Source organism: Pseudomonas sp. GXZC (assembly GCF_026967615.1).
GTDB lineage: Bacteria > Pseudomonadota > Gammaproteobacteria > Pseudomonadales > Pseudomonadaceae > Aquipseudomonas > Aquipseudomonas azotoformans_A.
The window spans coordinates 6,758,570-6,814,615 of the sequence record NZ_CP114115.1 but is presented as its reverse complement, the minus strand read 5'-3'; the positions used below and the strand labels follow the sequence as shown (position 1 = coordinate 6,814,615).

General features: G+C 56.4%; 56 protein-coding genes and 3 pseudogenes (2 of these 59 only partly in view). 27 read left to right on the top strand and 32 right to left on the bottom strand.

Translation table 11 applies throughout. The features are described 5' to 3' along the window. Positions 1–597, top strand: partial view of an AAA family ATPase gene (locus OZ428_RS32305; protein WP_269132307.1) — the 3' portion only. Its footprint begins 1,416 nt before the window's first position; the window shows 597 of its 2,013 coding nt (coding positions 1,417–2,013); its start codon lies off the left edge, out of view; its stop codon occupies positions 595–597. 1 nt (position 598) lies between these two features. Further along, entirely contained in the window at positions 599–1,435 is an 837-nt protein-coding gene (locus tag OZ428_RS32300; protein WP_269132306.1) for a hypothetical protein, read from the top strand. Between the two features lie 1,631 nt (positions 1,436–3,066). Here OZ428_RS32300 and OZ428_RS32295 read toward each other — a convergent pair. The 4 genes from OZ428_RS32295 to iteA all read right to left on the bottom strand — a co-directional run bounded on the left by OZ428_RS32295 (position 3,067) and on the right by iteA (position 9,616). Beyond that, positions 3,067–4,053, bottom strand: a complete 987-nt coding sequence (locus OZ428_RS32295; RefSeq protein ID WP_269132305.1) for a hypothetical protein — start codon at positions 4,051–4,053, stop codon at positions 3,067–3,069. 19 nt (positions 4,054–4,072) lie between these two features. Next, positions 4,073–5,665, bottom strand: coding sequence for an AAA family ATPase (locus OZ428_RS32290; RefSeq protein WP_269132304.1), 1,593 nt, complete (start codon positions 5,663–5,665; stop codon positions 4,073–4,075). A gap of 533 nt (positions 5,666–6,198) precedes the next feature. Then, positions 6,199–8,487: a S8 family anti-phage peptidase IteS gene (iteS, locus tag OZ428_RS32285; protein WP_269132303.1), complete on the bottom strand. Its 2,289-nt coding sequence runs from the start codon at positions 8,485–8,487 to the stop codon at positions 6,199–6,201. Further along, positions 8,438–9,616 (bottom strand): anti-phage ATPase IteA, encoded by a 1,179-nt coding sequence (iteA, locus tag OZ428_RS32280; protein ID WP_269132302.1) that lies wholly within the window; start codon positions 9,614–9,616, stop codon positions 8,438–8,440. Before iteA ends, iteS begins: the two co-directional genes overlap by 50 nt. Positions 9,617–10,001: 385 nt before the next feature. Between iteA and OZ428_RS32275 the strand changes: the two genes are divergently transcribed. The 6 genes and pseudogenes from OZ428_RS32275 (at position 10,002) to OZ428_RS32255 (ending at position 15,987) form a co-directional block, all read left to right on the top strand. Beyond that, positions 10,002–10,694: a TnsA endonuclease N-terminal domain-containing protein gene (locus OZ428_RS32275; protein ID WP_269132301.1), complete on the top strand. Its 693-nt coding sequence runs from the start codon at positions 10,002–10,004 to the stop codon at positions 10,692–10,694. Next, complete coding sequence (locus tag OZ428_RS32270; protein ID WP_269132300.1) at positions 10,691–12,604, top strand: Mu transposase C-terminal domain-containing protein; 1,914 nt, start codon at positions 10,691–10,693, stop codon at positions 12,602–12,604. Before OZ428_RS32275 ends, OZ428_RS32270 begins: the two co-directional genes overlap by 4 nt. Further along, positions 12,601–13,488 carry a TniB family NTP-binding protein gene (locus OZ428_RS32265; RefSeq protein WP_269132299.1) on the top strand — a complete coding sequence of 296 codons (888 nt, stop codon included), beginning with the start codon at positions 12,601–12,603 and terminating at the stop codon, positions 13,486–13,488. The genes OZ428_RS32270 and OZ428_RS32265 overlap by 4 nt, the downstream gene beginning before the upstream one ends. Beyond that, positions 13,485–13,892 (top strand): annotated as a pseudogene (locus OZ428_RS34805) (TniQ family protein); the annotation flags it as partial. The gene OZ428_RS32265 and the pseudogene OZ428_RS34805, both read left to right, overlap by 4 nt. Before the next feature lie 189 nt (positions 13,893–14,081). Then, a complete protein-coding gene (locus OZ428_RS32260) occupies positions 14,082–14,555 on the top strand; it encodes a hypothetical protein (protein ID WP_269132298.1) in 474 nt (157 codons plus the stop codon). Positions 14,556–15,159: 604 nt separating this feature from the next. Then, positions 15,160–15,987 (top strand): hypothetical protein, encoded by an 828-nt coding sequence (locus OZ428_RS32255; protein ID WP_269132297.1) that lies wholly within the window; start codon positions 15,160–15,162, stop codon positions 15,985–15,987. Here the strand turns inward: OZ428_RS32255 and OZ428_RS32250 are convergent. From OZ428_RS32250 to OZ428_RS32195, 12 genes and pseudogenes are all read right to left on the bottom strand, one after another. Further along, positions 15,974–17,845, bottom strand: coding sequence for a hypothetical protein (locus OZ428_RS32250; RefSeq protein ID WP_269132296.1), 1,872 nt, complete (start codon positions 17,843–17,845; stop codon positions 15,974–15,976). The two genes, OZ428_RS32255 and OZ428_RS32250, sit on opposite strands and share 14 nt — an antisense overlap. Positions 17,846–17,925: 80 nt before the next feature. After that, a complete protein-coding gene (locus OZ428_RS32245) occupies positions 17,926–18,474 on the bottom strand; it encodes a hypothetical protein (RefSeq protein ID WP_269132295.1) in 549 nt (182 codons plus the stop codon). A gap of 100 nt (positions 18,475–18,574) precedes the next feature. After that, complete coding sequence (locus tag OZ428_RS32240; RefSeq protein WP_269132294.1) at positions 18,575–19,033, bottom strand: hypothetical protein; 459 nt, start codon at positions 19,031–19,033, stop codon at positions 18,575–18,577. Then, positions 19,023–19,358, bottom strand: a complete 336-nt coding sequence (locus OZ428_RS32235) for a hypothetical protein (protein WP_269132293.1) — start codon at positions 19,356–19,358, stop codon at positions 19,023–19,025. The genes OZ428_RS32240 and OZ428_RS32235 overlap by 11 nt, the downstream gene beginning before the upstream one ends. A gap of 54 nt (positions 19,359–19,412) precedes the next feature. Beyond that, positions 19,413–19,643 (bottom strand): DUF6527 family protein, encoded by a 231-nt coding sequence (locus tag OZ428_RS32230; RefSeq protein ID WP_269134243.1) that lies wholly within the window; start codon positions 19,641–19,643, stop codon positions 19,413–19,415. Positions 19,644–19,741: 98 nt separating this feature from the next. Beyond that, positions 19,742–21,130, bottom strand: coding sequence for a ThiF family adenylyltransferase (locus OZ428_RS32225; RefSeq protein ID WP_269132292.1), 1,389 nt, complete (start codon positions 21,128–21,130; stop codon positions 19,742–19,744). Then, complete coding sequence (locus OZ428_RS32220) at positions 21,127–22,227, bottom strand: multiubiquitin domain-containing protein (RefSeq protein ID WP_269132291.1); 1,101 nt, start codon at positions 22,225–22,227, stop codon at positions 21,127–21,129. The genes OZ428_RS32225 and OZ428_RS32220 overlap by 4 nt, the downstream gene beginning before the upstream one ends. Positions 22,228–22,484: 257 nt before the next feature. Further along, the gene (locus OZ428_RS32215; protein ID WP_269132290.1) at positions 22,485–22,820 is read right to left on the bottom strand and encodes a YegP family protein; all 336 of its coding nucleotides are present in this window, start codon (positions 22,818–22,820) and stop codon (positions 22,485–22,487) included. Between the two features lie 111 nt (positions 22,821–22,931). Continuing rightward, positions 22,932–23,492, bottom strand: a complete 561-nt coding sequence (locus tag OZ428_RS32210; RefSeq protein WP_269132289.1) for a winged helix-turn-helix transcriptional regulator — start codon at positions 23,490–23,492, stop codon at positions 22,932–22,934. Then, the gene (locus OZ428_RS32205) at positions 23,489–24,616 is read right to left on the bottom strand and encodes an ATPase (protein ID WP_269132288.1); all 1,128 of its coding nucleotides are present in this window, start codon (positions 24,614–24,616) and stop codon (positions 23,489–23,491) included. The genes OZ428_RS32210 and OZ428_RS32205 overlap by 4 nt, the downstream gene beginning before the upstream one ends. 414 nt (positions 24,617–25,030) lie before the next feature. Beyond that, positions 25,031–25,876: pseudogene (locus OZ428_RS32200) on the bottom strand (YifB family Mg chelatase-like AAA ATPase); the annotation flags it as partial. Between the two features lie 116 nt (positions 25,877–25,992). After that, entirely contained in the window at positions 25,993–26,253 is a 261-nt protein-coding gene (locus OZ428_RS32195; protein WP_038843546.1) for an accessory factor UbiK family protein, read from the bottom strand. Positions 26,254–26,675: 422 nt separating this feature from the next. Between OZ428_RS32195 and glnK the strand changes: the two genes are divergently transcribed. From glnK to sutA, 4 genes and pseudogenes are all read left to right on the top strand, one after another. Next, a complete protein-coding gene (gene glnK, locus OZ428_RS32190) occupies positions 26,676–27,014 on the top strand; it encodes a P-II family nitrogen regulator (RefSeq protein ID WP_002555808.1) in 339 nt (112 codons plus the stop codon). A gap of 34 nt (positions 27,015–27,048) precedes the next feature. After that, complete coding sequence (locus OZ428_RS32185) at positions 27,049–28,386, top strand: ammonium transporter (protein ID WP_016975881.1); 1,338 nt, start codon at positions 27,049–27,051, stop codon at positions 28,384–28,386. A 211-nt stretch (positions 28,387–28,597) separates the two neighbouring features. Beyond that, positions 28,598–28,672 (top strand): annotated as a pseudogene (locus OZ428_RS32180) (secondary thiamine-phosphate synthase enzyme YjbQ); the annotation flags it as partial. A 103-nt stretch (positions 28,673–28,775) separates the two neighbouring features. Next, complete coding sequence (gene sutA, locus OZ428_RS32175) at positions 28,776–29,102, top strand: transcriptional regulator SutA (protein ID WP_016975879.1); 327 nt, start codon at positions 28,776–28,778, stop codon at positions 29,100–29,102. A 57-nt stretch (positions 29,103–29,159) separates the two neighbouring features. On the opposite strand, the gene OZ428_RS32170 is transcribed toward sutA, so the two are convergent. Genes OZ428_RS32170 through lptM form a run of 6 tightly spaced genes read right to left on the bottom strand, consistent with a single transcriptional unit; the run spans position 29,160 to position 33,745 of the window. Then, positions 29,160–29,855, bottom strand: a complete 696-nt coding sequence (locus OZ428_RS32170; RefSeq protein ID WP_269132287.1) for an HAD family hydrolase — start codon at positions 29,853–29,855, stop codon at positions 29,160–29,162. Continuing rightward, positions 29,852–30,751 (bottom strand): tyrosine recombinase XerC, encoded by a 900-nt coding sequence (gene xerC, locus OZ428_RS32165; RefSeq protein WP_133075546.1) that lies wholly within the window; start codon positions 30,749–30,751, stop codon positions 29,852–29,854. The genes OZ428_RS32170 and xerC overlap by 4 nt, the downstream gene beginning before the upstream one ends. 2 nt (positions 30,752–30,753) lie before the next feature. Further along, positions 30,754–31,470, bottom strand: coding sequence for a DUF484 family protein (locus OZ428_RS32160; protein WP_033897498.1), 717 nt, complete (start codon positions 31,468–31,470; stop codon positions 30,754–30,756). A gap of 13 nt (positions 31,471–31,483) precedes the next feature. Further along, positions 31,484–32,314 carry a diaminopimelate epimerase gene (dapF, locus tag OZ428_RS32155; protein WP_038843551.1) on the bottom strand — a complete coding sequence of 277 codons (831 nt, stop codon included), beginning with the start codon at positions 32,312–32,314 and terminating at the stop codon, positions 31,484–31,486. 3 nt (positions 32,315–32,317) lie between these two features. Next, on the bottom strand, positions 32,318–33,565 hold the full coding sequence (lysA, locus tag OZ428_RS32150; RefSeq protein WP_033897500.1) for a diaminopimelate decarboxylase: 1,248 nt from the start codon (positions 33,563–33,565) through the stop codon (positions 32,318–32,320). A 9-nt stretch (positions 33,566–33,574) separates the two neighbouring features. After that, positions 33,575–33,745 (bottom strand): LPS translocon maturation chaperone LptM, encoded by a 171-nt coding sequence (gene lptM / locus OZ428_RS32145; protein WP_010207449.1) that lies wholly within the window; start codon positions 33,743–33,745, stop codon positions 33,575–33,577. A 238-nt stretch (positions 33,746–33,983) separates the two neighbouring features. On the opposite strand from lptM, the gene cyaY reads away from it, so the two are divergent. The 3 genes from cyaY to rnk all read left to right on the top strand — a co-directional run bounded on the left by cyaY (position 33,984) and on the right by rnk (position 35,082). Beyond that, positions 33,984–34,316, top strand: a complete 333-nt coding sequence (gene cyaY / locus OZ428_RS32140; RefSeq protein WP_033897501.1) for an iron donor protein CyaY — start codon at positions 33,984–33,986, stop codon at positions 34,314–34,316. Between the two features lie 2 nt (positions 34,317–34,318). After that, positions 34,319–34,537: a DUF1289 domain-containing protein gene (locus OZ428_RS32135; RefSeq protein ID WP_016975872.1), complete on the top strand. Its 219-nt coding sequence runs from the start codon at positions 34,319–34,321 to the stop codon at positions 34,535–34,537. A 131-nt stretch (positions 34,538–34,668) separates the two neighbouring features. Beyond that, a complete protein-coding gene (gene rnk / locus OZ428_RS32130; RefSeq protein WP_033897502.1) occupies positions 34,669–35,082 on the top strand; it encodes a nucleoside diphosphate kinase regulator in 414 nt (137 codons plus the stop codon). Here rnk and OZ428_RS32125 read toward each other — a convergent pair. The 3 genes from OZ428_RS32125 to OZ428_RS32115 all read right to left on the bottom strand — a co-directional run bounded on the left by OZ428_RS32125 (position 35,079) and on the right by OZ428_RS32115 (position 38,723). After that, a complete protein-coding gene (locus OZ428_RS32125; RefSeq protein ID WP_269132285.1) occupies positions 35,079–37,919 on the bottom strand; it encodes a class I adenylate cyclase in 2,841 nt (946 codons plus the stop codon). The genes rnk and OZ428_RS32125 overlap by 4 nt on opposite strands. A 168-nt stretch (positions 37,920–38,087) precedes the next feature. Next, positions 38,088–38,342, bottom strand: coding sequence for a TIGR02647 family protein (locus OZ428_RS32120; RefSeq protein ID WP_010207442.1), 255 nt, complete (start codon positions 38,340–38,342; stop codon positions 38,088–38,090). Between the two features lie 96 nt (positions 38,343–38,438). After that, positions 38,439–38,723: a hypothetical protein gene (locus OZ428_RS32115; RefSeq protein WP_010207441.1), complete on the bottom strand. Its 285-nt coding sequence runs from the start codon at positions 38,721–38,723 to the stop codon at positions 38,439–38,441. Positions 38,724–38,849: 126 nt separating this feature from the next. Between OZ428_RS32115 and OZ428_RS32110 the strand changes: the two genes are divergently transcribed. Continuing rightward, on the top strand, positions 38,850–39,509 hold the full coding sequence (locus tag OZ428_RS32110; protein WP_269132284.1) for a glutathione S-transferase family protein: 660 nt from the start codon (positions 38,850–38,852) through the stop codon (positions 39,507–39,509). Between the two features lie 108 nt (positions 39,510–39,617). Here the strand turns inward: OZ428_RS32110 and argH are convergent, their stop codons facing one another. Further along, a complete protein-coding gene (gene argH, locus OZ428_RS32105; protein ID WP_133075542.1) occupies positions 39,618–41,012 on the bottom strand; it encodes an argininosuccinate lyase in 1,395 nt (464 codons plus the stop codon). Between the two features lie 505 nt (positions 41,013–41,517). Here argH and OZ428_RS32100 point away from each other — a divergent pair. The 7 genes from OZ428_RS32100 to OZ428_RS32070 all read left to right on the top strand — a co-directional run bounded on the left by OZ428_RS32100 (position 41,518) and on the right by OZ428_RS32070 (position 47,903). Further along, positions 41,518–42,264 carry a LytR/AlgR family response regulator transcription factor gene (locus tag OZ428_RS32100; protein WP_028618438.1) on the top strand — a complete coding sequence of 249 codons (747 nt, stop codon included), beginning with the start codon at positions 41,518–41,520 and terminating at the stop codon, positions 42,262–42,264. Positions 42,265–42,402: 138 nt separating this feature from the next. Beyond that, positions 42,403–43,344 carry a hydroxymethylbilane synthase gene (hemC, locus tag OZ428_RS32095; protein ID WP_177074892.1) on the top strand — a complete coding sequence of 314 codons (942 nt, stop codon included), beginning with the start codon at positions 42,403–42,405 and terminating at the stop codon, positions 43,342–43,344. Then, positions 43,341–44,099: a uroporphyrinogen-III synthase gene (locus OZ428_RS32090; RefSeq protein WP_269132283.1), complete on the top strand. Its 759-nt coding sequence runs from the start codon at positions 43,341–43,343 to the stop codon at positions 44,097–44,099. Before hemC ends, OZ428_RS32090 begins: the two co-directional genes overlap by 4 nt. A gap of 18 nt (positions 44,100–44,117) precedes the next feature. Next, positions 44,118–45,230 carry a uroporphyrinogen-III C-methyltransferase gene (locus OZ428_RS32085; protein ID WP_269132282.1) on the top strand — a complete coding sequence of 371 codons (1,113 nt, stop codon included), beginning with the start codon at positions 44,118–44,120 and terminating at the stop codon, positions 45,228–45,230. Between the two features lie 5 nt (positions 45,231–45,235). After that, the gene (locus OZ428_RS32080; RefSeq protein WP_269132281.1) at positions 45,236–46,477 is read left to right on the top strand and encodes a heme biosynthesis protein HemY; all 1,242 of its coding nucleotides are present in this window, start codon (positions 45,236–45,238) and stop codon (positions 46,475–46,477) included. Between the two features lie 236 nt (positions 46,478–46,713). After that, positions 46,714–47,235: a disulfide bond formation protein B gene (locus OZ428_RS32075; protein WP_133075538.1), complete on the top strand. Its 522-nt coding sequence runs from the start codon at positions 46,714–46,716 to the stop codon at positions 47,233–47,235. 209 nt (positions 47,236–47,444) lie between these two features. Further along, entirely contained in the window at positions 47,445–47,903 is a 459-nt protein-coding gene (locus OZ428_RS32070) for an Rsd/AlgQ family anti-sigma factor (protein ID WP_016975860.1), read from the top strand. 55 nt (positions 47,904–47,958) lie between these two features. Here the strand turns inward: OZ428_RS32070 and OZ428_RS32065 are convergent, their stop codons facing one another. Continuing rightward, positions 47,959–48,636 (bottom strand): FKBP-type peptidyl-prolyl cis-trans isomerase, encoded by a 678-nt coding sequence (locus tag OZ428_RS32065; RefSeq protein WP_033897512.1) that lies wholly within the window; start codon positions 48,634–48,636, stop codon positions 47,959–47,961. A 192-nt stretch (positions 48,637–48,828) separates the two neighbouring features. On the opposite strand from OZ428_RS32065, the gene OZ428_RS32060 reads away from it, so the two are divergent. Then, positions 48,829–50,028: an AlgP family protein gene (locus tag OZ428_RS32060; RefSeq protein WP_269132280.1), complete on the top strand. Its 1,200-nt coding sequence runs from the start codon at positions 48,829–48,831 to the stop codon at positions 50,026–50,028. On the opposite strand, the gene OZ428_RS32055 is transcribed toward OZ428_RS32060, so the two are convergent. Beyond that, positions 50,025–50,492 (bottom strand): TIGR02444 family protein, encoded by a 468-nt coding sequence (locus tag OZ428_RS32055; RefSeq protein WP_133075536.1) that lies wholly within the window; start codon positions 50,490–50,492, stop codon positions 50,025–50,027. The genes OZ428_RS32060 and OZ428_RS32055 overlap by 4 nt on opposite strands. Positions 50,493–50,542: 50 nt before the next feature. Here OZ428_RS32055 and OZ428_RS32050 point away from each other — a divergent pair, with 50 nt between their 5' ends. The 3 genes from OZ428_RS32050 (at position 50,543) to OZ428_RS32040 (ending at position 53,746) form a co-directional block, all read left to right on the top strand. Continuing rightward, positions 50,543–52,453 carry an ATP-binding cassette domain-containing protein gene (locus OZ428_RS32050; RefSeq protein ID WP_133075535.1) on the top strand — a complete coding sequence of 637 codons (1,911 nt, stop codon included), beginning with the start codon at positions 50,543–50,545 and terminating at the stop codon, positions 52,451–52,453. Beyond that, entirely contained in the window at positions 52,453–53,025 is a 573-nt protein-coding gene (locus tag OZ428_RS32045; RefSeq protein ID WP_269132279.1) for a mechanosensitive ion channel family protein, read from the top strand. Before OZ428_RS32050 ends, OZ428_RS32045 begins: the two co-directional genes overlap by 1 nt. Before the next feature lie 88 nt (positions 53,026–53,113). After that, entirely contained in the window at positions 53,114–53,746 is a 633-nt protein-coding gene (locus OZ428_RS32040; protein WP_028618426.1) for a LysE family transporter, read from the top strand. Positions 53,747–53,782: 36 nt separating this feature from the next. Here the strand turns inward: OZ428_RS32040 and OZ428_RS32035 are convergent, their stop codons facing one another. The 4 genes in view from OZ428_RS32035 to OZ428_RS32020 are tightly spaced (at most 35 nt apart) and all read right to left on the bottom strand, a layout consistent with a single transcriptional unit that may run on beyond the window. Next, positions 53,783–54,523 (bottom strand): hypothetical protein, encoded by a 741-nt coding sequence (locus OZ428_RS32035; RefSeq protein WP_033897515.1) that lies wholly within the window; start codon positions 54,521–54,523, stop codon positions 53,783–53,785. A gap of 3 nt (positions 54,524–54,526) precedes the next feature. Next, positions 54,527–55,114 carry a penicillin-binding protein activator LpoB gene (gene lpoB / locus OZ428_RS32030; protein ID WP_033897516.1) on the bottom strand — a complete coding sequence of 196 codons (588 nt, stop codon included), beginning with the start codon at positions 55,112–55,114 and terminating at the stop codon, positions 54,527–54,529. Between the two features lie 35 nt (positions 55,115–55,149). After that, on the bottom strand, positions 55,150–55,521 hold the full coding sequence (locus tag OZ428_RS32025; protein ID WP_038844227.1) for a YcfL family protein: 372 nt from the start codon (positions 55,519–55,521) through the stop codon (positions 55,150–55,152). A gap of 10 nt (positions 55,522–55,531) precedes the next feature. Continuing rightward, positions 55,532–56,046, bottom strand: the 3' portion of a protein-coding gene (locus tag OZ428_RS32020; protein WP_269132278.1) for a COG3014 family protein. 880 nt of this gene lie beyond the right edge of the window; the window shows 515 of its 1,395 coding nt (coding positions 881–1,395); the start codon falls outside the window, past its right edge; the stop codon is at positions 55,532–55,534.

The following is a 56,046-nucleotide window of genomic DNA, read 5'->3' as shown; positions in this document are numbered from 1 at the left end:
GGTTATAAGTCGGTGCTGGCTCTCGCAATGGACATCATGTTTCACTTATCGAGTAGCTCTTTCGATATGGGATCTGTCCAAGGTTTGGTAATGATTGATGAGCTCGAATTGCATCTTCATCCGCGCTGGAAGATTCAGATAGTAGACCGACTACGCCAGCTGTTTCCCCTTGTCCGTTTTGTTGTTAGTACTCACGATCCATTATGCGTGCACGGATTAAATCAAGGTGAGCTATGGGTGATGGCCAAGCACCCTGAGGATAAAAGCTTCATGATTGAGCAGATCGATGTCCCGCCTGGTACTCGGGCGGATGAAATTTTGACTGGGCCTTGGTTTGGCCTCCAATCTACAATTGATACTGATACCTTAATGCTAATGTCTGAGCACAGTGCTCTTTTGCAGCAGAAGAAGCCAAACAAGCGCCGGCTCGCTTATCTGGAAAATATTCTTAGTGAACGCATGGGGTCGTTCGGAAATACTCGTGTGCAACGTGCAGAGCTAGTAGTTGCGGCGATGCTCGAAATAGCACCGACCGAAGAGCAGGTGGACCAGAAAATCAAGCATCGTTTAAATAAAATTCTTGCCGGAGAATTATAAGGTGCGTGAAATAAAGCCTCCGGAGGAGCCAGTAGATTTTAGTAATGCTACAAGTCATGCAAGAAGGACGGTTGGAGCTTCAATAGTTAGCGGTGTGCCCGCAACTTATCCAGGTTTATGGTCGAAGTACAAAGCTATCTTCAGTAAAGCGCAGCTAGGTAAGTGTGCCTATTGTGAAGGTCAAGTTCTGGGGCTTCAGTATGGTGATGTTGAGCATATTCAACCAAAAGCAGAAGTGCACACCCTCGACGACAACCCAAATTCGTGGGGAAGAGAGATACCTTGGTCCTCTTCAGTGGAGGGGCGTAAAGCTAAAGGCACAGCGATTAAGCCTGGTTATTGGTGGCGAGCTTATTGCTGGGACAATTATTTACTTAGTTGTCAGATTTGCAATCAACAATGGAAGGCAAATTTTTACCCAATAGTAGGGGAACATGTGATAGCTCCTACTACTTGTGCTGGACGAACCTTGCTACTTTCTCCTTTTGATGCAGGCTTCGACCCATCTGCACACTTCGTATTTGGTCGGCTGGGAGAAATCTCTGCCTTGAGCGATGAAGGGCGCGCGACAATAGCAACTTGTGGGCTGGACCGTCCTAGTCTTCGTAGCGCCCGCTTTAAGACTGCTCTTGCAACTCATGAGCATCTCGATGAAATCGCGCAGGACTTAACTGAGCGGGAGGTGTTACGAATTCTGCGCTATATTGCCCGTGATGGTCAGGACTCTCAGCCGTACTGTGGTATGGTGCGGATTATTTTTATCCATCGTACCGGCTTGCCTTGGGATAAGTTGAGGGATTTGATCTCCGCTTTGAGTGCAAGTGGTAAGCCGTTATAAAGAGATGAGCATGACGCGCAAGTCAATTTATCCAGAGTGTTTTTACTCTGCTACCCTGCCTTGGATCTCGGATTAAAATTAGATAGGAATCAGCCGAAGCCAATTACCAACGCTAAAATATTCTAATTAAATTTGGCTTCGAATTTTTTATTTCCAAATGGTGTACGCTTGAACATTTGGTCAATACAAGACGTATACTGGCCCATGCAGGCGGATCTGTAAGTAAAAAATTTAGAAGAGGTGTAGGTTTATTAATTAATGCGACTGGTATGCTCTTAAGGCCCTGTTTTCTAGCGTTGCCTTAAGGGAATAAGTGCGACTGGGTCTAGAAGCGCTGATAATCGGTGCGACTATCCTTAAAGATTAGCTCGCAGAGTTCGGACAAAATTGTACGCTAAGCAAAGGCGGTACTCCTGCGCATCCGGAAACCCCTGCAAAATGCCCACGTCAGCAGGCCATACACTGTGGGCTTACTTACAGCGTAGTGCTGATGATGTGGATTTTCGGAAAAAGCGGCAAGGCGCCGAATAGCAGCGCCGGCTAGGGCTTGCTCTGACGGTCAAAGAGCAGTGCTTGACCTTGTCTGAGGCCAGCTTGTCTGATGAATCGTACGCTTCATGGCAGCTGTGATCGGGGCTGAGGGATGATCGGGAAGGGTGAATATAGCTGAGCCAGGAGGTTAAACATGATTGAAATAGTGGTTATAGATTAACTACTGTTCATTTGCGCCTAAGCATGAAATACAGGGTGGTTACAGGGATCTTCGGATCGCACCCTGTTTCTGATGAAAGCCAGATGGCCCAGTGCCAGGTAACAGCGTCCTGCCCCGTCGAACGCATACAGTCGACGGCTGAGAATCCCGCCTAGAGCGGGATTCGCCTTTTCTGGCAGTTCACTTTTCGGCTTCGGCCGATTGTTCACTCCCTTGAGGCATTGACCCTTGGACTTTCTTTGCGTATCCACACGATTTTGAAGACGCTGCCCCACTTTTTATTGATCGCTGTAGAGTACGATTTCTCCCGAATTCTGCGGGCTCTCTTTTAATGAGGTTTCTGAGCCGATACGGAAGCGAACTGGAAATGCCCCCAACTGCTCAAAAACACGTTTGACATCGAAGGTCTGGCCTTATCTTGGGGCTTAGATATTGTTGATTTGATGCCAGTTGCGGGCTGGAGGACCTACTCTTCCATCTCTAGCGCTTAGTCTTCTTCAATACCGAGCTACCTTAAGGCGCTTGCCAGCTTGGTATGCCGGGTTACACATGGTCGAGGGCGACTGATACTCCTAAAGTTTCACGATACGTGCGCAGAGGCGCGCGGACATCAACAAAAAATGCCTTCATAGAAACGGAAAAAATTTAGAGCCGGTGCTCTAGGCGATGGGCATCCATATATCCCGCATCGCCTGAGAAAATCGCCTTTATTGAGATCTCTCCTGAGAGAATTCGCACATATTTCTGAATGTAATCGCAGTATTTACTTCATTTCGCATGCTCATAGTTAACACTTTAAACGTCGGACGTGTGTATCAATCACAAAAACCTATAGATCTCGTATTCATCGCATTAAATACAAGCTAATAATTCGAGTATTTGATAGTCTTGGCTATATGATTTATTGAACTAAAGTCAATTAGCTCAATAGGCCCCGACCAGAAACTCCCCATGACGCTATAGATCTACTAACTTTTAACCACTCAGAATCAATTGTTTCATCCACATGGGCCTTTGACGACTTCGGCGACAACCTACTCACATACTCGACGCTTTGCTTCAAAAGTCCTTCTCCGAACCCAGGGCAAAGTTCAGTATCAGGAGAGAAATCTTTGAATTTACCCCAGTAGTTGTCATGATGAGCCCTATCGTTGGCTAACGCATCTCCTACAGTTAATCCAGATTTATGGTCCGGATAAGTCCTAAAAGAAATATTTTCTGATTTGTGGACTAGGCTATTTTCAAGTTTTTCTTTGTGTAGCGCGTTCAAGACTTTCCAAGGTATTATGTTTTCAACCTCGTGACAGTCTAAGATTTCCAAATATCTCCTACCGTTATAACCAGGGCTTATATATTTAAAACGAGTAGCAGTGCTTCCTAGTGGCCACCTCGGGTGGCACTTATCACTATCAACATAGCATGCAAAAAAGCGTAGGCCAGAATTTAACCTAGTAAAGCAGTCGTAAGTTGTGCTGCCTCCGCCAGATAATATTTCAATATTAACTTTTAGACTATTTAGACTTCTAATCTGAAGGTAAGTTTTTGCTCCCCAGCAGTAAATTTCCCCATCATGATCGTTTTCTGCTAGCAATATAGGCTGCTGTGTTGATGCACTGTCTAGAAATTTAAGATAACCTGCATTTAAGACTTTATCTGAATAACTTAATGCATGTTTATCCTCAAAGTTTACAGATACGTGAAAATCGAATTGTTTATGGATGTATGCGTACTCAGTGCTTTGACTAATTAACGCATTCAGCGTACGCTTTGTGAAATGCCCAAATTCATCAATATGGCTCAGCTCTTTAATGGTTTCTGCATGCATCCATATCAAATGTTTCCCCTCTCCATGAGACTTAATAATATTCTCCAGGGCAATAATTTTATCTTCGCGATCTACGTGCAAGTCTAGCTTGCTAGGTATATTAATAATCATATTCGGGAGACAAGAATCCAACAGGCCAGTTGACAAGATATCCGTTTTCATCAAAGCCGGAAATTTGAGTTTCAGTTACACCATCGTCCAACTTTTGAAAAAGAGTTATATTGACCGAAGATTCTGAGACTTCTTTTTCTCGAATGGATTCACCAATAGCGTCAATCAGATGCTTACTATGCGTTTCTATTATAAAATATAAATCCGACCTATTGGTTTTACTCATGACTCTTGCTAGCGATCTACCGAACTTATACTGAAGCGCGGGATGAAGATGAAGCTCAGGCTGCTCTAGAACAATTATTCTCGGTACAGATTGTTGCGACACTCTAAATCTCCTAGAGCGTCCTGTGGACACAGACTCCAGCCATATCGAAACTATCACCGGAAGAATTTGAGAGTACCCAAAACCCATATCACTAATATTATGAAACTTTTTATCTTCTTCCTCACGGATAAGAAGCTCATAATGAAGCCCATTTGATAGCAACTTAAGCTCAAAGCCAAAATATTCTAATATCCATCTGCTTAACTGCGCTTGTTCTATTGATTCCAGAGAGTTAATAACCATAGGCAGATTTCCACCTGTATGATCGACTTCGTCCACTCTTAAATCCTGATACCTATAGAAGCGCTCTCCCGCAGCTCTCAAAGGCCCTTGATATCTTACACCAGAGAAAAACTCACTAAACAGCTTATCTGCCGAGGCCAGCAATCTATCAAGGACTTTTGTCATGAGCAAGGTAAAGCTTATTTCAGTAATTCTTTCATGTTCTGTTTCTAGGCTTTTTTGAAAGTGCTTATCTTTAGAAAATGTGTGAGTTATTTTTTTACGTAGCTCATTATATGGTGATATCGAGAGCTCCTGACATTCCGCACGCAACCGAGCTGTTTTCTTCGTGCCGTGATGAAACTCCGCGAGGTACTTTGATAAGTAGTTCAAAGCTTCCGCAGGAATAGGGTTAGTTATCGTATAATGCTTAGCGGTACTCTCAGTCTTTACTTCACGCAAGCCACGAATGGCCAATGGAAACAATGATCCATGTTCAGTAATTAACTTCCCGCTGAATGTAAAGGCTGTGTCATATTTAACATTCGTTGCCGATACAAGTTCTACCGAGTCATTGTTGTAGATCAACTCTATTCTTGTGTTATCTATAACAAATGTGAGCTTTGTTTTTAATTGTTTCTCCGCGACCTTGCTGATAGATATGCTTACGCACACATCATATGCCGAGGTTTTTTTATGAAAACCTGGCGCATTGAGAAGCGTAACTAACGCCCAGCCCTCTTCTTTTTCATCAATTTCGATCCTGGTATTGAAATCAAAAGATATTTCCTTGCCTCCATCGTGAAGTGCAGTATTGAAGTCTCCAAAATCGACTAAATCACCAAACCACAAAATTGGTGATTTTGTATTTGCCTGTATCGACTGTCGCAATAAAGGAAAAGTACGTAAGAAAGTACTTTTTCCGCAACTATTTTTTCCTACAAAAATGTTTATTGGCTTTATTGGGATTGGCGTTTGGTGCTCACCAAAGCTTCTAAGCTGCCGAGTTCCCAGTGAAAAAATTTTTTGCATTCTTAGCTTCCTAGCAAACAATTCCAGATTGTATGTTGATAAAGTTTTATAACATGCCTACTAACTACATTTGGCGTCTAAATTCGTCATTCCCCTGAAGTTTTTTTCGCTTTCTCAAGCGCTGGAACGTCCCATGTTAAATTCAAAGATCTAATCCGACCGCGTCAATGCCTTTTACCACTTTATTTTGTTTTGCTCCGCTCGCATAACAGACTGGTTGAAGCGACGCCGTTAGCCTTACCGATCATTGCGTAGGGGGGGCATGCACGATGCAAACGACTGGTTCGTCAACGAAATACGCTTGCGATACAGAAGCAATCAATGCGGTCACGTATCCCAAGCCATGGACATCCATATGTCCAGTATCGCCTGAGAATGATTGGATTTATTGAGCTCGATCCTGAGCATTACCGCAGATGCTCCCGACTCTAGCCGCAGTAATTTTAGCTTCCGCATGTTCATAATTAAGGCCTCCAATCCCCAAGGTCACATTAATTCTCAAACCTACACACTGAGCGTGAAGCCCCTTAAGCTCAGCGGTTGATAACGTTGATGGGAACACGCAGAGGCAATGGTGTGCTGACCCAGTTGCTTTGCGCTAGGGCGCGCATGCCAGCAGCCCGCACGCGTAGGTCGCCATCGAGCGATCGTATGGTAACGATGATGTGCACAGGCAAAGCTTCAGTAAGCGCGGGCTCATATGCACGCAGAAGCGCAGTAGCCTGAAGCCCCCAGATCTTTCCGGCGACCCCCCGCGGAAAAGCCTTCCGATGAACCTTTACCGGAGACCATTTGTTTCCACTTGAGATCTGTGCGGTTTCGTAGCCGCTCTGGCCTTCCTCGCTTTCCATTGGGACTTTGCCGGTAATGTTGTCACCCTCAATTGTCCCAAAACTCAATTCAACGTTTGCCCGTACGTACTCGCTACCTGCATTAGGGTCCAGTGGCGGAGCGTAAACGGCCGTGATGATGATCTCACCGCAGAACTTCTCGTCCTCGATCAGAACATCAGGCATTGGATAAGGCGACTTCCTCCAGCGCATATTTCCTGGAACCAAATTCGCTTGGAAAACCAAGGTGAAGCAGTCGTCCGAGTCGTAGAGCGCCCTCAGCACATCATCGGGTCGGCCAGCACCAAAGTATCGACGCTGATAGGAGTCATAGTCCGGTGATGCTAGTTGCGCCGAATGGATCATCAGCGCTTTTACCAACGACGGCGAGGGGCCAGGATTGGGATTGTGAAGTCCTGCCAGAGCCTGCCAAGCATGAGCAGCCATGCAGGAGGCCAGCGGTGCGGCATAGCTCGTACCGAATGAGTGGTATAAATGCCCCTGCGGTGCCAACACTTTGAGACTCGACGTGCCAGCAGACCACGGAGCATGGACGCCCCCACCAACATGGGTAAGGTCAGGTTTAGGGGTGAATACAGGACCAGGCCCGCAGCGTGAATAAGGGGCAGGATTTCCAGCAGCGGTGAGGCCGTCGGTAGCGTCAATGTGAGCTACAGAAGCCACTGTCAGCGAGCGCACGGATTCACCAGGCGTGGAAATCCTATCCTTGAGTGCCACAGGGGTAGGCCAATTACGGCGCGGGAGGTCATTGTAGTTCCCTGCTGCCACGACGAAGAGCACCTGGTACTTGTCGCTTAACTCATCGAGCGTCATCGAAAGGTCGCTGAAGTTGCTCTCATCGCAAGGATCCCCACCCACGGACAGGTTCCAGATCTTCACATCAGGTCTTCGACGCACTGCTTCCTGAAGCCGTAGTTCCAGGTCACTCATGTGGGCGCCGGTTGCCTCAAGCGCGCAGACGTCATGAATGAAAGCCGGCGTATTAGGAATCCAAGCGTGTTTGTCGTTGTAGAAAGAGCCTGCAGCGATCAGTGAAGCCACCGCAGTGCCATGCTCATGGTTGGTGTCTGGCGGAAGAACGTATATGTCCTGCGACTTCAAGAAGGCCGCGATGGGCGATCGATCTCTGCTTACCCCAGTATCAAATACCGCCACGGTCGGTAGAGTCACTTCTTGAGCGGAAGCTTTACTAGCACTCGCGCCGCTTTGCGGCACGACTACCGTGTTCTGCGGAAGGTAGAAAGGTTCGGCATAAATGGTACGAATCCCCGGAAAGTCCAGAAGCACGTCGAGTCCGTCGCCCCCAATCCCGTCCAAGTCCTGGATACCAATGATGGGCAGCCCACGGCCTTGGGCGATCTCGATGAAAGGAAGTGAAAGCGACTTGAGCGTTGTTAGAACAGACTCGTAGTTCAGCTCGTTCAGGCTGTCGTGCTGATACTGAAACAGCCTCATAACAGCTCGGCCGTGGTCAAGCAGTTGCTTGCTACCCTGAGGATTGCGACGCTTACGATCCCAAGGTTCAATTGATTCTATCGCGCTGAGGTTGCTGCGAATAGTTCGGGTATCGCGCTTGAGAATGACTCGATTGAACTCGGTAAAGCTGCTGGAAGTAGCACCCACAAGCATCTCATCGATTCTGGCATGACCGGCCGGCTCCAGCTCAGCTTCTCGGGCGAGCTGAACTGGTCGGTGGCTCTTGGCGATACCTGTATCACGGAGTTTGAGGACAAGGTGCGAGAGAGCTTGTGGATAAAGGGTCTGCTCGCGAGAAAGCGCAGTGGAGGCTCTAAACAGAGCCTTCGAAAGAGCAGCGCGGTATGCGTCATCGACGAGTGCGAGCTCTGTGCCCCCACCTCCGCCACCCCGCTCTATAGAGGACAGGTCTTTTGCCTGGAATGGAACGTGGATGAAAGGGTTCTCAACCCTCGCACTCAACGATTCCCGCGCGTGTACATTCTTGCGAGTCACTGCCGATCTCCTCCCTGAGGATCTTTCTTATTTGCCTAGTCGAAAGGTCGTACAGTCTTCCAAGCGTCCTCAGAGAGAAGTACTTGGGCGCCCATCCATTAAGCCACCGAATTTCTGACTCGATACTAGATAGCACTCGGCCAGTACCTAGCGCAAGATTCAAACCCAACCTACGCAGAAGTTCGTCTTCGTCAATGGACGACTGATTTGAAAGAACGACCGCTCTTTTGGTGTCAAGACACACCTGTTCAATATTAGCCCCGGTTATCCCCTTAGAAACTTTGGCTAGGTTGTCCAAGTTTAGGGCCTCCGAGCTGAACGGCTCCAAGTACTGCTTCCAAAGCAATTTGCGCAGTTGCCCATCCGGCTCAGCCATGGGAATTCTGAAGCTAAAGCGCCGCCAGATAGCAGGATCGAGTAACTGGTCATGGTTGGTAGCCGCCACGATGATGGTGCTCTCGGGGACCGCATCGATGTTCTGCAACAACGAAATCACCACCCGCTGCAGCTCTCCTACATCCCGCTCGTTGCCACGAGCACCGGCGAGCGCATCGAACTCGTCCAGGAAGAGGATGCATGGCTGTTGCTGTGAGTAGTCGAAAACGCGGCGCAGATTTCGACTGGTCTGACCAAGAAGGCTGCTGACCAAGGTGTCACAACGCACAGTCAGCAAAGGCAGTTCTAAGTGCGCGGCAACATAACGCGCAAGCCTGGTTTTACCAGTGCCAGGAGGTCCGTAGGTCAGAAGGCGACTAGCCGTAGCAGCCCCGACACGCGCCAGATCATCAAACCGGCGGATGTTGGCCAGAAACTCGTCCACTCGGATCGCAACGGCGCTCGAAAGTAGAAGCGACTCCTTGTCCATCACTGGACGACTCACATCCACCGTATGCAAATGGCTTTCGCCGTCAGTGGGCAAGTTGGTGTGGCTAAAACCATTGGCGGCATCCTGGGCAGTTGCCAGCGCAGTGGGTGCACGTGCCAGTCGCTCTCTAATCATGCGCGCCTGGCGCTTGTCACCATCGCCCTCAAGCTTGTCGGCCAGGAGGCCGGCATAGTTTGAAGCCATGCTGGCATTCGCCTTGAGGGCCCCATCCAGGATCTTCAGAATTTCAGAGAGGTATTCCACGGAATGATTCGCTCACGGGGTAAACTGTTTCAGAATAGCGCGATAGTGTAGCGCAATAGGCGAAATTCGTTACGATTTTATGCACTATTGATTCGCTTCGACTCGCGCGTACTTGAGGTTACGTTTCTCCGTCCATGCCCTGGCGCTAAGGGCATCAGCATTAAGTCGAGTGACATAATTGTCCCTCCTTCAGCGTACATTTTTTGACTTGCCGAAATTATCGGTGTAAAGGGCCTCTTAGATCTTAGGTTTGGAGTAGCTTTCTCCGCCGGCAACTTTTTATCGTTGACGTAACGTTCCACCCCCTAATTGGGGCCGAATTGGCGACATTTTTGGCCTACACTCAAAGCATGATTCCTGGAATTCGGTTGACCAGGTGAACATCATGCAGACCCACCGTATTCCCGTCGTCGCCCACCAGCAGACTCGGCCAATTGCGCCGACGAGACGCAGCCTTTCCGGCACCTATCCGCTGCGTAATGGGGATAGCATTCCCTATGAGTCGTTGCTCGAGCGTGATTTCCTTGCGCGAATGACATTTTCCAGTCAGGTGAGTGACGTTATCGCGCAGCCGGTTCAAATCCCTTTTCACGGCGACGGCGCGCGCACCCATACCTACACGCCTGATTTCCTCATCAACTATCACCTGGGTGACTGTCAGTTTGGTAACTACCCGGTGCCTTTACTGGTCGAGATCAAACCTCGCGACCTCTGGGTTAAAGACTGGCGCAAATGGCTGACGAAATGGAAAGCCGCCTGGCGATATGCACGGGAACAAGGATGGGCGTTCCACATTTACGACGAGTCCCGAATTCATGACACTGGCTTTGCCAACATCCAGTTCCTCGACCGGTACAAAGCGATGGACTTCTCACGTGAGGAGAGTGAATGGGTTGTTCAAACGGTTCGTGAGGCCGGATCAGTGCCGGTGCACTACTTGTTGGCGATTCATTTTGCCGGCATCTACCGCGGGCGCGGCATCAGTCACATCTGGTACCTGATCGCGACGCGTCAGCTCGACTGCGACATCCGTCAGCCGCTGAACGATTTTCTCGATGTCTGGATCCCCTCGCCATGAATAAGACAAATACTCACGAGGAAAAACCTCAGGCTTTTGTGCCTGATCGCGCACGTGTTTCCCTCGAGCGAAATGCGTTTGTTCGTTATGGCGAGGACGTCTACCGAATCAACCAGGTACTGGACTTCAAGACGGTGGTCGGAATTGATGTATACAGCGGTCGCGCCTCGGCCTTGCCGGTCGAAGGCCTCAAACCGGTTGCCCAGGAGCGACTGGACGGCCTCTATGTCAATTACGACACGGAAAGCATCACCGAAGAGCAATGGGCGATTGCGAAGAAGCGATTTGAGGCCATTGAGCCATTGCTTGGAGACGTTGTTCGAACCAAGGCCGAGATCAAGGCTCGCGCGCTGCTGTACCAGGTGGACAGTGCGACGATCTACCGCTGGATGGACCGTTACAAAAGCTGGGGAGAATTGCTGGCCCTAATTCCAAGAAAACGCGGCTGGCAGTCTGGCAGCGTCCGTATTCCAGCCGAGGCCGATGCGCTCATCGATGAGGTGATTCACGATTATTATCTCAGCAAGACACGTCCCACGGTCAGCAAGGCGGTCAGTGAATTTCGCATTCGTGCCGAAGCACGCGGTGTTCCCATGGTGGCCGAGTCGACTATTCGTCAACGCATCAGCCGTATCACTGATAAGCAGTTTCTTCGTGGTCGGGGATTTGCAGATAAAGCACGCAACGCATACACCCCTTCCCCTGGCGCGTTTCCCGGCGCCGAGTACCCGCTCGCGGTCGTCCAGATTGACCATACACCGATCGATGTAATGGTCGTCGACGACGTGCATCGTAAATCCATCGGGCGTCTCTGGCTGACACTGGCCATCGACGTACATTCAAGAATGATCACGGGCTACTACCTGGCGATCGACGCGCCCTCGGTAATCTCCGTCGCCATGTGCGTGGCGCATTCGATTATTCCCAAGGAAGAGTGGTTGCTTGCGCACGGCATCGAAGGTGATTGGCCTGTCTGGGGCTTTCCTCGCGTTTTGCACAGCGACAACGGTGCTGACTTCAGATCTGAAAGCCTGCGCAGGTCCTGCTCTAACTACGGGATTGAGAACCGATTCCGCCCCATCAAACGGCCAAAGTACGGCGGTCATATCGAGCGGCTGATGGGGAAGTTTATGCAAGCCGTTCATGGCCTGCCCGGCACCACTTTCAGCAATATCCAGCAGCGCGAAGGCATCGACTCCGACGCCCAGGCGGCGCTGACCGTTTCGGAGTTTGAAGTCTGGCTGGTACGCGAAATTCTCAAGTACAACGCCAAGTATCACTCGAAGATCTTCATGAGTCCGCTTCACAAGTGGAATGTCGGCATTTTTGGAGGCCGTGATGACACTCCAGCGATTGGCATGCCTCCGCGGCCAGCAGACCCTTTCACCATTCAACGAGACTTCCTGCCCGCTTATGAGCGAACCGTCCAGCACTACGGCGTGGAGCTCGATGTGACGTACTACTCCGAAGCGCTGAGACCGTGGATAAACGCCAAGGACGATTCGGGTAAGACGCGAAAATTTATCTTTCGGCGTGATCCACGCGATATCAGCCAACTCTGGTTTTACGATCCCCACCTGAAGCAGTACTTCAAGATCCCCGTGGCCAATCAGTCCTTCCCTGCGACCAGTGTGTGGGAGTTTCGCGCAGCCAAGAAGCAGGCCGTCGAGAGAGGCCTGGCCAATATCGACGATGACCTCATCAAGCGGCTGATTATGGAGAACCGCGAGCTGGTGGAAAGCGCCAAGACCCACACCAAAAAGACGCGTCGATTGGCCCAGCGACAGAAAATCCATCAAACAAACAAAACGCCCGCTGCTCCAGCCCCCCTAGAGCCAAAAACGATCGTTCCCCACGGTTTGTTGGGATTGCTCGACGATATGGACGAGGTGTTTGAGGAAATCCTATGAGCGATTACCCGCACATTCATCCAGATTTTCGTGCCGTCATGAGCCTGTCTGATGAGGAACGCATCCGGTTTATCCAGGAGCCCAGGTGGATTGGGTACCCCGCCGCGCACGAAATCATTAATGCTATGAGGGCGCTACTGACGATTCCCTCTCGTCCACGAATGCCTAATCTGTTGCTGGTAGGGGACTCCAACAATGGCAAGACGACCATTATTCGGCGATTTGTGGAGCTGTACGGCCAAGGCTATGTGAACGTCCAGAGTGAGCCTGTCAAACCCGTAATTTTGGTGGAGTCTCCCCCCGCGGCTGATGAGAAAGGGCTCTACATCTCGATTCTTGAGAGTTTTTGGGCGCCTTACCGTGCCAGTGATGCCACAGCAAAATTGCGCTACCAGGTGGTTCATATGTTCCGCTCGTGCCATGTTCGCCTGTTGGTGATCGATGAGTTTCATTCGCTCCTGACCGGCTCGGCGATCAAGCAAAGGGAGGTCATGAACGCCCTCAAGCTGCTGTGTAACACCCTGGCCATACCGATCGTGGGTGTGGGCACGTCTGATGCCGTTCGGGTGCTGCACACCGATCCGCAGCACGCCAGTCGTTTTGATGTGGTCTCGCTTCGCCGGTGGGAGCCATCTCCTGAGTTTCAGCGCCTGATCAAATCGTTCGAATCGATTCTCCCACTGCAGCAAGCATCTGGTTTGAGTAAGCCTGAGCTGGCTTTGGCCCTTCATTCAATTTCAGGTGGTAACACTGGTGATCTGCACCGATTGCTAATGGAGTGCGCCAAAGATGCCATTGTCACGGGTAGTGAACAGATCACCAAAGCAACAATTGAAAAGCACGCATGGCTTCGGCCTACGCGCGGGATTAGGGAGAGAGTTTGAATCCTTGGCCGCTTTATCAACCTATCCAGGACGGCGAATTGTTTTCTTCCTGGTTGGTGCGTAATGCACTTGCTCATGGCTGCTCACCGTTAGCATTCAGCGGCGTGCTCTGGCCGGGGGTACGGATTTGGGCGACAGATGTTGATTGCGGTATGAAACCCTCACTCTTAGAACGTCTGACTAGTGATGATTTCCCAAATGTCGCTGTGACTGCCAGGCGTTTCCTTACGGCCCTAAATTGCGTTTCGAACGCTGAGATAGGGCATGGAAACGTTCGATGGATTCTTTCACTAGGCTCCCGTAATCGGCGACATCGCTGTGGCTTGCAATATTGTCCATCCTGCTTTGAGGAAGGTATTCCGTATTTTCGATATCGCTGGCGGTTTGCATGGCACACAGGTTGTCTCCGACACGGTAATTGCCTGCTCAGTCGATGCATGCAATGCCATACCCCCATTCAACCACAGCTGTTGAAGCCTCCAGCGATCGATTGCTCGGTCTGCCATGCTTGTGGTGAAAATCTCGGTTCCGGATTGCACAACAGGGTTTGTTTGCCTGGTGCCTTGCAACTGCAGTCCGTCGCGGACCATGAAATGAGTTTTGGAAGCGCAGCTTTTGCAGCTGGCGAGTGGTTCGAGTATGCCTACCTATTATTGGGGGTTTTGCGCTATGCCATGCGAAGCCAGAGTGGTCCAACGCTGCGTATGCTGAGCTCGTTGGGGGTAGAAATCGAACCACACCATCAGATTTGCTCAGGCCTGCCTCTAGAACTGTTAGAGGTAAGTGAGCGAATGCAGCTTTTGGCATTGCTTGCTCCATTGGTTGCTCACCCTCCTGTCGTTGTGGTGCAAGCGATCACTGAGTACAAACTCCCAATTTCGGTGTTTGGAACGCATGTGAGCAAAACCTTCATAGGTACGGTTGCTCGATCTCTAATCTCAGCGACGACTGTTCGCGCACACAAACAATACACTTTCAGCAAATCCCGCCTGCCTGCGGATCGATTTGTTGTTGAGCGTGAATGGCTTCGACTTCAACGAAAAATTTTTGCCTATGGTCATCTCTGAACGTCCGACCGACTGCGATCAATGCGGTAGGGCCATGACAAAAGCCAAGAAGGTCCATGCGGGCAACCGGTATTGCGGGACATGCTATGCGCGCCTGTTTAAGCGGCGTCTTTGCTCAGGATGCGGAAACTATTCTCGCCTGCCGATATTCGATGCCAAGGCTGTTTGTAGCCGATGCGTAATTGCACGACCCTGCGTGCGCTGTGGAAGACTAGGTCGTCCGGTTGGAAAGCTGACGGACTATGGCCCAGCATGTAATTCCTGCGCCCATTACTTTAATGTCCCGGAGCCCTGCGAGCGGTGTTCTGTTCTATCCACGCGTCTCGTACGTACAGCTTTCGACTCTCAAACGATCAAGTGTTGCCCTCGGTGCGCTCGATTGTCTGCCCGAACCTGCCCTATGTGCCGCCACCATCGCTTCCTCGTGCTACAGGTGGATGGCAGGGGGATCTGTCGGCGTTGCGCCGAGTCCAGTAATGCGAAATGTTCTAAATGTGATAAGGGTATTCCTGGAGGCCGAGGCTCTGAATGTGAAAGTTGTTATTGGTCGAGGACGTTCGATAAACGCCTGACGCTCGACGCCAATGCGCTCCGTACCGATCCCGTGATCAACGAGTATCTGGCGTTTGGCTCGTGGCTGCAGTTAAAAATTGGCAATCAACGCGCAGCGCTCTCTATTCATCGTCATTTAGATTTTTTCATGTTGATCGATGAAAAGTGGGGGGTGATGCCGCCCCCTGAGCACCTGCTGATGCAGGTAGGAATAGGCGGTATACGGCGAGCTCGAGTTCCCCTGCGATGGCTCGCATCAGTGAGGGGATATGTAATCAGTGATGCGTTGCTGGAAGAGCATATTGAACGTGATCGAATCCGACAAATTATGACGGAATTATCGTGCGACGCGGATAGCAGGTTGTTAAGCGGTTACCAAGCTGAGTTAGAAAAGCGAGTAAGCATGGGCACTCTAAAGCTTCGCTCGTTGCGTGCATGCCTACGTGCCGCTGTAGACCTTCTTCATACGGCGAAGTCCGAGGGAAGGGGCACCGTTGAGCAGCGTCAAATCGACATTCTCTTGAAAATTAAGCCAGGGATTGCAGCCAATCTCTGGGGATTCATTTCGTTTTTAAATGCGCGAAGAGGGGGATTAGCCGCATTGGTCGTGGACAAGAAAAAAATCGAAATAAGCCGGCGTTCCAAACTCGAGCTTCAGATGATCAAGCTCGCTATCGCGGCAAGATCAGGCCTTGATGTTCAGCGCACATGGATAACCCAATCCTTGGTTTACTTTCACCGTTTACATCCCGCCCCTTTTAGCGAGGTGACATCGATTCCTGATCCTGAGGGCAATGGTTACTCGGTGACCCTGGCAGGAGTCACCTATTGGATTCCGGATCCACGCAGCCTTTCGCTCGTACAAGCTAAAGATCTCTAGGGAAAAAGACGCCGAGTTTCTCAAAGTTATTCTTGAGGCAGGTGAAATACAGGATCTCATCGTCTGCGTTTTTGCTGTGGTTGAATGACACGCATGGATTTCGTAGGTTTCCGCGGAAAACGCGAAACTTTCCTTGGTGGCGGCGAATCATGGCAAGGATTTGCTTCACTTCTACCCTTGCTGACGGCAGGGAGAGCTCGATAAGAAAGCCTTGGGATTTCTCTTCCGCGGGCTCAGCATCGTTCTTCGCAGTGCCGAGCGGGCGCCTTTGTGTTTCGAATAAGTAAAAATGGCGTTCGCCGCAAATGATCCGGACGATTTGCACACCACGTAAAATTTTGAGCTTGGGTTCGAGATAAAGCCATTTGCTCTGCTCTGGAGATGCCTCATCTTCATCGTCGAACTCTTTAAGCAGAACCAATTTCGCAGGTCCTACGGTGCCCCGTTGGCCATCGAGCGTTAGCCATTCGACTCGATCAATAACGGTTGAGTATGCGTTTCTCAATGCGCAGAGTGCCTGCCACACGTCTGTGAGAACGCCCGATGACTCCCACGGTTGTACATCCACAATTTCCGCTTTACCGACACCAGATCCCCGCTCACCAGGATCGCCAGCAGAAAGCACATCGGCATCACCTGTAGGTAGGATTTTTTTTCCACGCTCACCAGGTTTGCGCTGAATGCGCTTGTTGATAGTCCGACGCTCTCCGAGTACTTCAAAGCTTTCATGAAGAAGGATATGCGTTCCTATATCGGGATCGGAGGCCTGGTCATTAGTCAGCTCAGTCTTTTGGTCCAGAGGAAGAGTTTTTGTCGGACGTTTGATGAAGACCCCACCATCATCTTCATTGTCGTCGCTCGGTGCTTCGGTGCTGTAGTCGGGCCGGTACACCTCAAGTTCTGGGCCGAGTGGTTCGCTCGCTCCGGTGAGACGCAGGCAGAGAAACGTTTTCCGATCATTAATCCAAAACCCTCGCGCCCTCACTTTCGCAAGGCCGGTAAACCAGGGTGCAATTTTTAGATCACCAAATGGAGCTGACAGATTCTGCGTGCCGTTGAAGGCCGACTCCAGGTCCGCGTATAGCTTTTTGCACTGATAACGGGCGTACTCGTCATGCCGCATATGAGCGAGAAACACAGCCTCGCTTTCTCTGATTTTGGGCTGCAGCTTCACGACGTTCTTTTCCCAGGTCTCACTATGGTCAAAGAAAAATCGCTTTTGGACTTCGTCCCAAGGGTATGTCGTGAGAATTCGACTGGTTTCGGAGCTACGGCCATAAAGACGTACTAACAGTTCCACGCATGGAATTAGCACAGTTTCATCACCTGTGCCTTTGAATTCGATCAGCCATGAGTCTACGGAACTCGGCAATTCGTAGGTGCTATAGGCGGAAGTGAGTCCCACTTCCGTGGCTTGTACGAATGTCCATCTGTTCGGGGTGAAGTCCAGATACTGCTCTGGAAGATTTTCCATCTGGGTGTCTGAGCTCAACGAGCCTTCACGCCAAACGGTCCCGATCTGAAAATAGCTTAGGTAAGGCAACCCGATGGGGACCGTGTGAAAGCTTCCCAGCTGTCCCTTGGAGTCAACGCTGCGAAAATGCACATTTACCAGAGGAACAGTTCTTTCTCGGGCATTCGGCGTGAACGATCCATACCACAATACAAGTAAGTCACCTGTAAGGTCTTTGAAGCGTCCGGCCAGACTGATCTGCGGTTTGGGATAAGTAAATGCGCAGCGGTTGACCGAATGCAACCAGGCAGGCTCCAGTTTAAAAAGAGCTTGATCGTAAAAATCTAACGTTAAATCTGACAAGAACCACCTCAAATTTACATCCGCAACAAGGCTGCGCTGCATGCCTCCTGCACGGAACATTGCATTCGTGCCTCAGCCCATCACAGATTCTGCTTCATACGTAAGGCAAACAATTCTTTGCCTTAATGCCGATTTCCGCCGGTTAAGCAAAATATTCTTTGCTTTACAGCAATGACGACAATCCACTGCTGAGAAATTTTGGAATCAAACCGTTGACAAACGCGATCGTGCAAATTAGCGGATGTCCACATTCCATGAACTGTGGACATCCGCCAATTACGGTCAAAAAAATAGTCAATCAATTCGTTACTGTGGTGACCACGAAAGGTGTGCTGTATAAAAAACTTCCCCTGTTCAGTCCGATGGACCTTCCACTTTTCTGTATAACCCTCTGGTCTTTCTCGTGCTGCAGCATGCGTGAGTACCAATCGCCTCTTGGCACGAGAAACTCCTACAAAAAATGCACAGCGATTCGCATCTTGATCACCGAAGAAAATTTCGTTATCGACCGCCATGATGATGACGGAAGGTGTGTTGCGCGGACGGTTACTCACATGCAAATGATCCACAATTTCTTCCTTAGTTGAGGCCAACTGCGCACGGAACGACAGCTGATCACATACCTCGGATGTTTCGATTGTGGGGCCTTGGGGCCCTCCAGTACCGGACATGAGCATTTCCCTTTGCTAGGCGACGGTCATAGCAATATCACGAGGTGATATCTAATTGCCGTCAGTCTTGCCGGTTAATTTGGCCAACTGATATTCCGCCTTAGTGGGGAAATATCAGATCTTTGCGCAGCATCGTTCCGGCAATCGCAGCGGGCTTGAAGTCCACAATGCCGGCTTCTCCCAGAGGCCCAGTTGCCTGCAATGGCGGTTCGAGAGTGTAGGTTTGTCCCGTGCTGCTGAGCTGAATTTCATTGAAGTACACATCGCGAGTATTGTTGACTTTAGCGACCTGGCGCCCGAACAAGCGACTGCCTTTCGGAATGGTGATGTTCTCGAAGTTGTCGTAGACGTTCTGGTACACCATTGCCGATATCTGGTCAGGATCTACACGCTCCAGCGTCAGATTGATGAAGGTTCCCAGCGCCAGTTCATACGGTTGAGGTTTGTGTAATTGAGGTTTGATCGCCGTATCATTGACCAGTTGCTGAGCCGAGGCAGAGCCCGAGAGAATCAGCACCTGAATCATTGCCAATGTGGCAGTAATCTTCTTAAAACGCATAGTTGTCTCCAGTGATTCGATGTAGAAATGATTCAGCAAACCAGCCGCACATGTGTGGACTGTTGAGTTGCCGCCAGATCGTTCCGATCCGATAGTGAGGAATGCTGCTCAGCGGCAGGCTTACAAATTGGCCTGTCGAGGGAACGTTCTTTTTCAGGGAGCGGAAATACACATCCACAAGAGGCATAGAGCAGGCACGAATGTTCTGCCGCATTTTGGCATACCACCAGACGATGTAATTGCCGCCCAGTTGTGCCACGCCAGAGTCGGGATGAGTCAAATCGGATCGTGGGTAGGAGAATTCAACACGTTTAACTGGCGCCACCTTACAGCCCCTTAGTCTGAAAATTTCGCTCGTAACCCTGAGTCTGGTCTGGGGCTAAGCCCAATGTACTTTGCCGTGGCGAATCCAAAAGTGAGATTTACAGCCGCTTTTTAGCCATACGGAAGGGTAGAGGGAGGGATGACCATGGAGATCGAGTTCGCAATCCCATCTGGGCTTGGCCTCATCAATCAACAAGAGCTCAATAGTATGTCCACAACCGCATGGGCATTTGAATCCCACACACCAGTCCTCTTGCCCGTCTCTGGCTAAAACGAGTGATCGCATCGGCATCTTTGCTGGCAGTGAATCCCCCTCAATCACCGTGAGCGTTCTTGCCGGAAGCAGTGGATCTAGCTTGCTCACAACGTACTGAAATAATTTTTTCAGCATTGTGTCCTCGCACTCAGGTCGGGAAGGCCAAGCAGCGGCTCTTTGCAGCTCTGGGCGAGCTGCGACTTCGGGCTAGGGGAGTAGGCTGTTTCTTTGAAGTAGTCCTCCTCACAGCCCGATAATGTAAAAATAGTTCGCGCATATTTGCCGTTCGCATCTTCGCGATATGGGAAGGCTCGAGCGATAAATTCAGATACGCACGCTGATGCCGCACGCATGTTGAGCGTTATCACAGAAGGCGCCTCCTCCTGCATGCCGGTGATGTATCCGCGCTCTACTTGATCCTTATGCGCATGCCGATCCACCTGGTAAAGGTATTCGGCTAGCAACGTTTGAGGGGTGTAGACGCCGCGATCACCCAATGACGATCCACCGGGTTTTATATAATCAATCCGACCGACCACATCCGTGATGATCCAGTGATCATCGCCATCTTTACGAGTAGGAATCTTTACCCCCACGTCAAACAGCGGAATAAGGAACGTTGTGGATATCAGATCCGCGACCATCCGCGCCTGGTGGGTGTCGACGCAGCAGAAAATAACATCGGCGCCTGCGGCCGCGAGAACCGCTTCACGTGTGAGGATGGAAGCGTTGATTGATTTGGTGAACGGTGCTGTGCGAATACGGTTGATGGCTTGCGCGAACATTTCCACCTTTGGCCGACCCGCCAGGGCATCTTGAAGTGTGGCATTCAGAATCCGGTTAAGGTTCTTCTCTTCTAGCTGATCGTGATCGATGAGGATCAGTTCTCCGAAACCAAGTCTTGCGACCTGTTCGGCCACGATTGAGCCGGTGCCAGAGACGCCAATGACGACAGCGCTCAGCTGATTCAGAGTTGCTGTCATACCGGAGGTGAAGGCGACCACTGGTTGGTCTGGCAAAGGGACAGATCCCTGCCAGTACTCAATGTCATCGCCCGCAACCGTGACTAGAGCGATCGGTGTGCAGCGGTTTTGCAGATCGTAGACCCGAGCGCGCATCGCGCCACCTGCCACCATGATTGCTGAGCCGTGAACGGCGGTAACGCCTTGAATCAAGCACGGTACGGTTTTGGCATCGCTTTGGTCGTCTACCTCGGAAAACTCGAAGTAGCCGCCAGGGTGGGAGTGAACCAAGATAATCGAAAGCGATTCACTCTCAGCAAGGTCGATGGCTTTTTCGAGATAGCTGCCAGGCCAGCGAATGTAGTCAGCGTCACGCCGTTCGCATTCGGCGTAAGGCACAGTTATTAGGTGCTTCGAGAGCAGTTTCAGGTGCTCTCCCTCAAAGCGCGTGCACACGAGGATGGCGGCGGCTTCTAGACCATCGCCCGGGAACAGATGTTCCCGAAGCGAGGCATGAATCTCCTCCGTCAGCACAAGACGAGAGTCGATACTCATTCACCGATCTCCTTGAGGAGGCAACCCTCAACCAATGCCAAGTGAGTAATGACGTTGTCGGTGGCTGGATTCCATGGATGGGCACTGCGATGACGAGACCACCGCTGGAAAGACACGCCATCGATAACCACTGTGTAATCCGCGCAGGGGATGGCGACGCCACTATTTAGGCCGACAGCTGGATACAGGTAGAACATGTCTATCTCTGTGGCGGGGTACCCCGCCGGAATTTGGAGTGCCAGCCGCACGCGCTGATGGGTATAGCCCTGCGGCAATGGGTAATCGTTGATCACCAACCAACGGTTACCCTCCGCGGTCAAGCATGCTTCCCAGTGACCCACCGTCCGATCCAGATGCTGCTCATCGACAGGGAGCAGACTGAAAAAACGACGTGGCGGCACAGGTACCTCACCATTGCCCACATCCTTGGGTGTCAGGCGCAGTTTTTCGATGCCCGGCGTCCGCAAGTCGATAATGTCGTCGAGCGTCTTTTCCATCTTTGGTTGACCCTCGACCTTGAAGTAGATGTGCCAACCTTCATTTGGATTCATGCCTGCGCGTACTACAGCGTCGCGTACCGATATCGTTGGAGTCTCGATCTCAAGGATGACTCCTTGAACGTTGAGCTTCCACACTGCTTTGCGGGTAACGAAGCGCTCAATGCCTGGCTTATCCAAGTTGACGAAGTCGGTGGCTTGAATTTCCAAGTCGGCTTCATCCTCACGCTCTAGCAGCAGGCGTTTGTTTTCACCTACCTCTGCCAGCTTGAGAACCTGATAGCCGGTGATCTGTTCGAAAGGCCACTCCAGACGAGCGCCATCTACTGTGAAAAAGTAGGTGCGGTCTGTCTCCGCCACCAAGAAGCGAGTGGGGTCTTGGGTGAGCGTGACGATCTCATCAGGACGGATGTCTTCCATGGCCCCGGAAGCCAGGAGTTGCAAGACGATGGCCAACTGATCCGGTTTAAAGCCAGCCGCTGCCGCAATCTGTGCGCCCGTGGGAGTTTTATCCTCGATGGCTACCTTGCGGAAGTCGAGGTTCTTGCCAGCCACTTCAATGACGAAGCCGCTGTGTTGGTTTTGGGAAGTAACTTGCATGGTTTGTTTCTCCAAACGGTTGCCCCTTAGGGCGGTTAATGACCTCAAACGAAGCCATTTCTTTTCACGTCGGAGGGAACACGATCAGTACTTGACCGATCGGCAGCGCACGAAGATACTCATCCAGCACAGACGTATTCGTGTTTGAGCTAAGGCGCAACTGCCATTGCGCTTAGCTTTCCTTCCTTCGATGTCCTGCCTTCAAATTCCTTTTCATACTGCTTCCTAAGCTTGTATGACGCGCTTCTCTGCGCGCCTTATTTTGTTAGATCGATCACATCTGCTTGTGGGGCGTAGCGTTTGACTGCCGCGAGCCCAACCTCACGTGCTTGTACGGTTTCGTAAAGCTCGCTCTGCCCTATAATCCGGTTATTTGCTGCTTTCAAATGAAAGAACGGTTTCTCGCCCTTGCTCGCGGCCCTTCCATAGAACCTGTCGTACGGAGCGTGCTCGCGGCACGAACCGATGCCGTTTTCACATCCGGCCAGCGTTTTGTAGCTTTCGCTGTACATGATGATTTCTCCATTCGGGGCCTTAAGGTGAAAGTACCTTTCTGCGTTTGTGGTCCATTTGATTTCATAGCGAGCTTTCATTTTCCCTCCTTCGCTCCGAATGGATATCTCGATAAATGAATCCGTTTAACAGAACCTAAAAAAAGGGCCTGAGCAGAAGCTTAGACCCTTTTTCTGGTTAATGGAAGCCATTTAAGCAGATTTGCCAACGACCTGGTACACAAATTCCTTGCCACCGGTATCGGCAGCTTCTTCAACCCTTAACAGAAAACCTTCTTCCGCGAGGCGCTTAAGGCGAGTGCTGGCGTTCTGAACGCTGATATTGAGTTCTTCAGCGACTTTGGCTGTTGTGGTAGAGCGGTGGCTGATCACCATGTCCAGCAATGCTTTGCTGGAGGCAGTTGGCCTAGGTCCGGCAAACCGGCATTGGTCATTCACCCAGCACGTAAGGTGCTGCTCCGCAGAAACTGCCGCGCCATCAAGGTTGGCGAAGATGTCTTCATTTTGGAAGTTAAAAGCGAAAAAAGTAATTTCTTTACTGTATCGCTTGACGATGTAAATTAGTGACTCTCGGAGAAAGGAGATATCAGCAGCGGCTAATCCGGAAAACGATATACCAATAGTAGAAGCATCTTTAAGTTCATCGATGCGATTCAATAATTTAGTATAAGTTTCCCTGCCCCTTGAAGTTCCATAGGGGTTACTTTCTTCCGTGAAGTCTCGCAGGGTTATGATGTAAGTTTTCTCGTTCATGGCGCGAGTTTAAGCAGAGGTTGGGTTTTTGTCAAGCTGAATTCAAATACAATGTGAGTTCCGATCAATTTTGGCAAATTTAATGCCCAGCTCTTTTTCTCAAGTACACCGGCTTTGTACTCGAGCGTAACGGAAAAGTTTTCTTGCCGAATTTTAATAGTCGCATTTAACTTCTCTGCTTCGGAATGACTGTTATGTAATCCGGTACCGCCTCCTGTGGTCCGACTACTGAGTCCGCCCTTCAAAATAGCATGAAGAATAAGTTTTGGATTGGAGACTGGGAGTGATGGATCAAACTTCCTGGCGAGCTCAGGTAGTCGTTCGTTAATTGCAGGACGAAGCGTTTCACAGATGCCCATGCCGGAATCCGATATCACAGTAATCACTTTGGGTCTTTGATCTGCACTTCCGTAGCACTGAAGTCCTGCAAAACCAGGGATCGGAGTAGCAGAGTGCTCCTCGACATTCCCTACGAATTCAGCCACGACCGTAAAGAGCTTGCTGGAGTGATTTTCGCCGAACGCCTTGATGAAGCTAGTTTTGATCCGCTCTGGAACATTAATACTTCTATCCCCATACGCAGTAATTTCCAGAAGCTCAACCAAACCAACGTTATTGGCATTATATAGTTTTGCTGCTGAGCGTGACGGCCTTTTCGGAAGTATCTTAATGCTTGGATCCAATCTGTCGATAAAGCCTGCACGGTTCAAATAAGAAAGCGCTAACTTATTCTCGGAAAAGTCGAGCTCAACTTTTTTCTTTGCGGCTGCAAGCTGGTTAGCTATCGCAAGTATTTTCGCCGCCGCGCAAAGAAGTATCTTCCGTTCGGCAGGTATTTTGATTGTGACATGGCCGTGATCCGCATCTAACGGCGAGCCTGCTTTGCTCAGGGCTTTTTCGAAGTGCGTTTCCGTAAGCCAGGTTCCGCCGCAGTTAAGTTCTAGAACGAAACTTGCGCTCCTAATTATCGACCACCCGAATGTTTCTGAGTCTTGTATAAATACTTCTAGATTTTCGTGGAGATGATGTGACACGGCCTTGCGTTCAAGGCCCAACTGACCAGCGATCTCGCGTGCTTTCAATCCTGGCGTCTTGCTAAGTAGCTGAATAATCCTTTTCTGCATAACTGGCTCGAGATCTTACAAAAATGGCAACGTCTGTTTTTCAGTGTCGCTTTTGAACCGACATCGGAGATTTCTGTGGTCAGGGGACGTATGGGGCGTCCTGATCCACAGGGCCAACGCTTCGGCATGAAAAACCACGGATGATACGCATATCTTAGTGGGGGGCAAAATGCTATTACGAATGATCGCCCGAGGGCGTGATTCCAGACGATCTGCATGCTACAACCGGTTGCAGATCGTGCTGTAGGTTCCGATGCTCAGTCGTGACGACGGTCTCTCCGGCGCGATGGCGGTACCCAGCGTTATGTAGAAGCAGATCACATGACTACCGAAGCGATTCCTTACTGTTGGCGCGAGCTGTCTTTATCAGTCGCATTAAATTCGCGAAATTCGCATTTATTTCGAAAAGCCACAGCCGCCGCCCACCAATGCAGGGCCTGATGCCGAATGATGCGGCTGGCGAAACGGTCGGTGTGGCCAATGACTCAGCGGCGCCAGGCTGACCACCGACTGAATCGCCGCCACCTCCAAGGCCTCCTGCTCACTCAACGGTGGCAACAACCCGGGCAGGCGGCTGGCGAGCAATGTCTTGCCGGTGCCGGGCGGGCCGCTGAACAGCAGGTTATGCGCCCCCGCCGCCGCAATCAGCAGTGCGCGCTTGGCGGCGAGCTGGCCCTGTACCTCGCTCAAGTCCGGGTAAGGCTTGTTCAGGTACAGCAAACCGTCGGACTTGTAGGGCTCGATTGGCTGATGCCCGTTCAGGTGCGCCACCACCTGGAGCAGATGGTCCACGGCGATCACTTTCAATCCCGATGCCAGGCAGGCTTCTTCCGCATTCGCCCGCGGCACTATCACAGTGCGCCCGGCCTTGCGCGCCGCCAATGCTGCTGGCAATACGCCTTTCACTGCGCGCACTTCGCCGGACAGTGCCAGTTCCCCGAGGCATTCCACGTCGTCGAGCATCAACGCCGGCACCTGCACGCTGGCCGCCAGGATTCCCAGGGCTATCGCCAAGTCAAAACGCCCGCCGTCCTTGGGCAGGTCGGCGGGTGCCAGGTTCAGGGTGATGCGGCGGGCAGGGTATTGCAGCGCGGAGTTGAGGATGGCACTGCGTACTCGGTCCTTGCTTTCCTTGACCGCCGTTTCCGGCAAGCCCACCAGTGTCAGGGACGGCAGACCATTGGCCATATGCACTTCGACGGTGACGGCAGGGGCTTCGACGCCAATTTGGGCGCGGCTGTGGACGATGGCGAGGGACATGCTCGTTCCTTGAAAAAGGGACCGCTTCCTGCGGTTTTTTCAAGGGTAGACGAGGGGTGACGCTATCGAAGGTGGGAGGTTTTACAGAACGTATCCAGCTCCCACATTGACCGCGTTTATTCAGCAGGCGGGGTGAGCTTGGCTTCCAGTTCGGCGACTTTCGCTTCCAGGCTCTCCAACCGCGCGCGCGTGCGGGCCAGCACCACCATCTGGCTATCAAACTCTTCCCGGCTCACCAGGTCGAGCTTGCTGAAACCGCTTTGCAGCAATGCCTTGAATTGGCTTTCGATTTCATTGCGGGGCAATGGGGTGTCGCCGCTGAACAGACGAGAGGCGTGGCCGCTCAGGGCGTCGAGGAGGTCTTTGGGCGCGAGCATGGGAAATATTCCGGAAAACTGTTGGCCGGCAGTGTATCACGCAGCGTCTATAGTCTTTTTCACGGAGGCAAGCGCACGCTTTTCGCGCAGAGGGCCGGGCGGCGACGCACTGTTTTTGTGCGCATTGCCGCCATCAAAAAGCCCCGTAGGTGGGCATAAGTGGGCAAAGGACTGATTTCAGTGATTTTTACGGAGCTGGCAAGGTTTCTGCTTAGACGATCATGACCCATGCACTGATGCAGTCGCTGTGACGAATGCAGTGCGCCGACGGATCAGGGGTACAGGTTTCGTCACCAGTGGTTCGCTGGCGTCGCAAAGGCAAATGCCGAGGCGACGACGCGTTACAAAGCCAGGCACTGCGCTTAGACTTGAGACGGGTTTGTTTTCCTGGGGCAAGTCCACCAATTCGGGAGAGAGTTTTCATGAAGCTAGTCACTGCCATCATCAAGCCGTTCAAGTTGGACGATGTACGCGAGTCGTTGTCCGAGATCGGCGTGCAGGGCATTACCGTTACTGAGGTCAAAGGCTTCGGTCGGCAGAAGGGTCACACCGAGCTGTATCGCGGCGCGGAATACGTGGTCGATTTCCTGCCGAAGGTGAAGATTGATGTCGCCATTGACGACAAGGATCTTGACCGGGTTATCGAGGCGATAACCAAGGCCGCCAACACCGGCAAGATCGGTGACGGCAAGATCTTCGTGGTCAATCTGGAACAGGCTATTCGCATCCGTACCGGCGAAACCGATACCGACGCAATCTAAGCCGCCAAACCCCAACGCCCCAGGAGAAAACAATATGACTCTGCGTAAATTCGCAGGGCTCGGAGCCCTGTTGTCCATCGTAATGCCAAGCCTGGCCATGGCGGCAGACGAAGTGGCTGCTCCAGTCCTCAATTCCGGCGACACCGCCTGGATGCTGACCGCCACCGCTTTGGTGCTGTTCATGACCATCCCTGGTCTGGCGCTGTTCTACGGCGGCATGGTCCGCTCCAAAAATATTCTGTCGGTGATGATGCAGTGCTTCGCGATCACCGGCCTGATCAGCATCCTCTGGGTCGTCTACGGCTACAGCATCGCGTTCGATACCACCGGTATGGAACAGGGTGTGGTCAACTTCAACTCCTTCTTCGGCGGCATGGGCAAGGCGTTCCTGGCGGGCGTGACCCCGGCCAGCATCACCGGCCCAGCAGCGCTGTTCCCGGAAGCCGTGTTCATCACCTTCCAGATGACGTTCGCCATCATCACCCCGGCGCTGATCGTCGGTGCCTTCGCTGAGCGTATGAAGTTCTCCGCGATGCTGATCTTCATGGCGATCTGGTTCACCCTGGTCTACGCGCCGATCGCGCACATGGTCTGGAGCGGCAACGGTGGCCTGATGTGGGACTGGGGCGTACTGGACTTTGCTGGCGGCACCGTGGTGCACATCAACGCCGGTGTGGCTGGCCTGGTGGCGTGCATCGTGCTCGGCAAGCGTAAAGGCTTCCCGACTACCCCTATGGCCCCGCACAACCTGGGTTACACCCTGATCGGCGCGGCGATGCTGTGGATCGGTTGGTTCGGCTTCAACGCCGGCTCCGCTGCTGCGGCCAACGGCACCGCCGGTATGGCGATGCTGGTTACACAGATCGCTACCGCTGCGGCGGCGCTGGGTTGGATGTTCGCCGAGTGGATCACCCACGGTAAGCCAAGCGCACTGGGCATTGCCTCCGGCGTGGTCGCCGGCCTGGTTGCAATCACCCCAGCCGCAGGCACCGTGGGCCCGATGGGCGCCCTGGTGATCGGCCTGGTTGCCGGTGTGATCTGCTTCTTCTGCGCCACCAGCCTGAAGCGCAAGCTGGGCTACGACGACTCCCTGGACGCTTTCGGCGTGCACGGTATCGGCGGTATCGTGGGTGCGATCCTCACCGGTGTGTTCGCAGCCCCTGCCTTGGGCGGCTTCGGCACAGTGACTGACATCGCTGCGCAAGTCTGGATCCAGTGCAAAGGCGTTGGCTTCACGGTGATCTACACGGCGATCGTGACCTACATCATCCTTAAGGTGTTGGACATGGTCATGGGCCTGCGGGTGACCGAAGAGGAAGAGGCCGTCGGCCTCGACCTGGCGCAACACAACGAACGCGGCTACAACTTGTAAGTACGCGAAAAAAAGATGCCCGGCTTGCCGGGCATTTTTTTGTCTGGTGTTTGTCAGTCGTAATACGCTGTAGCGGTTTTTACGCCTTGTTTGTGATGGGATGCACGCGGCACTTTTCAGCGTGCCAATGTCTTACAGGCATGTAGGCGTATTCGGCACTTTGTTTTTTCCCAGAGCGCGCTAGAATGCGCGCCGATGGGCGCAAAACTGTATTTATCTGGGCGAGCACCGTGATCATGGCGGTGCTCGTAAAGTCCTCGCCACCTTGCACGGTGATGGGGCATAAGCCACTGGTTATCCAGTGGATGTTGATTTTTTTCCGGCAGCCGTCGACAGAGGGTGAAGCTGGGCTATAACTAATCTGCTTTTCGCAAGTCATGAGGTAGAACATGAGCGACGATGATCTGGAAAACGACGAACTCGAAGTAGGTGACGAAGACGACACCGAAGAAGGTCTTGAAGCGGCGGCGGAAGACGTTGCTGACGACGACGGTGGCGATGATGCGCCTGCCCCGGCTGCCAAAGGCAAAGCCAAGGCTGCTGTGTCGGTAGATGAATTGCCGAGCGTTGAAGCCAAGAACAAAGAGCGTGATGCCCTGGCCCGTGCGATGGAAGAGTTCCTCGCTAAAGGCGGCAAAGTGCAGGAAGTCGAGGCCAACGTGGTGGCGGATCCACCGAAGAAGCCGGATAACAAGTACGGCAGCCGACCTATCTGAGGTCAGCACCCGCTTGTAAGAAAAAGCCCGCCGTCGCTGCGGGCTTTTTCATGGGTGTTATTTCCAGCCAGCCAGCAAGGGCGCTAATTCGGCCAGGCTGCGAATCTCCGCATCCGGGCGCTTGTCGGCTTCCCACACCTTACCCGTCGGGTTGAACCACACCGCCCGAAGCCCCGCCTGCTGTGCTCCGGCAATGTCATCCCCCGGATGATCGCCAATGTGCACCGCCGCACTGGCGTCCACGCCACCGCGCTGCAACGCTTCTTGAAACAAACGCGCATCCGGCTTGGCGATGCCGATGTCTTCAGCGCGCAGGGCAAAGTGGAAGTAGTCCGCCAGGCCCACGCGCTGCACGTCGGCATTGCCGTTGGTAATCACGCCCAGCAGGAAGTGTTGGCGAAGCGCCCGAAGCATGGGCTCCGCTTCGGGGAAGGGGGTGACTTGGTGCCGCGCGTGAATGAACGCTTCGAAGCATACATCCGCCATTTCCGTAGCCTCGGGCTGTGGATAACCGGCCTCTTCAAACGCATGCATCAACACCCGGTGGCGCAAAATGCTGATCCGATGTTTCAGTTCCGGATAGCGCTCCAGCACCTGCTGGCGAAGACTGGCGAAGTGCTCCAGCGGCAAATCGCCGACTTTGGCGGCGTTAAGCGCCAGCCATTCGCGCATCGACGCTTCGGCGCTGATGATGACGGGTACGTTGTCCCAGAGTGTGTCGTCCAGGTCGAAGGTGATCAGCTTGATACTCATGAGTCGCCGCCCTTGATGCGTTTGGCCCGTGGATGGGCGCTGTCGTACACCGTTGCCAGGTGTTGGAAATCCAGATGGGTGTAGATCTGCGTGGTCTTGATGTCGGAGTGGCCGAGCAGCTCTTGAACCGCGCGCAGGTCCTGGGACGATTCCAGCAGGTGGCTGGCAAAAGAGTGTCGCAGCATGTGTGGGTGCAGGTTCTGCCCCAGCTCGCGCTCGCCGGCGGCCTTGACCCGCACTTGAATCGCCCTCGGCCCCAGGCGTCGGCCTTGTTGGCTGACAAACACCGCATCATCCGCCGGGTTGGTCAAAAGGCGCAGCGGCAGCCACAGTTGCAAGGCTTCGCGGGCTTTGCGGCCCACTGGTAACACGCGGGTCTTACTGCCTTTACCGAGTACCTGAACCAGGCCGTCCGCCAGGTCCAATTGATCGAGATTCAGGCCGGTCAGCTCCGACAGGCGCAGGCCCGATGAATAGAACAGCTCAAGAATGGCCTGGTCGCGATGGGCCAGGAAGTCATCCTCGACGGCGCCATCCAGCAATTGCAGGGCGCGGTCGGTGTCCAGGGTCTTGGGCAGGCGCCGTTCGCCCTTGGGCGGCGACAGGCCGTTGGCCGGGTCGTGGTCGCACAGGCCTTCGCGGTTCAAATAGTGATAGAGCCCACGCACCGCCGAGAGCAGGCGCGACAGGCTGCGCGAGGATTGGCCCGACTGGTGCAGGCGCGCGATCAGGCTGCGCAGGCTCTGGATATCCAGGGCCTTCCAACTGTTGATCTGTTGTTTCGCGCAGTAGGCCAGGACCTTGTTCAAGTCCCGCCGGTAGGCTTCCAGGGTATGGGGCGACACCTGGCGCTCGTTGCGCAGGTGAGCGCAGTAAGCGTCCAGTTGCCGTTCCATGGCTAGCGCACCGCGCGCAGGGCGGTGGTGAAGCGCGGCAGGACGCGGCCCAGGACTTCGGCGATGTAGGTCAGGAACAGCGTGCCCACTGAACTCTTGTAGTGCTGGGGATCGCGGCTGGCGATGGCCAGCACACCGTGCAAGCCTTGATGGCTGAGCGCGACCACCGCCGTGGAGCCGATCTGCTTGCGCTGTTCGGCACCAAACAGGAAGTCCAGCTCATGCTCGCGCAAGGTGCCGCTGATGGTCTTGCCTTCGGACAACAGGCCGCCGATGGCGGTGTGTGCGTCGCTGCCGCTGACCCAGCGGCCCACCGGCATCGGGTTGTCGCTGAACAGGATCAGGCTCACGAACGGCACCTGGAAGTCCTGGCGCAGGCTGTCTTCCACGGCGATCACCGTTTCTTCCAGGCTGGTGGCGTCCATCAGGGTCAGGATCAGGCGACGGGTCTTCTCGAACAGGCGGTCGTTGTCGCGGGCGACGTCCATCAGGTGCGAGAGCTTGTGGCGCATCTCGATATTGCGCTCGCGAAGGATCTTCATCTGCCGCTCCACCAGCGACACGGTATCGCCGCGTTGATGGGGGATGCGCAGGGCCGGCAGCAGTTCTTCGTGCTCGACGAAGAAATCCGGATTAGCCTCAAGGTACGCCGCGACGGCAGCGGCCTCCAGACTTTCGCTCGGGGATGCTTGTGCGGGTACTTGAGGCTTATCGGTCATTGGATTGGCTCACTCATAGACGGACCTGTCCTTCGTATACGCGCGAGGCCGGCCCGGTCATCATCACCGGGTGGCCAGGGCCTGCCCACTCGATGGACAAGCGTCCGCCGGGCAGGTCGATCAGCAGCGGCGAATCCATCCACCCCTGGCTGATCGCGGCCACGGCAGCGGCGCAAGCACCGGTGCCGCAGGCCTGGGTTTCGCCGGCGCCGCGTTCCCAGACGCGCAATTGCGCGCGGGTACGGTCGATCACCTGCAGGAAGCCCACGTTGACCCGTGCCGGAAAGCGCGGGTGGTGTTCGATCTTCGGCCCCAATTCATGCACGGGAGCGTTGTTGATGTCGTTGACCCGCAGCACGGCGTGGGGGTTGCCCATGGACACGGCCGCGATGTCGACGGTCTTGCCATCAACGTCCAGCGCATAGCTGACAGCCTGCTCGGTGGCCTGGAACGGAATGTCCGCCGGCACCAGGCGTGGCGCGCCCATGTTGACGCTGATCTGGCCGTCACTGCGGATATCCAGTTCGATCACGCCGCTCTTGGTCTCGACGCGGATCTGGCGCTTGGCGGTCAGGCGTTTGTCCAGCACAAAGCGGGCGAAGCAGCGTGCACCGTTGCCGCACTGTTCCACTTCGGAACCGTCGGAGTTGAAGATCCGGTAACGGAAATCCACCTCCGGGTTGCTTGGCGCCTCGACGATCAGCAACTGGTCGAAACCAATGCCGGTGTGACGGTCGCCCCACTGTTTGGCGTGCTTGGGCAGGATATGCGCGTGCTGGCTGACCAGGTCGAGGACCATGAAATCATTGCCCAGCCCGTGCATCTTGGTAAAACGCAGCAGCATGGCTTACTCCGGCAGCAGGCTTTCGCCAGCATACAACTCGGCTACCGTCTCGCGGCGACGCACTTCAAACGCTTGATCACCGTCCACCAGCACCTCGGCGGTACGGCCGCGGGTGTTGTAGTTGGAACTCATGACAAACCCGTAGGCACCGGCCGAATGCACGGCCAGCAGATCGCCTTCTTCCAGGGCCAGCTGACGATCCTTGGCCAGGAAGTCGCCGGTCTCGCAGATCGGGCCGACGATGTCGTAGGCGCGCGCTTCGCTGTCGCGAGGCGTCACGGCGGTGACATTCATCCAGGCCTGGTACAGCGCCGGGCGGATCAGGTCGTTCATTGCCGCATCGACGATGGCGAAATCCTTGTGCTCGGTGTGCTTGAGGTACTCGACCTGGGTCAGCAGCACGCCGGCATTGGCGACGATATAGCGGCCAGGCTCGAACATCAGCGTCAGGTCGCGGCCTTCGATGCGCTCGCGCACCGCCTGGATGTAATCGGCGATCAGCGGCGGCTCTTCGTCGCGATAGCGCACGCCCACGCCACCACCCAGATCGATGTGGTGCAGGTAGATGCCGCATTCACCCAGACGGTCGATCAACGCCAGCAGGCGGTCGAGCGCATCCAGGAACGGCGGCAGCGTGGTCAGTTGCGAGCCGATATGGCAGTCGACACCCAGCACTTCCAGGTTCGGCAGTTGCGCGGCGCGGATGTACACGTCCTCGGCGTCGGCAATGGCGATGCCGAACTTGTTCTCTTTGAGACCGGTGGAAATGTACGGGTGTGTACCGGCATCGACGTCCGGGTTGACGCGCAGGGAAATCGGGGCGCGAACGCCCATTTCGGCGGCCACAACCTGCAGGCGTTCCAGCTCGTCGGTGGATTCGATGTTGAAGCAATGCACGCCGACTTCCAGGGCGCGACGCATGTCTTCGCGGGTCTTGCCGACGCCGGAGAACACGATCTTGTCAGCCTTGCCGCCAGCGGCCAGTACACGTTCCAGTTCGCCACGGGAAACGATGTCGAAACCAGCGCCCAATCGCGCCAGGACATTCAGTACGCCGAGGTTGGAGTTGGCCTTGACCGCGTAGCACACCAGGTGCGGCACGCCGTCGAGGGCGTCGGTGAAGGAGCGGTACTGGGCTTCGATATGCGCACGGGAATACACATAGGTCGGGGTGCCAAAGCGCTGGGCAATCGCGGACAACGCCACGCCTTCCGCGAACAGCTCGCCGTCCCGGTAGTTAAAAGCGTCCATGGGATTCCCTTATTCGTAGGTGTCGTGCTTATGCGCTTTGGAAGGCTTTTGCGACGATTGCGCCTGTTCATTCGGGTCTTTGCTGTCATCGGGCAGGTACAGCGGGCCTTTTTGACCACAGGCACTAACGAGGCAAGCGACCGCGACGAGCGCAGCAAGGGAAGAGATCAGGCGCTTCATGGCGAAATCCTTGAATATGCATTAATTGCGCCCGAGTATACCGACCACCTGCCAGCTTGCCTATGCGCTGGAATACCCGTCCGGCGGGGGTTTGCCGACACAGCCGGGAAGCGGACTACGCTGCTTGAGGATTTTTCACACCGTCAATCGTGTTGAAATCGGTATCCTTTGCAATCGGCGGGGCTCGCCCGTATCGTGCGGCGCTTGAGCAAAACCAGACACTTTTGAGGTTGCCACAATGAGTTTGACCGAAGCCCGTTTTCACGATCTGGTGGATTCGACCCAGCAGGCGCTGGAAGATATTTTCGACGACAGCGGCCTGGACGTGGACCTGGAAAACTCGGCCGGCGTGCTGACCGTCAAGTTCGACAGTGGCCAACAACTGATCTTCAGCCGCCAGGAGCCGCTGCGTCAGCTGTGGCTGGCGGCGCGCTCCGGTGGTGTGCACTTCGACTACGACGAAGAAAGCGGCAAATGGCAGTGCGACAAGAGTGAAGAACTGCTGAGTGAAATGCTCGCGCGCCTGGTCAGCGAGTACACCGGCGCCGACCTGGATTTCGACGAGATCTGATGGTGACCCAGCCTGCACCTGTCCGCCCGCCGAAGCCGCTGTTCAGTAATGTCAGCCCGGCGGTGCCGTCACCTTGTATCAGTTTGTGTCGCCTGGACGAGCAAAAAGTCTGCCTCGGCTGCTTCCGCCACGTGGAAGACATCCGTGAATGGCGCTCTGCCGACGATGCGCGGCGCCGCGTGATCTGCGCCGAGGCCGAGCAGCGCAGGGCGCGCGCCTGAGGTCGTCTTGTTTATTTGTGACGCTGTGGTAGTGTCCGAGTACGCCTCAACTCATCGAGGCCCGTGAGAACCCCGCCTTTTCCTGGCGGGGTTTTGCTTTTTTGTGCAGAAAAAAGGAGTCTGCCTGAATCATGACCACCGCACCGTCCATCATCCTCACCCGTCTTGACGTGCAGCGTCTGGAGCAACTGATCGACCGCTTGGGCGACGAATCTCCCGGCGTCGAAGCGTTGCAAGCCGAACTCGACCGCGCCGAAGACGTGGTTGGCCACGATGAAGTGCCTGCGGGTGTCGTGACCATGAACTCCAGCGTACATTGCCGTGAGCAAAGCAGCGGCAAGGACTACCACCTGACGCTGGTCTACCCGAAGGACGCCAATGCGGACGAAGGCAAGATCTCGATCCTGGCTCCCGTGGGCAGCGCCTTGCTCGGCCTGCAGGTTGGCCAGCACATCGATTGGCCTGCACCGGGCGGCAAGACCCTCAAGCTGGAACTGCTCAGTGTTGAAGGCCAGCCTAAAGACGGCGGCGCCTTCCCCCTTTAAATTTCGCTCAGTGCCACATTGAGCGACAGCTCCAGCTCGGCCTTGTAACGCAGGTACAGGTTGCTCGGGCTTTGCACATCGCCGAGCAGGCCGGACAGGTCAAGGTCGGTGATGTAGCAGCGGTAACGCTCGGTCTCCCGGCGTTGCCCGACAATTTCCTGGGCGACCACTGCGAACAGTTGGTCGCCAAACTCCAGTTCGGAAAACTCCCGCTGATTGCAGTACAAGGTAATGCCCACCTGGCCCGGTGCGGCCTTGCCGATAATCGCTTGCACGTCGTAAAACGGTTTGTTCGCCGGGTTCAGCGGTGCGGGCCGAGGTTCGATGCCGCGCGCGCGGCCGTTGCCTGACGGCAATAGCTGGTAATACAAGACCTGCACCGCGCCCAGCGGCTCCTGCTGGTCCAACGGCGATAGCGCGTCCCGGCGATAAATGATCGATTGCAAGAAACGCTGCAACGGCGCCAACAGACTCTGTTCATCGTGAAACGGCAGGCGCTGCTGCCAGAGTGCGTTGAACTCATCCAATACATACAGTTCGGCGAAGCCTTCGTTGACCCGGTAGAACACCTGCACGCAATCGGCCATGCCCATCGGCAGCAGCAACGCCAGGTCGTGGTCTTCCAGGGCCATGGCATCCAGGTGCAGCGGGCTGTAGCTGGCCAATTCTTCGCTGAGGTAGGCGATCAGCGCATCCTGGGTCGCCAGGGATACGTGATTGGCCTGGCCCGGCATCAACTCCATGACGTGATAGTGCTGCTGCACCTGGAGCAAATAGCGGTGATTGCCCTGGCCGAGCAGCAGGTTCTGCGCGGTGTCGAAGATTTCTTCCACGCGTTGGGCAATGAATTGCGCACGGTTGTGACAGAAACAGCGCACCCGCAGGCGTGGCAGATGGTCCGACGGCAACTGGTTGAGGTAGTCGCGCAGGCAGTCGAGCAGCGCGTGCGGGCCGTCGTAGCGGCTGACCATCACCTCGTTCCAGCTATTGAGCGTGACTTGGTCCAGGGTCAGCACCAGGTTGTCGCGCACACCGGCGTAACTCAGGGAGTCGGTGCGCTCGGTGGTCATCAGGATGTTCAGGTCGCGGTGATGCTTGAGCGGGTCGACGCCCACGTTGATCAGCAGCAACACTTCCTCCGGCACGGCCGAGCGCAGCAGGCGCTCTTCATCCACGCTGGCCAGGGGCAGGGCGATGGTTTGTTGCAGGCTGCCCAGCAGGTTGAACAGCTCGAATTCGGTCATGTCGCTGGTGCCGGGGTGCAGCGCCAGGCGCGTGCTGCTATCGATCACGCCGTTGCGATGGCACCAGGTCAGCATCTCCAGCAGGTCGCGGCTGCGTTTGATCGGCGCGAAGTGTTCCCATTCCAGCGCTGTAAGGTTGCCGTTATACAGGCCCCAGTGGTGCTGGCCCGGCTCCTTGCGGTTGGGCGATTGCACCAGGGTCAGGGTGTCTTCAGCCAGGTCCGGGGCAATGCCTGGGTTGATGAACTCGACCTTGCCGGCCTTGCGTTCAAAGGCGGCGTATAGGCGCCGACCCAGCACATTGAGGTCGCGTTTGTTGATCAGGCTGACGGTCTGTTCGGTGCGGGCGAATTGGGTCAGGAAGCGGTAACTGTAGTTGAGCTCGCTCACCAAGGCCCGGCGCTCGGAGGCGACCTGACGCACTTTCCACTGGCTGCGGCTGTCGAGCAACGCCAATTGGCGCTGGTCCCAGCCCCATTCATGGGCCAGGCGCTCCAGCAGTAGGCGCTGCCAGCTGGTGGTACGCTGGCCGGCGCTGAGCTTGCGGTTGACCTTCAGGTACAGCGCGCGCCGTACCAGTTCCAGGCGCTCGGGCTCGTTGCGGGCCTTGAGGTATTCCTCGATGCGGCGGTACACCACGATGTACGGGTCCAGCTCATCCAGGTCCATCTGGTTGGCGAACACCGCGCGCTTGAAGCGCAGGCTCAAGCAATGCACGTTCGGGTGTTCGCTGGCGTAGACCTCGGTCAGCAGCAACTTGAGCACGGATTTGTAGGGCGACTCAATGCCCTTGAACAGTTGCCACAGCCCGGCGCCAATGAATTCGCCGGGGGGAATGCGCGCCAGGTGGCCCAGGTCGAGGGTTTCGTCGGCGCGGATAAACCGCTTGGAAATCAGTGTATGGGTGAACTCGGCATAACGGGTTTCTTCATACACCGGCACCAGCCACCAGATCGGCGTCCGTCCGGCCAGCCAGATGGCGGTGCGGTAGAACTCATCCAGCAACAGGTAATGCTGGGTGGTGCCGCAGTCGTCGGAGCTCAGTTGCGTATCGCGCTCACCGAGCACAAAGCGTGTTGGCTCGATCAGAAAGAAGTGCGCCTCTGCGCCCATGGTCAGGGCCCAGGCTTCCAGCAGCTGGCACTTTTTGCGCAGCTCGGCCAACTCGGTCTCACTCAGGTCTGGGGCGTGACACACCCACACATCCATATCGCTCTGGTCGGCCTGCGCCAGGGTGCCCAGGCTGCCCATCAGGAACAGGCCGTGGATTGGTCGCGGAGGGTTGCCGTGGCGCGGTTTGTAGGAGAACGAGCGCGTCAGGCGCTGGGCTTCAGTGAGGGCTTGGGCGTCCGGTTCGTAATTCGACAGGCCTGCTGGCGTACTGCCCGACACATAGCCCGGCAGCAACGGATGGTTGACGTGAAAAAACAGCGGCAACAGGTTCAGCACGCTTTGCTGGCGCGGCGTCAGCCCCTCGATGGCACGGGCCATACGGCCTTCATTGAGGGCCATGAACCGCGCGCGCAACTGGGCCAGCACCTTGCGGTCGATGCCTTCGTCCAGGTCGGGGCGGATTTCATGGGTGCGGGTCATGTCGAACTCGGTGGCTCGCAGGGCCCGACGTGGGCGGCCGTGTAGGAGTTTACAGCCAGTAGCGTAGGAGGTTTAGAGGGAAATGGTTTTTGACGTCAGAATTTTTGCACTTGAACAGCAATGCCCTCGGAGTCCGCGAGGGGCGGACTCCATGGGCGGTATCCGGTATCAGGCGGCTTCTTTGGTGGTGGCAGTGGTCAAGATAGTCAGCAGGGTCTGGGCCTGCTCTGCGGCGTCCCGGCCAAGGCTGGTCAGGTAGCCCCCGTCCGGCTGGTCGATCAGCCCTTTCGCGTGGAGGCGTTTGGCGGCGGCGATGGCAGTAGGTGCGGCGGTCTGGTGGACTTTCAGACCTTCTTTGGTGCTGTCCAAGGGGAAGAGTACAAGGATTTCCAGTTCGGCAACCAACTCAGGGGTATACGACATAAGGACTCCAGACTTTCTAAGAATTTATTAGAGGCTAGCAGGCCATAAGGTGAACGCACTTTGCCGAACTGTCCAGTGTGTTGCCGCGTGTTGGATTTATTGCTTTTCAGGCGGCAATTCCGGCAGGGCGCGCAGTGCAGTTTCATACCATTCGGTATTGAAGGCGCGGTCCTCTTCCAGCAGCGCGTCGATCTCGACAGCCAGCACGTGAGCCATCAGTTGCAGGATCTCTTCACGCTCGTAGCCCACCAGGGTCAGCTTGTTGAACGTGGCCTTGGCGGCCGGTGGGTTTTCGCTCTCGATCTGGTTCTCGATCGCTTCGATCAAGGTGGTTTCGGCGAATTCTTCTTCGTCGTTGTCGATATCGGTCGGCTCGCTCATGGGAGGCTCCTCAAGGAAAGGGCGCCAGTCTACCCCCATTCAGGCAGGTGATGCTGCTGGTCAGGGCGGGCGTCGGGATCTATAACAGTTGCAGCCAACCCCATTCCCGGCCTGGAGGCACCTGCAATGCTCAAACTCTACGGATTTTCGGTCAGCAACTACTACAACATGGTCAAGCTGGCGCTGCTGGAGAAAGGGCTGCCTTTCGAAGAGGTGCCTTTTTACGCGGGCCAAACCCCGGAGGCCCTGGCGGTGAGCCCGCGAGGCAAGGTGCCGGTGCTGGGCGTGAAACAGGGTTTTATCAACGAAACCAGTGTGATCCTTGAATACATCGAGCATACCCAGGAAGGGCCCGCGCTGCTCCCGGCCGAGCCATTCCAGCGTGCGCAGGTGCTGGCGCTGTGCCGGGAAATCGAGCTGTACATCGAGTTGCCTGCTCGCGCGTGTTTTGCAGAAGCCTTCTTTGGCATGCCGGTGCCGGAGGCGATCAAGGAGAAGTCCAAGGCCGAATTGTTGTTGGGTTTTGGTTCATTGGGCAGGCACGGCAAGTTCGCGCCTTATGTCGCTGGGGAGAGCTTCACGATTGCCGATTTGTATTTCATGTACAGCGTGAACCTCGCCTGCGGGGTGGGCGAGAAGCTGTTTGGGCTGGATTGGCTGGCTGAGATGCCAAAGGCCAAGGTGTTGTTGGACAGGCTGCATGCAATGCCCAATGCGCAGAAGGTAGCTGCGGACAGGGAAGCGGCGATGCCGGCGTTTATGGCGATGATTGCAGCAAAAAAATAGACATCGCTTTTGTGGCGAGGGAGCTTGCTCCCGCTGGGCTGCGTAGCGGCCCCAAAATCTTGGGAGCGCTTCGCACTCCAGCGGGAGCAAGCTCCCTCGCCACAGGGGTCAGCGGTTGGCGAGTAGGGCCTGGCCACGTACGACGGCTGCCTTGACCTGCGCCGGCGCAGTCCCGCCCACGTGGTTACGGGCATTCACCGAGCCTTCCAGGGTCAGCACGGCAAACACGTCCTGCTCGATCTGGTCGCTGAACTGACGCAGTTCTTCCAGGCTCATTTCCGCCAGGTCCTTGCCGGTTTCCACGCCGTACTTCACAGCGTGGCCGACGATTTCGTGGCAGTCACGGAACGGCAGGCCACGGCGCACCAGGTAGTCCGCCAGGTCGGTTGCGGTAGAGAACCCACGCAGCGCCGCTTCACGCATGATTGCGTGCTTGGGTTTGATCGCCGGGATCATGTCGGCAAACGCGCGCAAGGAGTCGCGCAGGGTGTCGGCGGCGTCGAACAACGGCTCTTTGTCTTCCTGGTTGTCCTTGTTGTAGGCCAGAGGCTGGCCTTTCATCAGGGTCAGCAGGCCCATCAAGGCGCCGAACACGCGGCCGCTCTTGCCACGCACCAACTCGGGCACGTCGGGGTTTTTCTTTTGCGGCATGATCGAGCTGCCGGTGCAGAAACGGTCCGGCAGGTCGATGAACTGGAATTGCGCGCTGGTCCACAGCACCAGCTCCTCGGAGAAGCGCGACAGGTGCATCATCGCGATGCTCGCGGCGGCGCAGAATTCGATGGCGAAGTCACGGTCCGACACGCCATCCAGGGAGTTGCCGCCCACGGCGTCGAAGCCCAGCAATTGCGCGGTGTATTCGCGATCGATCGGGTAGGTGGTGCCGGCCAGCGCAGCGCTGCCCAGAGGCATGCGGTTGGCGCGCTTGCGGCAGTCCACCAGACGCTCGTAGTCGCGGCTGAGCATTTCGAACCAGGCCAGCAGGTGGTGGCCGAAGGTCACAGGCTGTGCGGTCTGCAGGTGAGTGAAGCCCGGCATGATGGTGTCCGACTCGCGCTCGGCTTGCTCAAGCAGGCCTTTTTGCAGGCGGGTGATCTCGGACAGGATCAGGTCGATTTCGTCACGCAGCCACAGGCGGATATCAGTGGCCACCTGGTCGTTACGGCTACGGCCGGTGTGCAGCTTCTTGCCGGTCACACCGATGCGGTCGGTGAGGCGGGCCTCGATGTTCATGTGCACGTCTTCCAGATCGACACGCCAGTCGAACGTGCCGGCTTCGATCTCGCCACGGATGGTGGTCAGGCCGTCGATGATGCTGTCGCGCTCGGCGTCGGTCAGCACGCCGACCTTGGCCAGCATCGTCGCGTGGGCGATGGAGCCCATGATGTCGTGGCGGTACAGGCGCTGGTCGAAGGTGACGGAGGCGGTGAAGCGGGCGACGAAGGCGTCGACGGGTTCACTGAAGCGGCCGCCCCAGGACTGGTTGGTCTTGTCGGTGCTCATGGATTCGCTCGTGATCTGCTTAATAAAGAGGCATGGAAGTGTGCCGGCGATAATAACAGGGTTGCCCGTGGACGCGGTGCTGCGGGTCGTCGGCATTTTTATTTGTGCAAAGGATGGCTAAGTGCCTTGCCGTCGAACGCGTCCAGGACGAGACTGGGTACAGGGGTTTATTGAAACGATATTTGACGATTGAGCAATGTCGTCTCAGTGAGCGTCTACAGTTGGACTGATAGTGTGTGAATGCACCAAAGTCGGGTGATGCGGTCAGAGCCCAGACTATCCATTTAAAAAGGGGGGTATTCGGATTGTGTATCAGCAAACCCTACGACGATGCCCGAAGGCAGCAGGTTTTGGGCGCTATTGAACAGGTCCGGGTAAATATGGGTGCCACTCTCAGGGCACTTTTTGCCGCTCGCGCTAGTCTTAGCGTGGATCGCTGTGACGCAAGTCACCGCACCTGTCTACGCTATCCTTGTGCGAGACTCACGCAGGAATCCAGCGCAATATGAATGTCCTGATCGTTGATGACGAACCCCAAGCCCGCGAGCGACTGAGCCGTTTGGTCAGTGATCTCGAGGGTTACGCAGTACTCGAACCGAGCGCCACCACGGGCGAAGAGGCGTTGACGCTGATCGACAGCCTCAAGCCGGATGTGGTGTTGCTCGATATCCGTATGCCGGGCCTTGATGGCCTGCAAGTTGCCGCCCGACTGAGCGAGCGAGAGTCGCCACCCGCCGTGGTGTTTTGCGCTGCAGGCGATGAGTTTTCCGCGGAGACGCTGGAAGCCAGTGGAGTCAGCTTCCTCACCAAACCGGTGGCTGGCGAAGCATTGCTCAAGGCCCTGAAAAAGGCCGAGCGCCCAACCCGTGTCCAACTCGCCGCCTTGACCCAGCCAGCAGCCCAGAGTGGTAATGGGCCGCGCAGTCATATCAGCGCCCGCACCCGCAAAGGTATCGAGTTGATCCCTTTGGGCGAGGTGGTCTATTTTATCGCCGATCATAAGTACGTGACCCTGCGCCACCAGGGCGGCGAAGTGTTGCTCGATGAGCCACTCAAGGCGCTTGAGGATGAGTTCGGCGACCGCTTCGTGCGTATCCACCGCAATGCGCTGGTGGCCCGCGAGCGCATCGAACGCCTGCAACGCACGCCGCTGGGGCACTTTCAGCTGTTCCTGAAAGGCCTGAATGGCGACGCACTGATCGTCAGCCGACGGCATGTAGCCGGTGTGCGCAAGATGATGCAGCAGCTTTAGCCCGAGGGCTGTGGCGAGGCCTGCAATTCATATCCCGGTGCGACGTGGCCAGGGAGGCCCCGCACTTGCTGATTCAAATCAAAGCGTATTTGCCTGAGCTGTTATTATCTGCCGTATCTATTCAGTACGGATTGATCCATGTCCTCTCGCGAAATCCGCATCGCCACCCGTAAAAGCGCCCTGGCCTTGTGGCAGGCCGAATATGTCAAAGCACGCCTGGAACAGGCCCATCCTGGCTTGACCGTGTCCCTGGTGCCCATGGTCAGTCGCGGCGACAAGCTGCTCGACTCGCCACTGTCGAAGATCGGCGGCAAGGGATTGTTCGTCAAGGAACTGGAAACCGCGCTGCTGGAAAACGAAGCCGACATCGCCGTGCATTCGATGAAAGACGTGCCCATGGACTTCCCCGAAGGCCTGGGCCTGTTTTGCATCTGCGAGCGCGAAGACCCGCGTGATGCCTTTGTTTCCAACACCTACGCGTCCCTGGACGAATTGCCTTTGGGCAGCATTGTCGGCACGTCCAGCCTGCGTCGTCAGGCTCAGCTGCTGACCCGTCGTCCGGACTTGCAGATCCGCTTTCTGCGCGGCAACGTCAACACCCGACTGGCCAAGCTGGATGCCGGTGAATATGACGCGATCATCCTTGCCGCGGCCGGCCTGATTCGCCTGGGCTTCGAAGACCGCATCACCTCGGCCATCAGCGTCGAGGACAGCTTGCCAGCCGGTGGGCAGGGCGCGGTTGGCATTGAGTGCCGCACCGCCGACAGTGAGATCCACGCCCTGCTCAAGCCTCTTGATCACCACGACACTGAAGTCCGCGTCACGGCCGAGCGTGCCCTGAACAAACACCTCAACGGTGGTTGCCAGGTGCCGATCGCCTGCTACGCCGTGCTTGAAGGTGAAAACCTGTGGCTGCGTGGCCTGGTGGGTGACCCGGAAGGCGGCACCTTGCTGACCGCCGAGGTGCGTGGCCCGCAGCGTGACGCTACAGCCCTGGGTATCCAGGTAGCCGAAGAGCTGTTGGACAAAGGCGCTGGTGCCATCCTGCAAAAAGTCTACGGCGAGGCCGGCCCGCAGTGACCGAATGGCGCGTGCTGCTGACGCGGCCTGCCGAGGAGTCGATGGCCCTGGCGGCCGCGTTGGCCGACGCGGGCATTTTCAGCAGCAGCCTGCCGTTGCTGGATATTGAACCGCTCCCCGTAACACCTGAACAGCAAGCCTTCTTCCATGATCTGGGGCGTTATTGTGCGGTGATTGTCGTCAGCAAGCCTGCGGCACGCCTTGCCGTGGCGCAGCTGGATCGCGCATGGCCGCAACTGACGTGGTTCAGTGTCGGCGCCGCCACGGCGCAGGTACTGGCCGAACACGGCCTGAATGTTAAGTATCCGCCTACTGGCGACGACAGCGAGGCTTTGCTTCAATTGCCCGCGTTGCGCGAGGCTATCGCCCGCCCGGATGCCCAGGTGTTGATCCTGCGCGGTGAGGGCGGTCGCGAGCTGCTGGCGGAGCGTTTGCGTGAACAAGGTGCTAGTGTCGACTATCTGGAGTTGTATCGCCGTTTCTTGCCGGCCTATGAGGCCGGTGCACTGATGCAACGCATCCAGTTGGAACGCTTGAACGGCCTGGTGGTCAGCAGTGGGCAGGGTTTTTTACACCTGCAAGCCCTGGCCGGAACCGATTGGCCCCAGGTGGCACAGCTGCCGTTGTTCGTGCCAAGCCCGCGAGTCCTGGAGATGGCGCGGTCCGCTGGCGCAGAAAAAGTTGTGGATTGTCGCGGTGCGAGTGCCGCGGCTTTGTTAGTGGCGATACGGAGCTATCCCGTTCCCACTCTCTGAAACGCAAAGGACGGATACGTGAGCGAAACAGCCTTGCCTAAAGATGAAACCCAACCCGCACTTGATGCGCCGGTTGAGTCACCGGTCACCGCGCCGCGCCGTGGCAATGGCCTGGCAATTGTCGCCCTGCTGCTCGGCGCTGCGGGTGTTGCCGCCGGCGGTTGGGGGATCTGGCAGGTCCGCGCGTTGCAAGCCAGCAGCCAGCAGCAGTTGGGCCAGGTGCAGACCCTCGATGATCAATCCCAATCCCTCAAGCAAAGCCAGCAACAACTGGCCGCGCGGCTGGCGCAGTTGCCGGGTGCGGATGAGTTGGAGGAGCGTCGTCGTCTGGTGGCTCAGCTCCAGGGTGATCAGCAGCGCCTGAGCCAGCGCCTGGAAACCGTGCTGGGAGCCAGCCGCCAAGACTGGCGTTTGGCCGAGGCCGAGCACTTGATTCGTCTGGCGAGCCTGCGCCTTTCTGCCCTGCAAGATATCAACAGTGCCCAGGCTTTGGTCCAGGGTGCCGACGAGATTCTTCGTGAGCAGAGCGATCCGGGCGCCTATGCCGCCCGCGAGCAATTGGCCAAGAGCCTTGCCGCGTTGCGCAGCACCGAGCAGCCAGACCGTACGGGGCTGTATCTGCAATTGGCGGCCTTGCGTGATCAGGTGGTGCAACTGGCGGCCATTGCCCCGGAGTATCAACTGACCGAGCCTGCTTCCGGTGGGCGCCCGACTACCGATACGGAGAGCCGCTGGAGCCAATGGTGGGAGCAGATTTCCCGCTACTTCCGCATCGACTTCAACCCGGATGACAACATCCGTCCGTTGCTGGCCGGCCAAGGTTTGAACCAAGTGCGGCTGGCCCTGAGCCTGGCGCTGGAGCAGGCGCAATGGGCAGCGCTCAACGGTGAATCGGCAGTCTACAGCCGCTCGTTGGGCGAGGCGCGTAGCGTGTTGCAGGACAACTTCAACCCGGACAACCCGCAGAGCAAGGCGATGCTGGCGCGTATCGCCGAGCTTGAGTCCAAGGCGGTGTCGGTGGTGACGCCGGATCTGGCCGCAAGCCTCGCTGCCGTACAGGCATACCTTGAGCGTCGTCATTTGTCTGCCGACGAAGCCAAGGCGGCGGCCACGCCGGCGAAGCAGGAGTAGAGCCGATGAAACGCTTCTATGTGATCCTGGTGCTGGCGATCGCAATCGCGCTGGCACTGGCAGTGGGCATTTCGAAACACACCGGCTACGTGCTGGTTACCTACCCTCATGTGCTGCATTACGAGTCGAGCCTGTGGGCGACTCTGGTGGCGGTGTTTGCCATCGGCCTGGCGATCTACCTGGTCCGTGTGTTGTTGAGCCTGGTCACCACCTCCGGTGGCGTGGTCAATCCGTGGTCGCGGCGTAACCGCAGCCGGCGTGTGCAGGTTGCCATCGAGCAGGGCCAGATGGACCTCGCCGAAGGTCGCTGGGCCAGTGCCGAACGCCACTTGCATCGTGCCGCCGAAGCCGAGCGTCAGCCACTGCTGTATTACCTCGGCGCAGCCCGTGCGGCGAATGAGCAGGGGCGTTACGAAGAGTCCGATGGTTTGCTGGAGCGCGCCCTGGAGCGCCAGCCCCAGGCCGAGCTGGCGGTCGCCCTGAGTCATGCGCAACTGCAACTGGACCGCGGCGATACCGACGGCGCACTGACCACCTTGCAGGCCATGCACGAACGTCACCCCCACAACGCTCAGGTCTTGCGTCAATTACAGCGGCTGCATCAGCAGCGGGGCGACTGGTCGTCGGTGATCCGCCTGCTGCCGGAACTGCGCAAGGATAAAGTGCTGCCCGCCAGTGAACTGGCCGAGCTTGAGCGTCGCGCCTGGGGCGAGAACCTGAGCCTCGCGGCCCAGCGTGAAGAGCAGGGCGAGGCCGGCCTGCAGTCCCTTGAGCGAGCCTGGCAGCAACTCACTTCCGCCCAGCGCCAGGAGCCGCAACTGGTCCTGGCTTATGCCGAGCAACTGCGCCAGTTGGGTGCCGATGCCAAGGCCGAGGAAGCGCTGCGTGGCGCGATCAAGCGCGGTTACGACAGCCATCTGATTCGACTCTACGGCTTGTTGCGTGGCAGTGATCCAGCCAAACAATTGAAGTTTGCCGAAGGTTGGCTCAAGGATCATCCAGGTGATGCCAGTCTGCTGCTGACGCTGGGTCGTTTGTGCCTGCAGAACAGCCTGTGGGGCAAGGCGCGGGATTATCTGGAAAGCAGCCTGCAGGTGCAGCGTAATCCCGAGGCCTGTGCCGAGTTGGCGCGTTTGTTGGCGCAACTGGGTGACACTGAACGCAGCAACCAGCTGTTCCAAGAGGGCCTTGGGTTGTTGGACAACCGTTTGCTGGCGTCACCGTTGCCTGTGCCGGTCCGAGTTTGATGTAGGAAATGGGTGAGGAGCGGCCCGGAGATAACTGGCCGCCACCCCCTCATTCCATGGGAAAAACTGGCTGTAGAGCGTTTGTGGGCAATGTCTGACGCTCAACAGCCCAACGTCTTCCATCTTCTGGCGGGAAGTCCTTACCCTCTCGCGGAATCGTCTGCTCTGGCATGTATTGAAAGGGGTCAGGCCTTTCCTCTACCGTAGCGACCTATCTTTCGCGATGCGGATAAAGCATGCCTTTGGCCCCTTCACGCTCCTTGTTTTTCCTTGCGTTCCTGGCCGGTGCGCTGACATTGGGCGCGTCCTTTTACCTTGAGTTCGGTGTCTCCTTGCGCCCTTGCTTCCTGTGTCAGGTGCAAAGGGGGTTTCTGGCTGCTTTCACATTAGCCAATCTGGTTGCGGCGATCCATAACCCCAAGCGCTCTGTGAGCTGTCTGTATGGGCTGGCAAGCATGGGCTTCGCGTTGCTTGGCGCCATGACCGCCGTGCGCCAGGTATTGCTACAAAACGCCGCACCGGAGCAGGTGGCTGACTGCTGGCCAAGCCTGCACTACATGATCGAAAACCTGTCGTTTTGGCAGGCCCTGAAATTGACTGTCAAAGGCACTGTCGATTGTGTGGAGATCAACTGGACACTGTTCGACTTGAGTCTGCCGGAGTGGAGCCTGCTGTTCTTCGTCGGGATGTTGATCCTCGGCGCCATGCAGTTTTCACGGCTGTTGTTGAGCCAGCGTTTGCGTCCGGCGAGGCGCTGAATGCCGGTCGCAGTTTGTAGGACGGGATTAAACACTTGTATGAACTTTCTCTCCTGCGTACCTTGAAGCCATAGTCATGCGGGCATAATCTGGCCCGCACGTGTTATTGAAACCGTTTGTCAGATGCGGCCTTGTCCGGTTGCTGCTTTATCCTTGAAGTGTTGCGCGGGCACCAGGCGGCAGCGCCCCTATAGGGAAGAGAGATCATCATGCTGGAAAGTTGTCAGAATGCTCAGGAACGCTGGGGTGGGGTGCACAAGCTGATCGACAGCTGGCTGAAGGCACGTCACGAACTGGTTCGGGCCTTTGATGCGCTCGGCGCCAAGCCCGAGGCGCTGGCGCAGAACCGCGAACCGTTGCAGGATTTCTGCGGTGTGTTGGTGGACTACGTGTCAGCCGGTCATTTCGGCGTCTACGAACAACTGACCAAGGAGGCGGAAGCCTTCGACGATCAGCGTGGCCTGGATTTGGCTGAGACCCTTTACCCGCGCATCGATGTCATCACCGAAAAGCTGCTTGAGTTCACCGACCTGTGTGATGCCGGTAACTGCGTGGCAGATAAATTCAAAGAATTGGGCGCGTTGCTGCACGAACGATTCGAGCTGGAAGACTGCTTGATCGAAGTGCTGCACAACGCTCACAAGGAAGAGTCTGCTACCCAGGCTTGACCCTCGATAGCGATATACAAAAAACGGTGCGCATGACGCACCGTTTTTTATTGTCTCAAGGGCGCGTGCCGAGCAATTCGATCTCGAACACCAGTGGCGTGTAAGGCGCAATCAATTCGCCGGCGCCATCGGCGCCATAGGCCTGGGCCGATGGAATCACCAGGCGCCATTTTGCTCCCACCGGCATCTGTTGCAAGGCGCTGCTCCAGCCGCTGATCACACTGTTCAGACGAAACCATTGTGGTTGTGTGCTCTGGTCGAACACTGTCCCATCGGGTAACCGCCCCACGTATTTCACTTGGACCTGGTCGCTGGCTTTGGGTTTTTCACCGGTGCCGGGAGTGAGTTCAGTCAGCAGGATCCCATCCGCCAATTCGCGTACGCCTTTTGCTGCTTTTTCTTTGCTCAGGAATTGTTGTTCGGCCGCGAGTGCTTTTTCGCTTTGAGGCGCCTGCGCGTCGGCGTCGTTTTGCGCTTCGTGTTGGGCAAGGATCGCTTCGATACGGGCATTATCCAGCGCCAGGGGTTTGCCTTGGTAGGCCTGCTTGAGACCATCGATCAGCGCCTGGATCTGCAGGTCGGGAACCTCCTGGCGCAGGCGTTCGCCGAGGCTGGCGCCCAGGCTGTAGGCGAGGTCATGCTGATTCTGGTCAACGGTTTTCGCCGACGATTGATCGCTCGCATTGGCCACCGAAATTGCCAAGCCCAGCACAAGAAAAAGGTAACGCGACATGGGCATTCTCCCGCCGAAAGTGCGACGGATTATGCCAGTGTGAAAGGGTAAAAAGTGCCGCGTATTTTCGTTATATCGATAAGAATTTTCACACGGTGCAACGCAAGGCAAACGATACTGTCAACATGCCCTAGCGGCGGTAAGAGCAGAGGGCTAGTATGAGCCGCACCCACGTCAGCCAGGAGGTAAACCATGTCGGCCAAACAGAAGCCTGTTAATACCCCGTTGCATTTACTCCAACAACTTTCGGGCAGCTTGCTCGAACATCTGGAAAGCGCTTGTTCCCAAGCTCTGGCCGATGCAGAAAAACTGCTCGCCAAGCTGGAAAAACAACGCGGTAAAGCGCAAGAGAAGCTGCACAAATCCCGCACCAAACTGCAAGACGCCGCCACTGCCGGCAAGGCCAAGGCACAAGCCAAAGCCAAAGACGCTGTCAAAGAACTTGAGGACCTGCTGGACGCCCTCAAGGATCGCCAAGCTGAAACCCGCGCCTATATTTCCCAACTGAAAAAAGATGCCCAGGAAAGCCTGAAGCTGGCCCAGGGCGTTGGTCGTGTGAAAGAAGCTGTGGCTAAAGTGCTGGGTGCTCGTACACCTGCAAAAGCGGTTGCAGCGAGCGCGGCGAAAAAGCCAGCGAGCAAAGCTGTTGCTGCAAAGGCACCTGCTAAAGCTGCGGCAAAACCTGCTGCCAAAACTGCTGCTGTGAAACCAGCCGCCAAGCCAGCTGCTAAAACCGCTGCTGCAAAACCAGCCGCCAAGCCAGCTGCTAAAACCGCTGCTGCGAAACCAGCCGCCAAGCCAGCCGCTAAAACCGCTGCTGCAAAACCAGCCGCTAAGCCAACTGCTAAAACCGCTGCTGCAAAACCAGCCGCCAAGCCAGCTGCTAAAACCGCTGCTGCGAAACCAGCCGCCAAGCCAGTTGCTAAAACCGCTGCTGCAAAACCAGCCGCCAAGCCAGCTGCTAAAACCGCTGCTGCAAAACCAGTCGCTAAGCCAGTGGCTAAAACCGCTGCTGCAAAACCAGCCGCTAAGCCAGTGGCTAAACCTGCTGCTGCGAAACCGGCCGCCAAGCCAGCTGCAAAACCTGCTGCTGCGAAACCGGCCGCCAAGCCAGCTGCTAAACCTGCTGCTGCGAAACCGGCCGCCAAGCCAGCTGCAAAACCTGCTGCTGCAAAACCGGCCGCCAAGCCAGCTGCAAAACCTGCTGCTGCAAAACCAGCTGCCAAACCAGCCGCAGCGAAGCCCGCCGTTGCCAAGCCAGCTGCCGCAAAACCAGCACCGGCCAAGCCAGCAACACCGGCTGCCCCGGTAGCGTCCACCGCTCCAACTGCACCGGCCAGCAGCACGACTGCCCCGGTAGCGCCAAGCACCACCCCAACCAGCGCTTCCTAAGTGTTGGTGGCCACGACGCGCAGCTGTTGCAGCGCGTCGTGGTCAAGGTTGGCGGCATCCTCAGCCGCCAGTCCTTCCAACCATCGTTGCTGACCCATCGCATCACCCATCTGCCACAGTTGCGCCAACGCTTCCAGACGTGCCAGCAACTGCTGTTCTGCGTCCAGCTCCAGGGCCTTGACCCGTTCGCGTAATCCCGCCAAATCCTTATCTTGCTGTGCCATGGCGCGCCATTGAGTGCGTAGGTGTCTTAACGGTTCGATCACGCCTGTCTGCCAAGGCCTGGCGACCTGTCTCAGCGCCTGTATACGCTCGGCGGTCACTGTCACCGCACGCTGCTCCAACCACGCGCCACACAACAACAGGCACACGTCTGCCCCTTGTGCCTGCAAACGCAGGCAAGCGGCCTCCACGCCCGGGCGGGCGTAAGTCGAGAGGGCAAAGCTCCACAGGTCAGCGCACATATTCACACCCAAGCCAGCGGCGAACGAAGCTGGTAGACTCCGCCGCCATTATGATCCGACTTCAAAGCCTAACATTACAGCGTGGCCCGCAACGTCTTCTCGAAGACGCCGAGCTGACCCTGCACGCCGGTCACAAAGCCGGCCTGATCGGTGCCAACGGCGCCGGCAAATCCACGTTGTTCGCCTTGTTGCTGGGTGAGCTGACCCCGGATTCCGGGGACTGCTTGCTGCCGGCCGACTGGCGCATCGCCCATATGCGCCAGGAGATCGACACCCTGGACCGCATCGCGATCGACTACGTGCTCGATGGCGACCTGCGCCTGCGCCAGGTGCAACACGACCTGGCCGAGGCCGAGAAAGCCCAGGACGGCGCCGCCCAGGCCCGCCTGCACTCGGAGCTCGACAGCGCCGACGGCTACACCGCCGATGCCCGCGCCCGCAAGATGCTCGCCGGCCTTGGCTTTACCAACGAACAGATGGACCGCCCGGTCGCGGACTTCTCCGGCGGCTGGCGCATGCGCCTGAACCTGGCCCAGGCCCTGATGTGCCCGTCGGACCTGTTGCTGCTCGACGAACCGACCAACCACTTGGACCTCGATGCGATCCTGTGGCTGGAAGACTTCCTCAAGAGTTACCAGGGCACCTTGCTGCTGATTTCCCACGACCGGGATTTCCTCGACGCCGTGGTCGACAACATCGCCCACGTCGAACAGAAGAAAATCACGCTGTACCGTGGCGGCTACACCGCGTTCGAACGTGCTCGTGCCGAACGCCTGGCCCAGCAGCAACAGGCGTTCGAGAAGCAACAGGCGCAACGTGCGCACATGGAAAGCTACATTGCCCGCTTCAAGGCCCAGGCCACCAAGGCCCGCCAGGCCCAAAGCCGGATCAAGGCACTGGAGCGCATGGAGGAGCTGTCGGCGGCCCACGTCGATTCGCCGTTCGACTTCGTGTTTCGTGAGTCGGTGAAGATCTCCAGCCCGTTGCTGGATCTTTCCGATGCGCGCCTGGGTTATGGCGACAAAACCATCCTGGAAAAAGTGAAGCTGCAACTCACACCGGGTGCGCGCATTGGTTTGCTCGGCCCTAACGGTGCGGGCAAGTCGACGCTGATCAAGAACCTGTCGGGTGAGCTGTCGCCATTGGCTGGCCGCCTGACTCGTGGCGAGAACACGGTGGTGGGCTACTTCGCCCAGCATCAGCTGGACTCTCTCGATTCCAAGGCCAGCCCGTTGCTGCACCTGCAGCGCCTGGCGCCGACCGAGCGCGAACAAACCCTGCGCGATTTCCTCGGTGGTTTCGACTTCCGTGGTGCGCGCATCGACGAGCCGGTGCTGAACTTCTCCGGCGGCGAAAAAGCCCGCCTGGCCCTGGCATTGATTGCCTGGGACCGTCCGAACCTGCTGCTGCTCGACGAACCGACCAACCACCTGGACCTGGAAATGCGCCTTGCGCTGACCATGGCCCTGCAGGAGTTCAGCGGCGCGGTACTGGTGGTGTCTCACGATCGCCATTTGCTCAAGAGCACCACGGATAACTTCCTGCTGGTGGCGGACGGCAAAGTCGAGGAATTCGACGGCGACCTGGACGACTACGCGCGCTGGCTGACGGACTACCGCCTGCGCAACGCGCCCGTCAGCAACACCCCGGTCAACCCGGACAAGACCGACAAAAAGGCCCAGCGCCAAGCCGCCGCCGCATTGCGTCAGCAACTGGCGCCGCACAAGCGTGAGGCTGACAAGCTGGAAGCCGAGTTGGGCAAGGTGCATGAGCGCCTGGCCAAGATCGAAGCCTGCCTGGGCGACAGCGCCGTCTACGAGGCCGCCCGCAAGGATGAGTTGCGCGACCTGCTGGCCGAACAGGCCAAGCTCAAGGTACGTGAAGGGCAATTGGAGGAAACCTGGATGGAAGCCCTCGAATTGCTCGAAACCCTGCAGGCGGAGCTGGAGGCGCTGTCCTGATGGAAGCGTTGCAGTTGCCGATACCGACGCAGTGGGTCGAGCCCGTATGGATCGGCGTGCAAATTTTGCTGATCCTGCTGGGCGGTTACCTTGCCCAGCGCTTCGTCGCCAAAGGCCTGACCCGGCTGGGTGAGCGCTACCCATTCCCGCCGCAGCTGCTGATGCCGCTGCGCGGTGGCTTGCGCTGGCTGATCATGGGCAGTGCGCTGATCTTCGTGCTGGGCCGCCTGGGTGTGTCCGCCACGGTGCTGTGGACGGCGTTGTCCGGGTTTGTCGCGGTCGCAGCCGTGGCGTTCTTCGCCATGTGGTCGGTGTTGTCCAACCTGCTGTGCGCCATCCTGATCTTCACCGTCGGGCCGTTTCGCCTGGGCGATATCGTCGAATTGGTGGATACCGTCGACAAACCAGGGGTGAAGGGTCGGGTCGTGGCAATCAATCTGCTCTACACCACGTTGATCGAAGTGGCAGAAGCGGGGACTGACAGCGCGATGGTGCAAGTGCCCAACAGCCTGTTTTTCCAGCGTTCGGTGCGGCGTTGGCCAGGTACCCATGTGTTTCCGGGCGACCGCTAGTATTCACATCTTGTAAAAATCTATAGCCAGCCTTTGGTCGGCGGAGTTAGCTTAAGGCACAACCGCAAACTCCCTCTTGAGGTGTGTAATGGCACTCGATACGTGGCTGGCCTTTTTCCTGGCCAGTTGGATCATCTCCCTTTCCCCTGGCGCTGGCGCCATCGCCTCGATGTCCAGCGGCCTGCAATATGGTTTCCTGCGCGGTTACTGGAACGCGATTGGCCTGCAACTGGGCCTGGCGATGCAGATTGCCGTCGTGGCATGCGGCCTGGGTGCCATCCTGGCGACATCCTCCACCGCGTTCTATGCAATCAAATGGTTTGGCGTGGCGTACCTGGTGTACCTGGCCATCAAGCAATGGCGCGCCTTGCCCATGGACATGACCGATGACGCGGCCGTGCGCCCGATCGGCAAGCCGATGGCGATGATGTTCCGTGGTTTTCTGGTGAATGCCAGCAACCCCAAGGCCCTGGTGTTCATGTTGGCGGTGCTGCCGCAGTTCGTGAACCCGCAGGCGCCGCTGCTGATCCAGTACCTGATCCTGGGTGCGACGATGATCTGCGTCGATATGGTGGTGATGGCGGGGTATACGGGGTTGGCGTCGAAGGTATTGCGCCTGTTGCGTACGCCTAAACAACAGAAGCGTATGAACCGTACGTTTGCCGGGTTGTTTGTTGGGGCGGCTGGCTTTCTCGCCAGCCTTCATCGCGCGACCGCGTAACCGTTGTAGGAGCCGGAAAGCCGGCTCCTACGGGGTTCAACGCAGGATTTTGGGTGCTTCATCCCTTGGCAGGTTGTTGCGCAGCGCCGGCTTGCCCGGGTCTTGATACCCGCCCCCCAATTGCTCCGCCAACTGCCGCGCCACATCCTCACCCAGTGCTTTCGACACGTCCTTCACCACGCGCGGCCGGTTCAGGCTCACGCGCACATCGCGGCTGTTCACCAGCTTGGTGTCCTGGCCTTCGCCCATCGCCGTAAACGCCGAGGTGATCTCGTAGGTGCGCGTGTTGATCAGGCTGAAATCCGCCACCAACGTCAGGCCCAGTACGGCCGAGTAGCTGTTGGTGTGGTCCAGGGCGTTGATGTCCTGGGTGAAGTCGATGTCCGAGAGGGTGCCGAACAGCACATAGTCCGCGCCCTTGAAGTGACCGGCCTTGATGCGCTTGATCACGTCGTAGACGTCACCCTTGGCATCTGCGGTGTAGGGCGTGCCCTGTACCAGCTGGAACTGACGCGACTTGAGAATCTCGCCCTTGATGTCGCCGCTGAATTTACGCAGCTCGGTCTGTTCGATGTAACTGGTACGGCTTTCGTACTCGCTGTAGTTCGACGCACCGCTGGCGTGGTAGGCGCTTGCCTGGAAGTTGTTGCTGGCCGACACCTGGTGGATATATTCCTCGACCCGCGCCTCATAGGCCAGGTCGGTCACCGCGATCTTCGGGGCGGCCGAGGCGCCAAAGGCGCACAGCAGGCCGATCATGCCGATCCATGCACGCATTGCTTAGCGCTCCGTGGTCTTGCGGATTTCTTTTTCGTCCATCCATTCGGCCAGGCCGCTCTCGACGTCGACCAGTTGCAGGCTGAATTTGTAGAACACGTCCTTGTAGTCCGAGCTGCGCTTGACGATGGAACTGATGGAGCCTTCCAGGCGGTACTTGGCGGCGACCATATTGCCGGTCTTGCTGACGGTGGACTTCTTGTACAGGCCGCTCTGGTTCTGCAGCTTGAGCTGGTCGACCTGGCTTTGCATGTCGGTGTTGTCGCTGGCGAAGCGGGCGGTGCCGGTCTTCATCAGCTGGGTCTTGATCGACGTGGTGATCTCGCGGGTATCGATGTACTCGCTGGTTTTGTTCTTCACGTCATACACCTGCACCACCGGGCGGCCCTGCAGAATGCCGGACTGGGCGAGGGAGCGGGTCATGCTTTCGGCGATCATCTGCAGGTCGGTGGAGCCGAACTCGTTGGTGATCGTTTCCACGGCCTTGGTGTCGCCGTAGTTGATGTTCTTGCTGCCCAGTACAGGCGAGGTGTTGGAGCAACCGCTGGCCAGCAGGGCAACCACGGCGAGGATCGAGAAGCGTGCAAACATGGGGAATTCTCTCTGAAACGTAAAAGGGGAACGGCTCAAGGCGTCTTCACTTCAAGGCGGAAGTCCGCCGCTTGAGGCAAGTTGGCGATGGCCGGCAGGAAGGTCGCCTGGTTGGCGTACAGGTTCAGCACTTTCCAGGTTTCTTCGTCGCCCACCGGGAAGCCGTCGGCTCCCAGCCAGGCGAAGCGGTAATACATCGTCTGGTTACTGCTGGTGATGTTGCTCAACTGCACCTTGGCAGTCAGGAAGCCGTTCTCGCGTGCAACGCGGATGGCACCGACGGCGATGCCCTTGAACTTGCCCATCACCACGATTTTGCTGGCGGCGCTGCCAGGCTCCGGTGGCGGCGGGGTGGCGCAGCCGGCCAGCAGGACCAGCGCCAGGGCGCCGAGGATGAAATGACGCATAGCGTGCTCCTTAAGGTTGTTTGAGGGCGATGGCCTGGGTGGCGGTGCTCGGCACCACATGGGCGGCCAGGCCACCGGCGAATACCTGGTTGCCAACCACGCGCAGGGTGATCACCTGATAACGCTGGTCAGCCTTGACCGTCACCAGCGTGCCACCCAGAGCGTTGGGCAGGCTGACCTGGTGCTCGCCGTGCTTGAGGCGCAGGCGCGTCACCTGGGTCATGTCCGGCAGGGTGCGCCAGGTCCGGGTGTCTGCACCTTCAGTGACTGCCGAGGCGATACCCAGCACCAGGCCCGCCATAGGGTTGGTCTTGTTCAGGTTGTTTTGCGCCACGCCACGGGTGACTGCACGCACCGTGGTGCGCAGGATGATCCCTGGCATGTCATCGCGCAGGGCGCGGCGGGACATGGCCGTGGTGCTGTTGAGTGCGGTGAGGTTCTGTTGCCGGCCGTCGACGCCGATCTGGGCGAAAGTCGCGGTGGACGTATCGGCCTTGATCACCGGGAACGACAGCGGGGTGATCA

What these genes read in the sequence shown, in the direction of transcription:
- glnK (WP_002555808.1), top strand. Translation starts at nt 26,676, where the DNA reads ATGAAGCTAGTCACTGCCATCATCAAGCCGTTCAAGTTGGACGATGTA.
- OZ428_RS32035 (WP_033897515.1), bottom strand. Translation starts at nt 54,523, where the DNA reads ATGCGTGCATGGATCGGCATGATCGGCCTGCTGTGCGCCTTTGGCGCC.
- OZ428_RS32075 (WP_133075538.1), top strand. Translation starts at nt 46,714, where the DNA reads ATGCCTTTGGCCCCTTCACGCTCCTTGTTTTTCCTTGCGTTCCTGGCC.
- OZ428_RS32110 (WP_269132284.1), top strand. Translation starts at nt 38,850, where the DNA reads ATGCTCAAACTCTACGGATTTTCGGTCAGCAACTACTACAACATGGTC.
- sutA (WP_016975879.1), top strand. Translation starts at nt 28,776, where the DNA reads ATGAGCGACGATGATCTGGAAAACGACGAACTCGAAGTAGGTGACGAA.
- OZ428_RS32125 (WP_269132285.1), bottom strand. Translation starts at nt 37,919, where the DNA reads ATGACCCGCACCCATGAAATCCGCCCCGACCTGGACGAAGGCATCGAC.
- OZ428_RS32040 (WP_028618426.1), top strand. Translation starts at nt 53,114, where the DNA reads ATGGCACTCGATACGTGGCTGGCCTTTTTCCTGGCCAGTTGGATCATC.
- hemC (WP_177074892.1), top strand. Translation starts at nt 42,403, where the DNA reads ATGTCCTCTCGCGAAATCCGCATCGCCACCCGTAAAAGCGCCCTGGCC.
- OZ428_RS32225 (WP_269132292.1), bottom strand. Translation starts at nt 21,130, where the DNA reads ATGAGTATCGACTCTCGTCTTGTGCTGACGGAGGAGATTCATGCCTCG.
- rnk (WP_033897502.1), top strand. Translation starts at nt 34,669, where the DNA reads ATGACCACCGCACCGTCCATCATCCTCACCCGTCTTGACGTGCAGCGT.
- OZ428_RS32080 (WP_269132281.1), top strand. Translation starts at nt 45,236, where the DNA reads ATGAAACGCTTCTATGTGATCCTGGTGCTGGCGATCGCAATCGCGCTG.
- OZ428_RS32240 (WP_269132294.1), bottom strand. Translation starts at nt 19,033, where the DNA reads ATGCGTTTTAAGAAGATTACTGCCACATTGGCAATGATTCAGGTGCTG.
- OZ428_RS32220 (WP_269132291.1), bottom strand. Translation starts at nt 22,227, where the DNA reads ATGCAAGTTACTTCCCAAAACCAACACAGCGGCTTCGTCATTGAAGTG.
- OZ428_RS32290 (WP_269132304.1), bottom strand. Translation starts at nt 5,665, where the DNA reads ATGCAAAAAATTTTTTCACTGGGAACTCGGCAGCTTAGAAGCTTTGGT.
- OZ428_RS32265 (WP_269132299.1), top strand. Translation starts at nt 12,601, where the DNA reads ATGAGCGATTACCCGCACATTCATCCAGATTTTCGTGCCGTCATGAGC.
- OZ428_RS32250 (WP_269132296.1), bottom strand. Translation starts at nt 17,845, where the DNA reads ATGCAGCGCAGCCTTGTTGCGGATGTAAATTTGAGGTGGTTCTTGTCA.
- OZ428_RS32205 (WP_269132288.1), bottom strand. Translation starts at nt 24,616, where the DNA reads ATGCAGAAAAGGATTATTCAGCTACTTAGCAAGACGCCAGGATTGAAA.
- OZ428_RS32260 (WP_269132298.1), top strand. Translation starts at nt 14,082, where the DNA reads ATGAGTTTTGGAAGCGCAGCTTTTGCAGCTGGCGAGTGGTTCGAGTAT.
- cyaY (WP_033897501.1), top strand. Translation starts at nt 33,984, where the DNA reads ATGAGTTTGACCGAAGCCCGTTTTCACGATCTGGTGGATTCGACCCAG.
- lysA (WP_033897500.1), bottom strand. Translation starts at nt 33,565, where the DNA reads ATGGACGCTTTTAACTACCGGGACGGCGAGCTGTTCGCGGAAGGCGTG.
- OZ428_RS32170 (WP_269132287.1), bottom strand. Translation starts at nt 29,855, where the DNA reads ATGAGTATCAAGCTGATCACCTTCGACCTGGACGACACACTCTGGGAC.
- OZ428_RS32195 (WP_038843546.1), bottom strand. Translation starts at nt 26,253, where the DNA reads ATGCTCGCGCCCAAAGACCTCCTCGACGCCCTGAGCGGCCACGCCTCT.
- dapF (WP_038843551.1), bottom strand. Translation starts at nt 32,314, where the DNA reads ATGCTGCTGCGTTTTACCAAGATGCACGGGCTGGGCAATGATTTCATG.
- OZ428_RS32215 (WP_269132290.1), bottom strand. Translation starts at nt 22,820, where the DNA reads ATGAAAGCTCGCTATGAAATCAAATGGACCACAAACGCAGAAAGGTAC.
- OZ428_RS32120 (WP_010207442.1), bottom strand. Translation starts at nt 38,342, where the DNA reads ATGTCGTATACCCCTGAGTTGGTTGCCGAACTGGAAATCCTTGTACTC.
- OZ428_RS32270 (WP_269132300.1), top strand. Translation starts at nt 10,691, where the DNA reads ATGAATAAGACAAATACTCACGAGGAAAAACCTCAGGCTTTTGTGCCT.
- xerC (WP_133075546.1), bottom strand. Translation starts at nt 30,751, where the DNA reads ATGGAACGGCAACTGGACGCTTACTGCGCTCACCTGCGCAACGAGCGC.
- OZ428_RS32100 (WP_028618438.1), top strand. Translation starts at nt 41,518, where the DNA reads ATGAATGTCCTGATCGTTGATGACGAACCCCAAGCCCGCGAGCGACTG.
- OZ428_RS32275 (WP_269132301.1), top strand. Translation starts at nt 10,002, where the DNA reads ATGCAGACCCACCGTATTCCCGTCGTCGCCCACCAGCAGACTCGGCCA.
- OZ428_RS32245 (WP_269132295.1), bottom strand. Translation starts at nt 18,474, where the DNA reads ATGTCCGGTACTGGAGGGCCCCAAGGCCCCACAATCGAAACATCCGAG.
- lptM (WP_010207449.1), bottom strand. Translation starts at nt 33,745, where the DNA reads ATGAAGCGCCTGATCTCTTCCCTTGCTGCGCTCGTCGCGGTCGCTTGC.
- OZ428_RS32045 (WP_269132279.1), top strand. Translation starts at nt 52,453, where the DNA reads ATGGAAGCGTTGCAGTTGCCGATACCGACGCAGTGGGTCGAGCCCGTA.
- lpoB (WP_033897516.1), bottom strand. Translation starts at nt 55,114, where the DNA reads ATGTTTGCACGCTTCTCGATCCTCGCCGTGGTTGCCCTGCTGGCCAGC.
- OZ428_RS32115 (WP_010207441.1), bottom strand. Translation starts at nt 38,723, where the DNA reads ATGAGCGAGCCGACCGATATCGACAACGACGAAGAAGAATTCGCCGAA.
- OZ428_RS32185 (WP_016975881.1), top strand. Translation starts at nt 27,049, where the DNA reads ATGACTCTGCGTAAATTCGCAGGGCTCGGAGCCCTGTTGTCCATCGTA.
- argH (WP_133075542.1), bottom strand. Translation starts at nt 41,012, where the DNA reads ATGAGCACCGACAAGACCAACCAGTCCTGGGGCGGCCGCTTCAGTGAA.
- OZ428_RS32230 (WP_269134243.1), bottom strand. Translation starts at nt 19,643, where the DNA reads ATGCGATCACTCGTTTTAGCCAGAGACGGGCAAGAGGACTGGTGTGTG.
- OZ428_RS32025 (WP_038844227.1), bottom strand. Translation starts at nt 55,521, where the DNA reads ATGCGTCATTTCATCCTCGGCGCCCTGGCGCTGGTCCTGCTGGCCGGC.
- OZ428_RS32210 (WP_269132289.1), bottom strand. Translation starts at nt 23,492, where the DNA reads ATGAACGAGAAAACTTACATCATAACCCTGCGAGACTTCACGGAAGAA.
- OZ428_RS32160 (WP_033897498.1), bottom strand. Translation starts at nt 31,470, where the DNA reads ATGACCGATAAGCCTCAAGTACCCGCACAAGCATCCCCGAGCGAAAGT.
- OZ428_RS32055 (WP_133075536.1), bottom strand. Translation starts at nt 50,492, where the DNA reads ATGTGCGCTGACCTGTGGAGCTTTGCCCTCTCGACTTACGCCCGCCCG.
- OZ428_RS32060 (WP_269132280.1), top strand. Translation starts at nt 48,829, where the DNA reads ATGTCGGCCAAACAGAAGCCTGTTAATACCCCGTTGCATTTACTCCAA.
- OZ428_RS32065 (WP_033897512.1), bottom strand. Translation starts at nt 48,636, where the DNA reads ATGTCGCGTTACCTTTTTCTTGTGCTGGGCTTGGCAATTTCGGTGGCC.
- OZ428_RS32050 (WP_133075535.1), top strand. Translation starts at nt 50,543, where the DNA reads ATGATCCGACTTCAAAGCCTAACATTACAGCGTGGCCCGCAACGTCTT.
- OZ428_RS32070 (WP_016975860.1), top strand. Translation starts at nt 47,445, where the DNA reads ATGCTGGAAAGTTGTCAGAATGCTCAGGAACGCTGGGGTGGGGTGCAC.